The sequence below is a fragment of the Sporichthyaceae bacterium genome (assembly GCA_036269075.1).
Classification (GTDB): domain Bacteria; phylum Actinomycetota; class Actinomycetes; order Sporichthyales; family Sporichthyaceae; genus DASQPJ01.
The window spans coordinates 1-41,656 of the sequence record DATASX010000091.1; the positions used below are offsets into that span (position 1 = coordinate 1).

Annotated in this window: 36 protein-coding genes; 20 read left to right on the forward strand and 16 right to left on the reverse strand. The window is 71.8% G+C overall.

The window, feature by feature from the left end:
• Both VHU88_17085 and VHU88_17090 read right to left on the reverse strand, forming a co-directional pair.
• Positions 1-1,239: hypothetical protein (locus VHU88_17085; GenBank protein ID HEX3613405.1), on the reverse strand; the 1,239-nt coding region annotated here is incomplete at its 3' end.
• Positions 1,240-2,077: 838 nt separating this feature from the next.
• Entirely contained in the window at positions 2,078-2,353 is a 276-nt protein-coding gene (locus VHU88_17090) for a hypothetical protein (GenBank protein HEX3613406.1), read from the reverse strand.
• Between the two features lie 336 nt (positions 2,354-2,689).
• On the opposite strand from VHU88_17090, the gene VHU88_17095 reads away from it, so the two are divergent.
• The gene (locus VHU88_17095; protein HEX3613407.1) at positions 2,690-4,921 is read left to right on the forward strand and encodes a hypothetical protein; all 2,232 of its coding nucleotides are present in this window, start codon (positions 2,690-2,692) and stop codon (positions 4,919-4,921) included.
• A gap of 143 nt (positions 4,922-5,064) precedes the next feature.
• Positions 5,065-5,304 (forward strand): hypothetical protein, encoded by a 240-nt coding sequence (locus tag VHU88_17100; GenBank protein ID HEX3613408.1) that lies wholly within the window; start codon positions 5,065-5,067, stop codon positions 5,302-5,304.
• 7 nt (positions 5,305-5,311) lie between these two features.
• On the opposite strand, the gene VHU88_17105 is transcribed toward VHU88_17100, so the two are convergent.
• Positions 5,312-6,226, reverse strand: a complete 915-nt coding sequence (locus tag VHU88_17105; protein ID HEX3613409.1) for an MEDS domain-containing protein — start codon at positions 6,224-6,226, stop codon at positions 5,312-5,314.
• Positions 6,227-6,444: 218 nt separating this feature from the next.
• On the opposite strand from VHU88_17105, the gene VHU88_17110 reads away from it, so the two are divergent.
• The 3 genes from VHU88_17110 (at position 6,445) to VHU88_17120 (ending at position 8,657) form a co-directional block, all read left to right on the forward strand.
• A complete protein-coding gene (locus VHU88_17110; GenBank protein HEX3613410.1) occupies positions 6,445-7,515 on the forward strand; it encodes an alpha/beta hydrolase in 1,071 nt (356 codons plus the stop codon).
• An 8-nt stretch (positions 7,516-7,523) separates the two neighbouring features.
• Positions 7,524-8,039, forward strand: a complete 516-nt coding sequence (locus VHU88_17115; protein HEX3613411.1) for a hypothetical protein — start codon at positions 7,524-7,526, stop codon at positions 8,037-8,039.
• Positions 8,040-8,129: 90 nt separating this feature from the next.
• The gene (locus VHU88_17120; GenBank protein HEX3613412.1) at positions 8,130-8,657 is read left to right on the forward strand and encodes a hypothetical protein; all 528 of its coding nucleotides are present in this window, start codon (positions 8,130-8,132) and stop codon (positions 8,655-8,657) included.
• Between the two features lie 14 nt (positions 8,658-8,671).
• On the opposite strand, the gene VHU88_17125 is transcribed toward VHU88_17120, so the two are convergent.
• The 8 genes from VHU88_17125 to VHU88_17160 form a co-directional block, all read right to left on the reverse strand.
• A complete protein-coding gene (locus tag VHU88_17125; GenBank protein HEX3613413.1) occupies positions 8,672-9,079 on the reverse strand; it encodes a PIN domain-containing protein in 408 nt (135 codons plus the stop codon).
• The gene (locus VHU88_17130) at positions 9,076-9,291 is read right to left on the reverse strand and encodes an AbrB/MazE/SpoVT family DNA-binding domain-containing protein (GenBank protein HEX3613414.1); all 216 of its coding nucleotides are present in this window, start codon (positions 9,289-9,291) and stop codon (positions 9,076-9,078) included. Before VHU88_17130 ends, VHU88_17125 begins: the two co-directional genes overlap by 4 nt.
• Positions 9,292-9,371: 80 nt before the next feature.
• A complete protein-coding gene (locus VHU88_17135) occupies positions 9,372-9,773 on the reverse strand; it encodes a helix-turn-helix transcriptional regulator (GenBank protein ID HEX3613415.1) in 402 nt (133 codons plus the stop codon).
• A gap of 59 nt (positions 9,774-9,832) precedes the next feature.
• The gene (locus VHU88_17140) at positions 9,833-10,651 is read right to left on the reverse strand and encodes a hypothetical protein (GenBank protein ID HEX3613416.1); all 819 of its coding nucleotides are present in this window, start codon (positions 10,649-10,651) and stop codon (positions 9,833-9,835) included.
• A gap of 9 nt (positions 10,652-10,660) precedes the next feature.
• Positions 10,661-11,470 carry a hypothetical protein gene (locus tag VHU88_17145; GenBank protein ID HEX3613417.1) on the reverse strand — a complete coding sequence of 270 codons (810 nt, stop codon included), beginning with the start codon at positions 11,468-11,470 and terminating at the stop codon, positions 10,661-10,663.
• Between the two features lie 199 nt (positions 11,471-11,669).
• Positions 11,670-11,882 (reverse strand): hypothetical protein, encoded by a 213-nt coding sequence (locus VHU88_17150; protein HEX3613418.1) that lies wholly within the window; start codon positions 11,880-11,882, stop codon positions 11,670-11,672.
• A gap of 533 nt (positions 11,883-12,415) precedes the next feature.
• Positions 12,416-13,987, reverse strand: a complete 1,572-nt coding sequence (locus tag VHU88_17155; protein HEX3613419.1) for an HlyD family efflux transporter periplasmic adaptor subunit — start codon at positions 13,985-13,987, stop codon at positions 12,416-12,418.
• Positions 13,988-14,210: 223 nt separating this feature from the next.
• Entirely contained in the window at positions 14,211-14,939 is a 729-nt protein-coding gene (locus VHU88_17160; protein HEX3613420.1) for a phosphatase PAP2 family protein, read from the reverse strand.
• A gap of 669 nt (positions 14,940-15,608) precedes the next feature.
• Here VHU88_17160 and VHU88_17165 point away from each other — a divergent pair.
• The 15 genes from VHU88_17165 to VHU88_17235 all read left to right on the forward strand — a co-directional run bounded on the left by VHU88_17165 (position 15,609) and on the right by VHU88_17235 (position 36,665).
• Positions 15,609-17,213 (forward strand): sugar transferase, encoded by a 1,605-nt coding sequence (locus VHU88_17165; GenBank protein ID HEX3613421.1) that lies wholly within the window; start codon positions 15,609-15,611, stop codon positions 17,211-17,213.
• On the forward strand, positions 17,213-18,493 hold the full coding sequence (locus tag VHU88_17170) for a hypothetical protein (protein HEX3613422.1): 1,281 nt from the start codon (positions 17,213-17,215) through the stop codon (positions 18,491-18,493). The genes VHU88_17165 and VHU88_17170 overlap by 1 nt, the downstream gene beginning before the upstream one ends.
• Positions 18,490-19,926 (forward strand): hypothetical protein, encoded by a 1,437-nt coding sequence (locus VHU88_17175; protein ID HEX3613423.1) that lies wholly within the window; start codon positions 18,490-18,492, stop codon positions 19,924-19,926. The genes VHU88_17170 and VHU88_17175 overlap by 4 nt, the downstream gene beginning before the upstream one ends.
• Entirely contained in the window at positions 19,923-21,251 is a 1,329-nt protein-coding gene (locus VHU88_17180) for a nucleotide sugar dehydrogenase (GenBank protein HEX3613424.1), read from the forward strand. Before VHU88_17175 ends, VHU88_17180 begins: the two co-directional genes overlap by 4 nt.
• Positions 21,248-22,489: a glycosyltransferase family 4 protein gene (locus VHU88_17185; protein ID HEX3613425.1), complete on the forward strand. Its 1,242-nt coding sequence runs from the start codon at positions 21,248-21,250 to the stop codon at positions 22,487-22,489. The genes VHU88_17180 and VHU88_17185 overlap by 4 nt, the downstream gene beginning before the upstream one ends.
• On the forward strand, positions 22,477-24,432 hold the full coding sequence (asnB, locus tag VHU88_17190; GenBank protein HEX3613426.1) for an asparagine synthase (glutamine-hydrolyzing): 1,956 nt from the start codon (positions 22,477-22,479) through the stop codon (positions 24,430-24,432). The genes VHU88_17185 and asnB overlap by 13 nt, the downstream gene beginning before the upstream one ends.
• A gap of 36 nt (positions 24,433-24,468) precedes the next feature.
• A complete protein-coding gene (locus VHU88_17195; GenBank protein ID HEX3613427.1) occupies positions 24,469-26,718 on the forward strand; it encodes a bi-domain-containing oxidoreductase in 2,250 nt (749 codons plus the stop codon).
• Positions 26,718-28,736, forward strand: a complete 2,019-nt coding sequence (locus tag VHU88_17200) for an alginate lyase family protein (protein ID HEX3613428.1) — start codon at positions 26,718-26,720, stop codon at positions 28,734-28,736. Before VHU88_17195 ends, VHU88_17200 begins: the two co-directional genes overlap by 1 nt.
• A gap of 22 nt (positions 28,737-28,758) precedes the next feature.
• The gene (locus tag VHU88_17205; GenBank protein HEX3613429.1) at positions 28,759-30,036 is read left to right on the forward strand and encodes a hypothetical protein; all 1,278 of its coding nucleotides are present in this window, start codon (positions 28,759-28,761) and stop codon (positions 30,034-30,036) included.
• Between the two features lie 21 nt (positions 30,037-30,057).
• Entirely contained in the window at positions 30,058-30,555 is a 498-nt protein-coding gene (locus tag VHU88_17210; protein ID HEX3613430.1) for a hypothetical protein, read from the forward strand.
• 91 nt (positions 30,556-30,646) lie between these two features.
• Positions 30,647-32,191 (forward strand): right-handed parallel beta-helix repeat-containing protein, encoded by a 1,545-nt coding sequence (locus tag VHU88_17215; protein ID HEX3613431.1) that lies wholly within the window; start codon positions 30,647-30,649, stop codon positions 32,189-32,191.
• Positions 32,181-33,452, forward strand: a complete 1,272-nt coding sequence (locus VHU88_17220; GenBank protein ID HEX3613432.1) for a glycosyltransferase — start codon at positions 32,181-32,183, stop codon at positions 33,450-33,452. The genes VHU88_17215 and VHU88_17220 overlap by 11 nt, the downstream gene beginning before the upstream one ends.
• Positions 33,452-34,051 carry a DapH/DapD/GlmU-related protein gene (locus VHU88_17225; protein ID HEX3613433.1) on the forward strand — a complete coding sequence of 200 codons (600 nt, stop codon included), beginning with the start codon at positions 33,452-33,454 and terminating at the stop codon, positions 34,049-34,051. Before VHU88_17220 ends, VHU88_17225 begins: the two co-directional genes overlap by 1 nt.
• Positions 34,033-35,262, forward strand: coding sequence for a glycosyltransferase family 4 protein (locus tag VHU88_17230; protein HEX3613434.1), 1,230 nt, complete (start codon positions 34,033-34,035; stop codon positions 35,260-35,262). The genes VHU88_17225 and VHU88_17230 overlap by 19 nt, the downstream gene beginning before the upstream one ends.
• Complete coding sequence (locus VHU88_17235; protein ID HEX3613435.1) at positions 35,259-36,665, forward strand: hypothetical protein; 1,407 nt, start codon at positions 35,259-35,261, stop codon at positions 36,663-36,665. The genes VHU88_17230 and VHU88_17235 overlap by 4 nt, the downstream gene beginning before the upstream one ends.
• A 7-nt stretch (positions 36,666-36,672) precedes the next feature.
• Here the strand turns inward: VHU88_17235 and VHU88_17240 are convergent, their stop codons facing one another.
• From VHU88_17240 to VHU88_17260, 5 genes are all read right to left on the reverse strand, one after another.
• Positions 36,673-37,860 carry a glycosyltransferase family 4 protein gene (locus tag VHU88_17240; protein ID HEX3613436.1) on the reverse strand — a complete coding sequence of 396 codons (1,188 nt, stop codon included), beginning with the start codon at positions 37,858-37,860 and terminating at the stop codon, positions 36,673-36,675.
• Between the two features lie 74 nt (positions 37,861-37,934).
• Positions 37,935-39,959 (reverse strand): right-handed parallel beta-helix repeat-containing protein, encoded by a 2,025-nt coding sequence (locus VHU88_17245; protein HEX3613437.1) that lies wholly within the window; start codon positions 39,957-39,959, stop codon positions 37,935-37,937.
• Between the two features lie 185 nt (positions 39,960-40,144).
• Positions 40,145-40,519, reverse strand: a complete 375-nt coding sequence (locus VHU88_17250) for a TA system VapC family ribonuclease toxin (GenBank protein HEX3613438.1) — start codon at positions 40,517-40,519, stop codon at positions 40,145-40,147.
• A gap of 265 nt (positions 40,520-40,784) precedes the next feature.
• On the reverse strand, positions 40,785-41,174 hold the full coding sequence (locus VHU88_17255) for a PIN domain-containing protein (GenBank protein ID HEX3613439.1): 390 nt from the start codon (positions 41,172-41,174) through the stop codon (positions 40,785-40,787).
• A 6-nt stretch (positions 41,175-41,180) separates the two neighbouring features.
• Positions 41,181-41,420: a type II toxin-antitoxin system VapB family antitoxin gene (locus VHU88_17260; protein ID HEX3613440.1), complete on the reverse strand. Its 240-nt coding sequence runs from the start codon at positions 41,418-41,420 to the stop codon at positions 41,181-41,183.
• Positions 41,421-41,656 lie beyond the last annotated feature (236 nt).

The window sequence follows — 41,656 nt, forward strand, 5'->3', positions numbered from 1 at the left end:
CAGTCGGCGTCCCGTGCTCGACAGTTGGCGGGCCGGACCGAACCGACCGAAGGTGGCCTGCATGTGGCCGAACATCACCGAGCTGCGCCCGATGCCGAAGGGGGCGCCGGTCAGGTCCGCCTCGGTGGCGGCCTCGGCGAAGGCGGCCAGACCCTCGGAGCAGCGGCCCTTGCCGATCGCGCTGAGCCCAACCGCCCAGAGACCGTCGAGCATGTAGTAGCGGGCGCGCGGGCTCTCGCAGGATCGCAGCAACTCCACCCCGGCCCGCGCATTCTCCTCGGCGCCGTGTTGGCCGCAGAAGAATCGGCCCCATCCGGACAGCTCCTGCAACCAGCCGCGGACGACCGGGTCCGCGGTCTCGTCGAGCAGGCTCAGACCTTGTTCGACGCGGGACACCAGGTCCGGGGCATCGCCGCGGACGCACGCCATCTCGGCGGCGGCGGCGAACCCGAGCAACCGCCATGCCGGCGCGGCCGAGGGTGCTGCCAGGAGTCGATTCAGGCGGTCGGTGGACTCCGCCAACTGGCGTTGCCAGAACAGGTCGATCGGCAGCATCAAACTCAACGCCAGGTCGATCTGGCCTGCTGCCTCGGCCCAGTCCAGCGCGGACCGGAGGTTGTCGATCTCGAGCTGCAGCGCGCGTCGGGTCGACAAGTGCTCCGGGCCGTACAGACCGGCCTCGGCCGATGCAGTGACCTGTGCGAAATAGGCCGCGTGCCGGCGGCGTGCCTGCTCCGCGTCCCCGGCGCCGGCCAGTCGGGTCTCGGCGAACTGGCGGACGGTCTCCAGCAGCCCGTAGCGGCCGTCGTCGCTCTGCAGCACCAGCGACTTGTCCACCAGACCCGTCAGGCGATCGACCACCGCCCAGGTGTCGATAGAGGAGTCGACCCCGACGGCCTCGGCCGCCGCCAAGGTGAAGCCGCCGGCGAACACCGACAGCCGACACAACATGGCGCGTTCGTCGTCGCTGAGCAGGTTGTAGCTCCACTCGACCGAGGCCTCCAAGGCCCGATGCCGCGGCAACGCGCGACGGCTGCCGCCGGTCAACAACTCGAAGTGATCCCCCAGCCGTTCGGCGATCTGACTCGGCGTCATCGATCGACAACGAGCGGCGGCCAGCTCGATCGCCAACGGGATCCCGTCCAGCCGCGCGCAGACCGTGGTGATCGCGGCGAGTTCGTCAGGGCCGACCCGCATCGTCGGCCGGGCCAGTGCCGCGCGGTCGACGAACAGCGCCACCGATTCACACCCGGCGCCGTCCGGGCCGGCCGGCCGGCCCAGCGTCGGGATTCGATAAGTCGTCTCGCCGAGGGTCCCGAGCGGTTCCCGGCTCGTGGCCAGTACCGAACTCCCACGCAACCCGCGAGCAGTCGCTCGGCCACTGCGGCCGCGCCGTCGAGCAGGTGCTCGCAGTTGTCCAGCACCACCAGGGCCACCGAATCGGTGAACCGGTCGGCCAACGTGTCCAGGATCGGCTGCCCCGGCACCTCGGTAACCCCGGCCGCCGTCGCCAGGGTGCGGCCGACAAGGTCGGGATCGGTCAACGGCGCCAGATCGGCGAACCAGACCCCGTCGGGGAAATCGTCGAGCACCTCGGCACCCAGTTGAACGGCCAGGCGGGTCTTGCCGCACCCACCGGCTCCGGCCAACGTGACGTGGCGACGGTCGGCCAACAGCAGGGTGGTCTCGGCCAACTCCCCGGCCCGTCCGACGAAGCTGGTCACCTGCAGCGGCAGGTTCGTCAGCGCGCGGTTCAACGACCGCAACGGGCCGAACTCGAACGGCAACCCGGGTCCGCACAGCTGCGCCACCCGCTCGGGCTGCGACAGATCCCGCAACTGGTGCGCCCCCAGGTCCCGCAGGAACACCGCCCGGTCAGGTGCTCGGCCACCGGCGCCGCGGTCGCCCCGGACACCAGAACCTGCCCGCCGCGGGCCAACGCCCGCAACCGCGCACACCGGTTCAGCGTCTCCCCCATGTACCGGCCACCCTCGCGATCCTGGGCCGCACCGGTGTGCACCGCGATGCGCAGCGCCGCCGAGAGACCCTCCGGCCAGGGCTCGGCGCACAACGCGGCCTACAGGTCCGCGGCGAACTCCACGGCATCCACCGGGCGCGCGAACGCGACCACGAAGTTGTCGCCCTCGCCCTGCTCGGGCGGACGATGCCCGGCCCGAACATCGGCGTGCTCGACCACCAAAGCGTCCAAGCGCGCCAGAACCTCGGGCATCACCGCGGCGTGGTCCTCCCACAACCGGGTCGACCCCACCATGTCGCCGAGCACGAAGCTCACCGTGCCGCTGGGCCGAGCCGTGGCCGCGCCGCGGGTTCCTGTCTCCATCCGAATGCTCACGCCCATAGGTCATCAGCCTGGAACTGGCACAACCTCACCCACCTGGGGGATATCGACATCCTGTCCCGGACGGGCGGTCCCCGATAGTGCGGCCGTACAGGGGCGGGCGTCCGCGTACCGAAGCGTGTCGGTCGGTTCATTCCTCGGCGAAGCCTGATGCTTATGTTATCTATGTGACTGGTGTGTTTTTTCTCTGACCAGGAGCATCGATGGCCGATCGCTCTCGCGTGCCGCGTCCTTCCGTCGTGATTCCGGCGCAGCGGGCCGGGCGACTCGCGGTGCCTGCCGAACGGCCGGGCCTCTTCCCCGTGCAGCGCTCCCGCGATGGCGAGACCGATGGCTGACGAGCGCACTGTGCCGGGCGGCCCGGACGCGACGATCGGGGGCTGTCCCGGCTCCGATCCCGCAGGCGCTGCGGGCGAGGCAGTCCCGGGCCCGGTTGGCTCCGCCGTCGAGGACGACCTCGAGGCCCTGCACCGGTGGCAGGACGGCCTGGACCTGTGGGTCGATTCAGTTCTGGAGGCAAGCGCCGCCGATCGCAGTTCGACCGGCGAGCAGGCGGCTGAGCCCGGCGAACCCGGCCCGGTGCTACCGCCGCAGGTGCGTGCTGACGGTGCCGTGGACTCCACGACGAAAGCCTCGGTCTTCTCGCCGTTCCGGGTGCCGGGCACTCGCCGGGCCCCGGACGTCGCGGCGGCACCGACCGAGACTCCGCCGCAGGTTGAACCGGCCTGGCGTAGTCGCCCCGTGCGGCGCGCGGACGGAGCGTTGCCCGCGGCCCCGCTGGTGCCGCGGTGCCGAGAGCGCCGCCCGGTCGAGGACCCGCCGCCGGTCACGGTCGCACCGGCGAAGGCGACGCGGGGCTCGCATCGCTACCTGTCGTGGGTCTGTCTGGCCCTGGCTGCGGTCGCCCTCGCGCTGGGTTTCGTCTTCATCCGCTACACCGACGACTCGTCGTTCATGGCCTTCCGCTACGCCGCGACTTGGGTGCACACCCACCACTGGGCGTGGGACCCGAAGGGTCCCTCGGTGCAGGGTCACTCCAGCTTCGCCTGGGCCGCGCTGTCGATCGTGCCGGTCCTGCTGCACGTGCCGAACGAGCTGTTCTTCAAATGCGTTGCCGTGGGCCTGCTGGCCGGCTTCGCGGTGTGGACACATCGCCTGCGGCTGCCCCGGGTGCAACAGTTCCTGCTGCTGGCGACCGCCGCGTTGAGCCCGGTCTTCTTCATCCAGCTCTTCTCCGGTGCCGAGACGGTGGCTTTTGCGCTCGCCGTGACGATGCTGTTCGCCGGGCTGTACCGGACGGGCCGGTTCGGGCCGCTGGGTTGGGCCACCGCGATCGGCCTGGTGCTGCTGCGTCCGGAAGGCCTCGGGTACTGCGCGGTCGCGGTGCTCTGGGCGCTGGTGCTGGACCGCCGGGCGCTGCACCTGTGCGGTGCGGCGCTGGTGACTGCCTGGGTCGGGATCTACTGGGCCGCCGGCGGCGAGCAATTCGGTTACCGGTGGCCGAATTGGCTGTCCGTCGCCACGGGCGACGGGAGCGACTGGGACCGGTTCATGGCCGGCGCCGCCGTGGTCGGTCCGGTCGTGCTGGTGGCCGCGCTGACTGCGCTGGCCGTGGTGGTCCTGGTCGGGCGCAATCGGCGTCGGCCGGTGTGGCGGCGGGTGTTCGGACCCACGGTCCGGCGGGATGCCACCCCACTGGTGCTGGGGCTGACTGCCGCGTTGGTCCTGCTCGGCGGCTACCACCGGTGGGCGTTGCCGGGTGACTACGCAGGTCGGTTGATCTGGCAGGCGATCTTCCCGGTCGTGGCGGTCGCGTTGGCGCGCCCGCTGATCGTGCGCCGCCCGAGCGATGCGCAGGGCCTGCGCGACGGTTGGGCCATGGCGGCGGTCTTCGTCGCTGCCGCCGCGGTGGTCGTCGCGACCGCCGATCGGCATGCTCAGCAGGGCGTGTTGCTGGGGACCGGTGCCGCCCTGGCGATCGGCCTCGTCGACCGGATCGTGCTGCGCGATCGGGGTGCCACGGCGGTGGCCGCGGCGGGCCTGGCGGTCCTGATCTCGTGGATCCCGGCGACGGACGCGGTCGGTTTCGCCGCCTACCGGTACCGACTGCAGGATTCGCAGGTCGCGTTGGGTGTCCTGCTGCGCGACTCCCACCTGCGCGGCGCGGTCGCGACCGCGGATGCCGGCGTGCTGGCGTTCGAGTTGCCGGGTCGGGTGATCGACCTGGCGCGGCGTACCGACACCGATCTGACGCAGGATCAGGTCCAGGTGGTCATCGGGGTCTCGCAGGCGCCCGATGCCCGCGTCATCGAGTCCACTCTCGGGCAACAGGTGGCCGACGCGTGGGCCAGAAGCTCCCAGTTCGAGTTCCTGCCCGGCCCGGAATTCGCCCCCGGGTACTGGCTGAACCTGTGGGTCGACCCGGCCGTGGCGACCCCGGCGTTCGTCCAGGCGTTGCACGAGCTGACGCAGCGTTCCATCGTGCGCAACCGGCACAGCGACGCTCACCTGCTGCACCACCACCTGTTCGACCTCCCCTTCCTGCATGCGAAAAGGTCCTGACCGCCGCTGGCGCGAAAGCACTCGAGGCTGAGTGATGAGCCCTCAGCCGTTCGGAGGAGTGCGAAACCGTCTGATCGTCATGAGGCGGTTTGTCCGTGGCCTGCGTCCAACTGCCTTGACGGCATGCGGTGACGGGAGCAGCGATGAGCGACAAGACCTGGAAGCAGCTCAGCAAGTTCTGGACCTTCCGGCTGATGACGATCTTCGGGGCCATCTACTTCATCGACGGGCTGCTGATCGGCCCGACGCGGAGCGGCACGCAGACCACCGGCCACGGCTTCCGGATGGGCTTCGCGGTGGTCCTGCTGGGGATGCTCGTCGTCGCGGCCGGACATGACCTGATCGACCGCAAGGAGCACAGCCCGGGGCCGGTCACCGTCTGAGCGAACCTCAGAGGGCGGGAAGGTGCAGCCGCACTCGCATCCCGTACGGGGTCGAGGCCAGGCGCACCACCCGGCACAGGCGTCGGGTGAGCCAGAGTCGGTCGCCGGTGCCGTCGGTGGGATGCGGCTGCAGGTAGCCGGTGATCCGGGGTTGCCGGGGTCCGCGGCAGAGCAGTTCGCCGACGAGTTCCCGGCGCGCGGTCCACACCTTCATCTGCGCTTCCACCGGCTGGTCCGGGAAGAACTGCGCCGCCGCCTCGTGCGCGGCCAGGCCGAAGTTGCGTGCCGAGCGGCCGACCACCCCGAGTTCCAGGGCCCGCCTGGTGGCCAGGCGTGCGACGTCCTCGAAGGTGCCGTTGCGCACCACGGTCGCCTTGCTCGCCGGTGGCGGCGGCGCCAGCAGTGGCTCGAAGTCGGGGACGAACTGGCGCGGGGCCACGTAACCGGCGCAGGCGCGGGTGCCCAGCACGTCGGTCATCTCGGCGTGCGTGCGAAGGGCCTCGGCCAGCACACCGGCCGGGGTCTCACTGATCCGGTAGGGGCACACGACCTGGATCGGGACGTTGGCGAAGGCCAGGTTGCACGCCGCCTCGTAGCAGGACCACTCGGCGAGCTCGTCGGGTGCGCTCTGCTGCCACGGCGGCTCACCGATCACCCGCAGGCCGCTGTCGCCGGTCAGGCGGAAGTGCTTGGCGGCGCAGGCGGTCGCGTGGCCGGGGCTGCGGTACCAGTTGTTGGAGTCGACGAACTCCACGACGGCGGCCGGTGACAGCTCCGCGCGCAGCAGCTTGAACCGGGTGGGCGTGGCTACGACCAGCAGGCGATCGCCCGCCGCGTGGCCCTCGGCCAGGAACGGGACGAGCGTGGCCACGTACTCCCGCTCGCTAAGATACGGGAGGACCCGATGAGCAAATCCCGTCACGGGGTCATCTTTTCATCGCGAGGCCCGGCGGATAAGACCCGGGCGCGCTGGGGTCCAACCCACTTGCCGCAGATGCGGTAAAAACCCCGCTGGTAATGTGGCAAATGCGATATATGATGCGCGCTACCGCTTCGTTTGATCTCAAACGAATCGTGGCTCAGAGTTCAGGATCGCCCCAGGCTCGGGCGCACCACTGACCCCTCGAGAGGTTCCCACATATGCGCATCCCCTCCTTGCTGGCTGCCGCGGTCGCGGCCGTGACGACGATCGGGCTGCTCAGCGGCCCGGCGTCGGCCGTGCACTCCGGCACCACGGCTGTCTCGGCGTCGGACGTCGTCAAGATTCCGATCTCGTTCCACGTTAAGAACACGAACAACACCGAGGTCTACTGCGAGTACCCGGCCGACGGTAGGGACTACACGGTCCGTGGCCTCGTGGTCGGGCCGCGGAGTGCGATCAGGTCCGGGCAGGCTGCGACGCTGTACCTGCATGCGGTCACCTGGACCTCGGACTACTTCAACCTGCCGATCCCCGGGCACAACTACGCCGAGGAGATGGCCAAGCGCGGCCACGTCTCCATCGCGGTCGACCGCCTCGGTTACGGCAAGAGTGACGAGGTTCCCGGACTGTCGACGTGCTTCGGGTCCGAGGCCGACGTCGCCCACCAGATGGTGGCGGCGCTGAAGTCCGGCAACTACACGCTCGGCAACGGTGCGCCGACCAAGTTCGCGAAGGTCTTCACCTCCGGCTCCTCGGTCGGTGGGCTGATCGCGAATATCGAGGCTTACACGTTCAAGGACACCGCCGGGGTCTTCAACCAGTCGTGGGGCGACTGGTCGGCCGGGCCGTACGCCCTGAGTGAGGCCTTCGACGCGAACTTCCGCTGCTACCAGGGTGGCGACTACTTCAAGCCCGGGCGCCCGGAGTACGCGACCTTCGCCGCGGGCTCGCGCGACGAGTTCTACTTCGCCAGCGCGACCAAGGAGGTACGGGACAAGACCCCGGCGATGCAGCCGGACCCGTGCGGGCAGCTCATGAATCTGCAGTTCGCGATCGGCACCGACATGCAGCACCTCGGCGACATCGGTGTCCCGGTGCTGATGACCTTCGGCGACGCGGACCCGGTCTTCCCGCCGCCCTCGGCGCAGCAGATGCAGGCCCGGTACTCCGGCAGCTCGAAGGTCACCAGCATCAACATCCCGGGTGCCTCGCACTACCCGATCCTCGAGGAGCACTTCCCGGTAATGGTGGATGCCGCCAACGCTTGGTTGGCCCAGAACGGCGGTTGAGTTCGAAGATGACCGAAGCACGGCGCCGCGCTGCGATCGCAGGCGGCGCCGTGCTGTTCTTTGCGGTCGGTGCAGCGTTGGTCGGGTGCGGGCAGGATTCGCATTCGGCGGGCGCGCAGGACACGGCGAAGGTGACGACGGCGACCTCGATGATGGGGTTCGACCTGAACCGCACGGTGCACTCGTTCCAGGACACCGAGAACGGTGGGATCCAGCAGGTGGTCGCGAACAGCGCGGACGACGCGAAGGACATCGCCGCGATCCGGGCCCACCTGAGCAAGATCGCCGGACAGTTCGCGGTCGGTGACTTCAGCGACCCGGCGGCCATGCACGGGGCGAACATGCCTGGGCTGGCGGCGATGCGGTCCGGGGCCCCGAAGATGCAGATCTCCTATGCGGAGTTGCCCGCGGGTGGGCAGATCACCTTCCGCAGCGCCGATCCGGCCCAGGTCGAGGCGATCCACACCTACTTCGCGGCCCAACGCGCCGACCACAGCATGCCGGGCATGGGCATGGGGCACTGAGCTGCAGCTGGTGTCCCGAATTCGGGTTCGGGGCGTCATGAGTGGACAAATTCCGCGCTTTGCGCGCGTGCGGTGCCCGATGCTGTGAACGTGGTGATTCCTCGCGCGAGCTCACGTGGACTGCGGGTTCGCGTCGTCGCGACTGCGCTGCTCGGCGGTGTCGTGCTGGCCGGGTGCGGCTCCTCGGCTTCCGGCGCGCCTGCGCCGGCGGCAACCCCGAACGTGGACACCGCGGCGGTCCTGGCCGCGTACGGGAAGTTCTTCGCCGGCCAGGCAGCGATCTCGGCCGCGCCGGCGGCCCAGCGCAAGACGTTGCTCGCGCCGTTCACCACCGATCCGGAGTTGACTCAGCTGGCCGGCTCGATGGAGCAGGCCCAAGCCGGCGGCATGGTCAGCTACGGGGCGCCGGTGGTGCACCCCAAGGTCACGAAGGGCAGCGGCGACACGGCGACCGTCGCGGACTGCCAGGACGCGAGCGGCACCGGGCTGAAGAAGGTCAGCGGTGGGAAGATCGCCACTTCCGGTGAGGCCCACGACAGCGTCTCGACGACGATGATCCGCGGCGCCGACGGCCAGTGGCGGGTCTCCGACGTGGAGTACCAGACCGCTCCCTGCTGAGTGCCGGCGCACTGTCAGGCCGCGACGACGACCCGGGCTCCGACGGCCTCGTAGGTTGCCTTTGCGCGGAGGTCTCGAGTGCCCAGGTCGGCATTGTTGTCCCGGGCGGCCAGACCGACCAGCGCGTCGTAAACGGCGCCGCCCGCAACGCCGCGTTCGGCCAGGATGCCGGGAAGATGCATGGCGGTCTTGCGGGCGAGCAACAGGGGAGTGCCGAAGCGGGCCGCGATCAGTTCGGCGGCATCGGCCGGGGTCAGTCGCAGATCTGCCGGAAGCCGGGTGAGTACGGAGTAAGTCTCGGCCAAGGCGTGGCCGGCCAAGACCACGTCACGGCCCTTCCACCAGCGCAGGACCTCGCCATGTGCACTGTGTGTGGCAATGATCAGCGGCACGGCCACGCTGGTGTCCAGGGCGAGGGTCAACGTCGCCCGGCGTCGATCAGGCCGAAGACCGTTTCGTCGTCGATCGTGGTGTCGCCGGTGGCGACGAGCACGCCGGCCTCCTCGACGAGTCGAGCGGTGCGGCCGGCCGGGATGAGCTGAAGGCCTGCCCCGTAACGGGAGATGTGGACCACGGATCCGGTGCTCAGCCCCAATGCCTCACGCAGCGGCTTCGGCACCACAATCCGACCCACGGAATCCACTGTGGCATCCATAGGGAGAACGTTACCAGCCAATTCCCAAGGGCGGGCGCAGTAGCTTTCGGTGGTCGCGGTCAGCTGTTCTCGGGGATCTCGACAACCACGTCGGTGGACTTGACCCGGGCGATGGCGAGCACGCCGGGTTCCAGGCCGAGTTGGTCGGCGGCCTCGCGGCTCATCAGCGACACGATTCGGTACTGGCCGGCCTGGATCTCGACCTGGGCCATCACGGTGTCGCGGATGACGTTGGTGACGATGCCCCGCAGTCGGTTGCGCGCGGAGGCCCCGACGACTCGGACGACCTCGGGGTGTTCGCCCATGGAGCGGGCGAACTCGGCGAGGTCCGGGCCCTGCACGACCCGGTGGCCGTTGCGGTCACGGCTGGCGGTCAACTTGCCGGCGTCGGCCCAGCGCCGAACGGTGTCGGTGCTGACGCCGATGAGGTCGGCTACCTCACTGATGCTGAAGGTGCGCATGGCGCCCGCCTGTCCTTCGGTCGTTAGCTGTTTCTGACGGGTCGGGTCGTCAGCTCCGCTCAGCCGGCGCGGAGCAGCGTCCCCACGTCCTCGCCGGCCAAGGCACGGGTGAGGTTACCGGGAACCAGACCGTTGACGACGCGAGCGCTGCGCACGTGTCGCGCCCGGTCGAGCAGGTCGAGCACGACCGGGTCGATCGGCATCGAGGCCAGGCCCTTTGCGCGCAGCTGACTGGTCGTCAGATCGGACCAGGCTTGTGCCGGGCCGGTTGCCGGATCTGCATCGCAGATGCCATCCGCGTCCTTGACGTAGACCAGCTGCGCCGCACCGTAGGCCTCGGCCAGCAGCAATGCGCCCGCGTCGGCTCCGTAGGCCGGGACCTTGCCGACGCCCGGGGGCGGCTCGTAGAGCCCGAAGGGCGGGTAGGCGTTGGCGACCGCCAACGGGCAAGCGGCCAGGTGGGTGGTCAGCTGGTGGGCGGCACTGCCGTGCGGCAGGTAGGAGACCCCGTCGCCGGCCAGCATGGCCGCGATCAGGTGTCCGTTGGCCTCGGCCTCGGTGGAGACCAGCCCGGCCAGCACGCCGGTCGGCAGGCCGAGGTCCAGGCCCACGCCGAGTACGTGCCGGCCGCGGATGCCGGGCCCGGTGAGGACCAGCATGCGTCGGCGTGGCATCGCCGCGCGCAGTTCGTTGACTATCTGGGTGACCGTTTCCCCGCTGCGGTCGCAGATCGAGCGGCCGCCGAGCACGATCACGTCGAGCCACGGCAGCAGCCGGATCGGTTCGGTCTCGACCACGCGCACCAGGTCGCGGTCGAGCAGGGTCTGGCGCATCAGCGGGGACGGGACGTCCTTGACAGTGAAACCGGGATCCGACATGACGCCCCCTCAGTCCGCGCTGATGATCGTGCCGACGTGTTCGCCGTTGACCGCGCGGGTCACCAGCTCGGGCCGTAGCCCGTTGACGATCTGGACCGACCGGACGTGCCGGGCGTGCCGCAGCATGTGCAGCAGCGGTCGCTCGACGACGAGGTCGGGCAGGTCCAGCTCGATCAGTTCGTCCACGGTGATCCGGGGGATCAACTTCGCCGACGGGTCGGTCTTGGGGTTGGCGCTGTAGAGGCCGTCCTCGTCCTTGACGTAGACGACGTTGCGGGCGCCGTAGACCTCGCCGACCAGCCACACCCCGGCGTCGGTGCGGTAGGGCGGGATCAGGCCGGCCTCGGGATTGGGGTGCCACATCCCGTAGGGCGGCATGCCCGGGAAGACCACCGCGTGGGATTCGGCGATGTAGAGCGGCAGTACCCCGAAGCCCTCATGCCCGACCGTGGGTACTCCGTGACGGGCCATCAGATACCCGAGCATCCGGGCGTTCTGGCCCGCAACGGCGGCGCCGAGGTCGGACAGCACGCCGGTCGGCAGGCCCATCGCGGCGCCCATTGTGTAGGCGTGGCGAGCCCGCGTGCCGCCACCGGTGCCGATCATCAACTGGTGGCTGCCCTTGAGCGCGACCAGCTCGTCGACCAGTGGGTAGATCGCGGCCCGGCCGCGGTCGAGCAAACTCTGCCCGCCGACCTTGAGCACGGTCGCGTCGGGCAGGATCCGGTAGTCCGCCGCCCCTGACGTGGCTGCCAACAGCGCTGGGTCGGACAGCGAATTGTCCAACAGGGCCCAGCCCGGCGCGGTTTGCGTGGTCATCCAGTACCTCCCTGCCCGTGGCCGGGCCCGATCATGCCCGACTTCCGACGCGCGCGGAACCAGGTGGTTTCCAGCGGTCATTGGTGCCTTGGCTAACCAAAGGGTCAGAACTGCCAGAGGTAGGGCAAGTGCCAGCGACAAGCCCGAAATATATTCGCTGATTGGGTGCCAGATTTGGGCGGCGCCGACGTGGCTGTCGTCAGGCGTGGATGCCGACGACAATGGCGGCTGCGATGGCCGACATGGACAGTCCGGCCACGGCGAGCGCGCCGCTGCATCGCCTACGCGGTCGGGCCTCTCGGCGGGCGGCCACCGAGAGCCTCAGCGCGAGCAGCGCCAGTGGGAGGCAGGGGTTCGAAATGACCGGTGACGCGCTGAACGCGATCGCGAGTACCCCAGTCGCTGCGCCCATGGCCGCGAGCCCCGGGCCGGCCGGCCTGGGCCTGGTCCGCAGTGGACGCGGTCGGCGTTGTCGCGGTCATCGAACGAGCCAGTCGACCAGCAGCCTGCTGCTGCTGACCTCGGTCCGGGCGGGCGCCGGGTCGGTCGTCCCTGCTGGCCGATCCGTATGCGCCATGTTCACCACTCCGCAGACACGGGTTACTCGCCACCGTGAGTACGGCGGTGGATTATCCGGGCGTCCGCGCGCACACCCGCCCGTCAGGTGGTGTTGGACATCGCAAACCGAGGCGTTCCCCTGGGAACGCTTCCGTCTGTGGCCGGCTGCCGGGAACTGATGGTGCGTCAGCTGGTTACCTACGACTACGCGAGGCCGTCGACGCGGCCCTGCGGGAACTCGCCGCCCAGGCCGGCGCACACAACGACGAACTGACTCTCCTGCTCGCGCAGGCCCAGTTGGCCGACAAGGCCGGGCTGGCTCGTTGGACGGCCGGGTTGGTCGAGTTCCTCGCCGAGGCTCTCGGCACCGGGGGCGACCCGCGTCGCTCAGGCGCCGCCGGCCGCCGCCGGTGCCGTGCCGGGGACGACCACGAGGTCGCCGGGCTTGAGTGCGCGGGAGGAGATCTCGGTGGCGGTGTCTCCGATCAGGCCGACCGTGACCGGGACCTTGAGATAGTCGCTGCCGCGCTGCACGGTGACGACGCTCTTGCCCTCGCCGCTGCTGCGCACCGCGGCGTTGGGCACGGACAGGACGTCGGGGCGGGAGGCGGTGGTGATCACGACCGAGGCGCTCTGGCCGAGTCGCTGGGCCGCGGCGCGGTCGTCGAGGTCGATCTTGACGTTGTACTCCACGACGTGGTTCACGACGGTCTCCTCCAGGTCGATGGCCTTGACGGTGCCGGTGACCACGGCGCCGGTGCCGGGGAAGGTCACCTGGGCGCTCTGTCCGACGTTGACCTTGCGGATGTCCTTCTCGGCGACCTGGGCGGTGACGTCGCGGTGGGTCAGGTCGGCCAGGGTGACGAAGCCGGACTGCGTGGCCGCATGACGGTCCTCCACGGCGCCGGGTCCGTTGGGGAACGCCGGCGGGGACGCGGTCCCGCGGGCGGCGGCGGCCGGGGTCTCGCCGACGTCGCCGGCGATGTCGATGACGGTGCCCTTGAACGGTGCCTTCAGCACGGTGTCGGCCAGCTCGTCGTGGGCCTGGTCGACCTCGGCCTTCGCGTTGCGGACGGCGCCCTTGGCCTCCTGGATCAGGCCGGGGATGCAGGTGCAGCGGTGGCCGACGCCGTCGTGCGCCACGGCGACCGCGACATCGGCGCGGGCCAATCTGGCCGCGCGGATCATCTGCCGCAGGTTCTGCTCGTCCTGGGCCAGGGTGGTGGCCCGGGCCGCCTGGGCGGCGGCCAACCCGACCCCGGCCGCGGCCACGGCGCTGCGGGTGGTGCTCGAGGTGATGCTGTTGAGGCGTTGCCGTTGCCTGATCCGCGTCCGGCTGTCGGTGGTCACGCTCGCCGGGAAGTTGGGATTGCCGGTCAGATTGTTGGTGGTCAGCGAGTGGCTGTGGAGTGCGGCACTGCTCGCTGTCGAGGAGCTCGACTCGGAGCGGTCGCGCCGGTTGGCGTCCAGGTTCTGCACCTGCGAGGACATGAGCTCGTCCTGCGCGTCACGGTCCACGTGCAACCGCATCGCGGCGTCGCGGGCGGCGCCCAGGGAGTTGCGGAACATGCGGACCGCGGCGACCACCGAGGCCCGATCCCCGTCCAGAGTCTCCTTGGCGAATGCCAGCTGACCCTTCGCGGTGACCAACGCAGCCTGGGCGAGTTCCAGCTGTCGGGTGGCTGCCCGGTTGTCGACCTCGGCGAGTTCCTGACCCGCGTCGACGGCGTCGCCGACCCGCACCGGCAACTTCGTGACCAGTCCCGGACTGCCGTTGAACGTGACCCCCACGGTCCGGGGGGCGTCGAGGTTCCCGACGGCCTCGACCGTCGATGTGACTGTGCCCGTGGCCACGGGCACCGTATGGCTGCCCGGACCGGGCGTCTCGGCGTTGCCGACTGTCGCCACGAGCACTAGCAGCGCCAGCGCCTCGTGGACGGCGACCTTCTGGAACATCATCTACCCGCCCTTGCTCGTGGCCGCCGCCGCGGCCACCTCCCGACCCCACCTGCCACATTCGTCCCACAAACCTCATCAACAACAACAGTCACGTTAGGTGGCGCATGGTCGGGGGGGCGTACGGAGAGATCCAGCTTTGGGTCAAATCACCCGGCCCGGGACCGCGCCCGGCGCCGCCGGCAGGTGGACGCCGACCGCTCGTGGCGCGGATTTCACGAGCCGGTTACCAAGTGCCAGGAATGCCTCGGCGCGAGCGGGGCAGGGGGCGACCATGATCCGGACGGACCGGCCGCCCGACTCGGTCGAGGACCAGCGCGATCGACGGTACGACCGCGAACGCCGTCGCGGCGCCACCGAGCGCGTCGGTCGGGTAGTGGATGTTCAGCACGATCACCGCCCACGAGATCGCCGCACCGACCGCCAGGGCCGCCGCGGGTACCAACCGCCGGGTCCGGCGCCGGTCCCAGGCGCGGGCGCCGGCCAGTGCCAGCGCCAGGCTCAGCGCCCAGGCGGTCGCGAAGGCCACATGTCCGCTGGGGTAGGACAGGCAGCACTGGTGGATGCGACGGCCCACCAGAGGTTTGAGGATCTCCGCCGTCGCCGGGGCCGCGATTGAGCCGAGGCCGACCAGCACCATGTCGGCGCGACGCCGCGCAGCGCGGCAGCAAAGCATTCCGGCGATCACCAGCGCGGTGGCCACGTATCTGTTGCCGATCGTGTCCAGCAAATGGGCGAGTCCGCGCCAGGGTTGACCTACCGGATCGCGATGCTCACTCCACCAGTCGACGCCGGCCGGTGGATGGACTGCGAATGCCACCGCGCCGCCGGTTAAAGTCAGCGCGCCGACAATTGTGCACCCGTAAAGAAATCCACGGTCGCGGCCGATGAATTCGTCGCGAACCGGATAGGTCGGGGTGCGCGGGGCCGACGACGGGTCGGGTGCAATCACCACGGCCCGACTCCACGGCGTATCGCCCGCACCGGCACGAGACCACCGTATACCGAATGATATTCGGACCGATTCCCGGCGTGGCGACAAGCTCGGGTGCACGACTCACCGTGGACGTCGGACGCTTCGCGGCAGGTAGCTCTCGCCCCTGCTTTCCCCGACGTCGCAAGATAAATCCGCAGCACCAACAGCCTGCACTGATCAACTTCTACCTCAGCCCGATTGGGTCGCACAACCCCGGCACGGCATGCCGCCGGACCTCGTGATTCGGTGGGTCGGCAGCGTTTTGTGACGCAGGCCATAGTTTGAATTGCGGGGCCGGGGTGAACCCTTGAATTGAGCCTTTCTTCGGATTGGACGGTTGTTCAGCAACCGTTCACGGATACCGAGAATGGAAAAGCCAGGCGGTTTGCATTCTGCTGATCGACTGTTATGGTTCGGCCGTCGGAAGCCGATTCCGTATCGGCGCACCGATCTAGGTCCTCGATATCCCGGGCCACCCGTACACCCGCAGACAAGCGGGGGGCGGCACCCGGACAAGCGCATTGCGCACACGGAAAATGCTGTTGTTCGTCGAATTGTTGAGTAACTCGGATTCGGCGGGTGGCGGTCACGCGCGCCTCGGAACGTGTGAACTCCAGCCGACGTCCTGATCTCGTACGGGGCGCACCAATGGTTCTGGGCATCGAGCCTGCAGTCACACCGACCACCGCGGCACCGAACCCGTCGGAGCTGAGCCGGATCCTGCGGCTGACCCGACGGCTGGACCCGGCGGCGCACGGCCACGGCCACGGCCACCGGGCGAGTGCGCGGCCGGCGGCGCAGCACCTGGCCACCAACGTCGCGGTGCGGGTCACGGTCGCCCGGCCGCGTTGGCAGTCGCGCTACTCCCGATGCGTCGCCGCCACCGACCTGCTCGCGTTGAGCGCGTCGGCGGTGGGCTACCGCTGGTGGGGTTCGGTCGACTCGTTCACCACCGCGCAGATCGTGATGGCCTGCTCGGTCGTCGCGGCCGGGGCGCTGGCCCTGTACGCCGCGCGGGCCTGGGACCCCCGGGTGCTCGGGCACGGCACCGAGGAGTTCAACCGCCTCGTGCGGGCCTTCGTCTGGCTCGGTCTGCTCACCACCCTGCCCGGGCTCGCGCTGGAGCAGCCCGCGCTTCGCCCGTATGCGTTCGGGGTCGTCCCGATGGCGCTGGTGGGCGCCACCTCGACCCGACTGCTGATCCGCTGGCGGGTCACCCGCCTGCGCCGCCAGGACCGCTGCATGCGCAACGTGCTGGTCGTCGGCTCCGGGACCACCGTCGCCCCGGTCATCGACCGGGCCCGACGCTCCCGCGCCGGTTGGGCGGTCACCGGGGTGTGCCTGTCCGACGACGACGGCTCGATCCGCCGCGAGGGTGGCGGGGCGCCGCGGACCGTGCACGGCGTGCCGGTCCTGGGGGGCCTGGAGGCGGTCGTGGACACGGTCCTGCGCTTCGGCTACCACGTGGTGTGCGTGGCCCCGGACACCGGCTGGTCCAGCCGGCGACTGCACGAGCTGACCTGGGACCTGGAGGGCACCGGCACCGAGATCGCCGTCGATCCGGGCCTGATGGAGATCGCCAGTCGGCGCGTGGTGATGTGCCCGCTGGACGGCGTTCCCGTGTTGCGGCTGGAGGAGCCCAAGTTCTTCGGCCTGCAACGGTTGACCAAGGCCGTGATCGACCGGGTCGGTGCACTGCTCCTGCTGATCGCGCTGTCCCCGGTGCTGCTGGCCGCGGCCCTGGCCGTGCGGTGCTCCGGGCGCGGCCCGCTGTTCTACCGGGCCCGTCGGTTGGGCAAGAACGGTGAGCCGTTCACGATGGTCAAGTTCCGCTCGATGGTGCCCGACGCCGAGCAACGGCGGGCCGAACTCGTCGAGTCCGACAACGGGGCCGGGCCGATGTTCAAGGTCCGCGACGACCCGCGGGTGACCCGGGTCGGTCGGGTGCTGCGGCGCTACTCGATCGACGAACTGCCGCAGTTGTTCAACGTGCTCGCCGGTTCGATGTCGCTGGTCGGCCCCCGCCCGCCGTTGCCGGAGGAGATCCGGGCCTACGACGAGGCCGCGCGCCGGCGGTTGCTGGTCCGCCCGGGGATGACCGGGCTGTGGCAGGTCTCCGGCCGCAGCGACCTGTCCTGGGTCGAGTCGGTCCGGCTGGACCTGACCTACGTGGAGAACTGGTCGCTGCTGTCCGACGCGCTGATCGTGGTCCGCACGATCCGGGCGGTCGTGCGGGCCGGCGGGGCCTACTGATGGAGGAGACGATCTCCGCCGGGGCCGCGTGGGCCGCGGTGCGCCGCCGCCTGCGGTGGTTGTCGGTGGCCGCGGTGGCCGGGTTGCTGTTCGGACTGGCCTGGAACGCGGTGCGCCCGCCGCAGGCGGTGGCGACCTCGGCGGTGATGTTCCCGCAGGACCCGAACGACCCGAAGCGCGCCGACACCGAGGCGCGGATCGCGTCCAGCCGGGCGGTCGTCGACAAGGTCGCGGCGAGCCTGCCGGGTTCGGCTGCCGGGCGACTGGCGAACGACCTGACGGCGGCCAAGCTCACCCACGACGTCGTGCGGCTGACCGCGCAGGCCGGCTCGACCGACGGCGCCCGCAAGCTCATCGCGGCCTACACCGCCGCGTACATCGACTACTCCGGTGGCCTGCAGCGGCAGTCCGCCACCGATCAGGCCGCGTCGTTGACCCGGCAGTTGGCCCCGGTCAACGCGCAACTGGCCGCGGTGGCCGACCGGTTGAACCAGATCGACACCGACCCGCGCGTGAACGCCACCGGCCCGTTGGGTGAGGCGGCCCGGGTGGAGCAGGTCGATCTGCAGAAGTCGCAGGAGCGCCTCGGGCAGGACATCACCGACCTGCAGGACAAGATCGCCGCCGCGCAGGTGGCTTCCGGCCGGCAGGACTGGTTCACCCCGATCGACCAGTCGACGCCGATCCCGCCGGGCCGGTTCGCCACCGCCCGGCGCATCCTCGCCCCGACCCTGCTGGCCCCGCTGCTGGTCGCACTCGGGCTCGTTCTGGCGCGCCGCCGCGACGTCCGCCTCTACGAACCCGCCCAGGTCGCCCGCGCCGCCGGCGCCCCGGTGCCGGCTACCGTCCCGGCCCCGGCCCCGGCCCCGGCCCCGGACCGGATCCCGACCGACGCGGAGGAGATCCGGTGGCGCCGCGCGGTCTCCCGACTGCTCGACGCGCAGGCCGGCCCGGTGCCGGCCCTGACCGTCGTCCACCCGGGCGGTGATCCGGTGGCCGCGGCGACCGCCGGGAAGTTGATCGGCCGACTGCCGGTGTCGGCACCGCCGGTCCGGCAGGTGGCCGCGCTCGGGGGCACGCTGCCTGACCTGGACCCCGCGGCCCGCCTGGTGCTGGTGGTCACCGCGGGCACGATGACGGCGGCTGCGCTGCACCAACTGGCCGGGGCCTGCCACGACGCCGGCGCCGCACCGCACGCCGTCCTGCTGGTCACACCCGAGCTCGCCGCGGCGCCGCGGCCGGCCCGGTTGCGGCGCGCCTCGGTGGGAGCACCGGCATGAGCGGCCTGCAGCCGACCCCGACCCCGCTCGGCGCCCGGCTGGAACCGTTGGTGGAACTCGATCGTCTCGTTGTCGCCGTACGGCTGCGCCGGCGCTGGTGCCTGATCGGTGCCCTGGTCGGCGTGCTGCTCGGGCTGGCCGTGCCGCGGTTGCACGGCGGTTCGTCGGCCAGTGCCGCGGTGCTGGTCTCCCGCGGCGATCGGCCCGGGCCGTTGAAGGACTACAACCAGCAGTCCGGGGTGCTGCAGGCCGCGGGTGCGGAGGTCATCCCCGGGGTGATGCCCAGTACCGGGGCGGCGTTGTGCTCCGGTGGTGCGGTCGCCGGGCCGGCCGCCGCGCGGCTGGGGATCTCCCCGGCGGCGCTGAGCGGTTCCTACTCGTGCTCGGACGCGGCCCCGGACGTCATCAAGGTGACCGCCCGGTCGCCGAACCCGCAGCAGGCTCAGCGCACGGTCGCCGCGGTCACCGAGGCGTTCCTGGGCGCCTACCGGGCTCAGCAGCAGCAGAACGCAAGCACCCAGGCCTCCGACCTGCTCGCCCAACGCGGACGGCTGGAGCAGAACCTGACCGAGGTCACCCGATCGTTGGCGGCCTCGACCTACCCGGCGCAGATCCAGTCGTTGGAGGACCTGCAGAAGGACCTGCTGACCCGGATGGACGACCTGACTGGCCGGGCCACCGACCTGCAGACCACCGCCACGACCGCGGCGGCCGGCAGCCGCGTGGTCGACCCGCCGATCGCGGTTCCCGACCACCACAAGCTGATCCTGCCGGTTGCCGGAGGCCTGCTCGGGCTGCTCGCCGGCGCCGCGGCCGCCGTGCTCGGTGTGATCGTCGCCGACCGTCCGCTGCGCCGCCGTGAGGTCGCCACCGCGTTGGGTGAACCGATCGCCCTGGACGTCGTGCGGATCCGGCACGGCCACCGGCGCCGGCTCGACCCGGCCGCCGCGGCAGGTCTGCTGGCCCGGCTGCTGCGCGACGGCAATCGCGTGCTGGTGCTGGAGAGCGGCTGCCCGGCCGTGGCCCTGGACGTGACCGCCGCGGCCGCCGGGCAACTCGACACCCGGCCCACCGCGGCCCTGGGCGGGGCACCGGCGCGGGTGCGCGATGCGCACACCCGGGTCGCCGGGGCGGTGCAACTGTCTCCGCCGGAGAGCGTCGCGGGATCGGCGGCCCAGTTGCAGATCGGCTCGCTGCGCCCGGCCGGGCCGTGGGCCGCCGGCGACGCCACGGACCGGGTCGCGGTGTTGCTGGTGCGCCCCGGGCACGAGAGCGCCGCCGGCCTGGCCGACGGTGCCGAGGACCTGCGCACCCTCGGGATCCCGGTGGCCGCGGTGTTCCTGGTCGACCCGGACAGGCACGACCGTACGGACGGTTTCGCCGGTGCGGCCTTCGAGCGGATGTTCCAACTGCGACGAGGAGTCGTGACATGAAGGTTGCCGTCCTGGGCCTGGGTTACGTCGGCGCCGTCTCCGCGACGTGCCTGGCCGACCGCGGGCACGAGGTGATCGGGGTCGACGTCGACCCGGACAAGGTTCAGGCGCTGAACGCCGGTCGGTGCCCGGTCGTGGAGCCGGGCCTGGACCCGTTGACGGCGAAAGCCGTGGCCACCGGGGCGCTGCGGGCCACCGGCGACCTGGCCGAGGCCCTGCGCGAGGCGACGGTGAGCCTGGTCTGCGTCGGAACGCCCTCGGCGGCCAACGGCGCCACCGACGTCAGCTACGTGCGCCGGGTGATCGCCGACATCGGCACCGTGCTGCGCGACCGCCCCGGCCCGCACGTCGTGGTGATCCGTTCCACCGTGCCGCCGGGCACCGTCGCCGGGGTGCTGGCCCCGGCCCTGGAGGAGACCTGCCGGGGCCGGTTGGGCCGCGACGTGCACCTGGCGATGTGCCCGGAGTTCCTGCGCGAGGGCTGCGGGGTCGCCGACTTCTTCGACCCGCCGTTCGTGGTGCTGGGCGGCGAACCGGCCGCGACCGGCCCGTTGCGGGAACTGTTCGGATTCGTCGACGCCCCGGTGCACGAGGTGCCGGTGTCGGTCGCGGAGAGCCTGAAGCTGTCCTGCAATGCCTTCCACGCCCTGAAGGTCACCTTCGCCAACGAACTCGCGCGGCTCTACCGCTGTGTGGGGGTGGACTCCCGCGAGGTCATGGAACTGTTCGTGCAGGACACCGTGCTGAACGTCTCGCCGGCCTACCTGCGCCCCGGGTTCGCCTTCGGCGGTTCGTGCCTGCCCAAGGACGTGCGCAGCCTGCTGCACCTGAGCCGGGTGCACTCGGTCGACCTGCCGGTGCTGGCCGGGGTGCTGCCGTCCAACGAGGTCGTGGTCCGCGACCTGGCCGACCGCGTGGTGCGCCGGGTGGACGAGGTCGGCGGCGCGGACCGGCGAGTCGCCCTGCTGGGGTTGGCGTTCAAGGCGGCCACCGACGACCTGCGGGAGAGCCCCAACGTCGAACTCGCCGAAAGGCTCATCGGCAAGGGAATCGACCTGCGCATCAACGACCCGGTGGTCAACCCGGCCCGTCTGCGCGGGGCCAACCTGCGCACCGTCAACGAACGGTTGCCGCACCTGGGTCGGGTGCTCTGCGAGACACCCGAACAAGCCCTGGACGGCGCCCCGGTGGTGGTCGTCTCGACGGCCGCCGCGGCGGTGACGGCAGCGGTCGTGACGGCGCGCCCGGCGGCTGTGTTCGACCTGACCGGGCGGCTGGGCGCCGCCGTCGAAGCATTGCCCGGCTACGAAGGGATCGGCTGGTGAGCAAGTCTTCCGCCGCTCATGTGGCGATCGTCGTGCAGAACCTGCCGGTGCCCTTCGACCGCCGGGTCTGGCTGGAGTGCCAGGCGTTGCGCGACGCCGGGTACGAGGTGTCGGTGGTCTGCCCGAAGGGCCCGGGGGATCCCTCCTACGAACTGCACGAGGGCGTGCACCTGTACAAGTACCGGGCCTTCCCGCCGATCACCCACCAGGCCGCTTTCGTCGGTGAGTACGCCTATTCGGTGACGGCCTCGTTCAGGGGACTGGCCAAGGCCTGGCGGCGGCGGCCGTTCCAGGTCGTGCAGTTGTGCAACCCGCCGGACGTGCTGTGGGCCGCGGCGCTGCCGTTCAAGGCCCGGGGCGCGCGAGTGGTCTTCGATCAGCACGACCTGTGCCCGGAACTGTACGAGTCGCGCTGGCCCGAGGGGCCGCGGATCGTGCACCGGGCGTTGCTGGCCACCGAACGCATCACCTACGCCGTGGCCGACCGGGTGGTGTCCACCAACGAGTCCTACCGGTCGGTCGCGTTGCGCCGCGGCCGCAAGCGACCGGAGCACGTGACGGTGGTGCGCACCGGGCCGGACCCGGACCGGATGCGCGCCGGGGCACCGGTCGAGGAACTGCGCCGCGGGCACAAGCACCTGTTGGCCTACCTCGGGGTGATGGGCCCGCAGGACGGCGTCGACCTGGCGCTGCACGCGATGCACCACATCGTGCACACCCACGGCCGCACCGACGTCGGGCTCACGCTGATCGGCAGCGGCGATGCCGCGCCGGCACTGCACCGCCTGGCCGCCGAACTGAACCTCGGCGAGCACGTGCACTTCACCGGACGGGTCCCGGATGCGCAGGTCCAGGAAATCCTGTCCACCGCGGTGGTCGGCCTGTGCCCGGACCCGCGCAATCCGCTGAACGACGTGTCCACGATGAACAAGACCATGGAGTACCTGGCCTACGGCCTGCCGGTGGTCGCCTTCGACCTGATCGAGACCAAGGTCTCGGCCGATTCCTCGGCCCTGTACGCGCAACCCAACCGCACCGAGGACTTCGCCGGGAAGATCCTCGAACTGCTCGACGACGAACTGCGCCGCGAGCAGATGGGCGAGGCCGGGCGGTGGCGGGTCGAGCAGGTGCTGGCCTGGCGCTGCCAGGTGCCCGCATATGTCGCGCTGTACGACGAACTGACGGCCCGTCACGTCAAACGGGCAGCCGCCCCCGGGGGTGTCCGGTGTGCGGGATAGCCGGCACCTACGCCTGGCCCGACGCGGCGGCGGTGGCCGACCGGATCATCGGTGCGCTGGAGCACCGCGGCCCGGACGGGCACGGTGCGGTCGGGTTGGCGTGCGCCGGGGTCCCGGTGGAACTGCGGCACCGCCGGCTGGCGATCCTGGACCCGTCGGAGGCCGGCGCGCAGCCGATGCGTCGGGGTGGGTTGACCCTGGTCTACAACGGTGAGCTCTACAACTACCCGGAACTGCGCGCCGAACTGGGCGCGGCCGGGGTCGCCTTCGTCGGGCACTCCGACACCGAGGTGCTGCTGGAGGCCTGGCGGCGCTGGGGAATCGAGTGCCTGCCGCGGTTGCGCGGCATGTTCGCGTTCGCGGTCCTCGACGAGGCCACCGGTGAGCTGACCCTGGCCCGCGACCAGTTGGGCATCAAGCCGTTGTTCGTGCACCGCGGCGGCGCGGGGCTGGTGTTCGCCTCGGAACTGAAAGGGATCGTGGCCGCATTGGGGCCACAGCTGAGCATGGATGCCGGGGCGATGGTGGCCTCGTTGTTGTACTACTGGGTGCCGGACACGCGGTGCGCGATCCGGGAGGTGTCGAAGCTGCAACCGGGTTGCTGGTTGCGCATCGCCCCGGACGGGCGGGTCGCCGAGGGTCGCTACTTCTCGCTGCGTGAGGTGGCCGAGGCCGCGGCCGGGGCCGCGGCCGGGGCCGCGACCCCGGACCTGGCGGCGATCGTGGCCGACTCGACCCGCCGGCACCTGATCTCCGACGTCGGGGTCGGTGCGTTCCTGTCCGGCGGGTTGGACTCCAGCTACCTGACCGCGTTGGCTGCCCGGGAGAACCCGGACCTGACCGCGTTCACGATCGCCTTCCGTGCCCAGGACGCGCGGATGGAGGCGATGCCCGACGACCTGCGCTACGCCCGTGAGGTGGCCGGGCGGTTCGGCGTCAAGCTGCACGAGATCGAGATCGCCCCGGACGTAAGGGAAATGCTGCCGCTGCTCGTGCACCACCTCGACGAGCCGATCGGGGACCCGGCGGCGATCAACACCTACCTGATCAGCCGTGCCGCGCGGGAGGCCGGGATCACCGTGCTGCTGTCCGGGATGGGCGCCGATGAACTGTTCGGCGGCTACCGCAAGCACGCCGCGAACCTGATGGCGTTGCGCTACCGGCAGGTGCCGGGGCCGCTGCGCGGCGGGATGGCCGCGGCGGTCGGCCGGCTGCCGGTGGCCGGTTCGCGCCGCGGGTACCGCTCGGTGCGGTTCGCCAAACGGTTCCTGTCCTTCGCCGAACTGCCGGAGGCGCAGGCGTTCCGGCGCAGCTACACCCTCTACGACCATTCCGAACTGCTCGACCTGATCGACCCGGACCTGGCGCAGGTGGCCGCCGACGTGCTGGCCGAGCACGACGCGATCTATGCCGACCAGGCGCTCGACGATCACGTCAACCGGATGTGCCTGGCCGACGCGCGGCTGTTCCTGCCCGGCCTGAACCTGACCTACACCGACCGGGCGAGCATGGCCGCCTCGGCGGAGGTGCGGGTCCCGTTCGTCGACGTCGAGGTGGTCAAGGCCGCCTTCGCGTTGTCCGGTGCGGAGAAGATCCGCGGCCGGCGCGGGAAACTGGCGTTGAAGCAGGCCGCGGCGAGCGTGCTGCCGGACTCGGTGGTGCACCGCCCGAAGGGTTTGTTCAGCGCGCCGTTGCGGTCCTGGATGTCCGGGGCACTCGCCCCGCTCGTGTCGGAGATGGTCGCCGACGGGGAACTGGTGGCGGCCGGGTTCCTGCGCCGCGACGCGGTGCGGCGCCTGATCGCGCAGGACGCGGCCCGCAGCGAGGACCGCGCCAAGCACCTGTGGCACCTGCTCACGCTGGAGTTCTGGTACCGGCAGGCGGGCGCGGCCGGGGTGTCGGCCGGGCGGGCAGCCGGTACGTCGATGGTCACCGCGGCCTGAGGGCCAGTCAGAAAGCCTGTCCGGAAAGGGATCCTCATGCTGCAGGTGGCGCAGAACTACAAGAGCGGTGAGCTGAGCCTCATCGAGGTCCCGGTGCCCGCGTGCAAGCCCGGCGGGGTGCTGGTGCGAACCCGCTACTCGCTGATCTCCACCGGTACCGAGCTGATGAAGGTCTCCGAAGCCTCGTTGTCCTTGCTGGGCAAGGCCCGGGCCCGGCCGGACCAGGTCGCCAAGGTGCTGGCCTCGGCCTCCAGCCAGGGTCCGGTCGCCACCTACCGCAAGGTCACCAACAAGCTGGACTCGTGGACCCCGCTGGGTTACTCGCTGTGCGGGGTGGTGACCGAGGTCGGCGCCGGGGTGCGCGACCTGAGCGTCGGGGACCTCGTCGCCGCGGCCGGCAACGAGCACGCGCTGCACGCCGAGCAGAACTGGATCCCGCGCAACCTGTGCACCCGCGTCGGTCCGGAGGTCGACCCGGCGCACGCGGCGTTCGCCACCGTGGGGGCGATCGCGCTGCAGGGCGTGCGGCGGGCCGAGCCGGCGCTGGGGGAGAACGCGTTGGTGCTCGGGCTGGGCCTGATCGGGCAGTTGGCCGTGCAGTTGCTCGTCGCCAACGGGGTGCGGGTGCTGGGCGCGGACCTCTCCCCGCAGCGCTGCAAGTTGGCCGAGCAGAGCGGCGCGTTGTGCGCGGCCCCGCCGGGACCGGCGTTGGACAACGTGATCGCCGGGTTCACCGGCGGCCGCGGGGTCGACCACGTGCTGATCACCGCCGGGTCGAAGGACGCCGCCCCGGTGGAGTTGGCGGTGCGCTCGGCGCGGGACCGCGGCCGGGTCGTCGACATCGGCAAGTGCGTGATGACCTTCCCGTGGAACGCCGCCTACGAGAAGGAACTCGACGTCCGCTTCTCCCGTTCCTACGGCCCGGGCCGCTACGACCCGGACTACGAACTGCACGGGCGGGACTACCCGGCCGGTTACGTGCGCTGGACCGAGCGACGCAATCTGGAGTGCTTCGTCGACCTGGTCGCCCGCGGCCGACTGGACATCGGTGCGCTGATCTCCCGCGTCGCCGATTTCTCCGACGCCGTCGAGACCTACCGCCGGTTGTCGCAGGGGCAACTCGACGCGGTGGCGGTGCTGTTCCGCTACCCGGCACCGGAGGAGACGCCCGTCGAGCCGGCGGTCGGCGAGCGAGAAACCCATAGCGGCGCGGCGGTTCCGGGCACCGCGACGAAGGCGCCGCAGTCCGTGCCGGACGCCGCGCCGTGCCGCGCCCGGCCGGCGACCCGGCCGCTGCAGGTCGGTTTCGTCGGCGCCGGCGCGTACGCCGGTTCGATGCTGTTGCCGCACCTGACCGGTCGCGCCGACGTGCGGCTGTCGCGGGTGGTGACCACGACCGCGCTGTCGGCGGCCAACGCGGCCGGCAAGTTCGGTTTCGCCGCGGCCGGCACGGACCTGAGCGAGGTTCTGGAGGATCCGGCGATCGACGCGGTGTTCGTGGTCACCCGGCACTCCTCGCACGCGGAGTTGACCGCGCGGGCGTTGCGTTCCGGCAAGGCGGTGTTCGTGGAGAAGCCGCTGGCTCTCTCGGAGGAGGAGATCCGGCTGGTGACCGACGCGGTCGCGGAGTCCGGCAACGACCGTCTGCACGTCGGGTTCAACCGCCGCTTCGCCCCGCTGCTGCGGGCGGCCAAGGGCCGCCTGGGGCGCCGGGTCGGCCCGGCGACCGTGCGCTACCTGGTGAATGCCGGGCCGCTGGGCAAGGACTCCTGGTACACGCAGACCGCGACCGAGGGCAGCCGATTCGCCGGTGAGGGCGGGCATTTCCTCGACACGGTCACCTGGCTGCTCGGCGCCCGCCCGGTCTCGGTGTTCGCCACCGCCACCCGGGAGCAGGCCGACCTGCAGATCCTCCTGCGGTACGACGATGACTCCACGGCCGCGATCACCTACGCGTCGGCGGGCAGCCCGAAGGCCGGCAAGGAGTTCCTGGAGGTCATCGCCGACGGGACGCTGATGCGACTGGACGACTTCCGGCGCGCCACCGTGCACGGCCCGACGCGGTGGAGCTCCGGGCGGCTGCCGGTCGCGCCGGACAAGGGCCAACGCGGCCAACTCGAGGCCTTCACCGCCGCGGTGCTGCACGGCACCCCGATGCCGATCCGCCTGGAGTCCCTGATCGCCACGACCCGCGCGACCCTCGCGGTCGCCCGCAGCCTGGCCACCGGCGGCCCGGTCGCGGTCGAGCCCGCGCGGGTCGCCCTGCCCCCGGTCGGCGTGGCCTGATGCCCGCCGCCGGTTGGTACCTGCGTCGGTTGTCCCGGATGGGGCCGGCCGAGGTCGCCGCCCGGGTGCGGGCCCGCGCGGTCGTGGAGACCTGGCGCCGGCGCGGATTCCCGTCTGCCCAGGGCACCGGTCCGCTCCCGCCCGCGGTGCGCGGGGCCGGACCGGCCGGGTTGGCCGCCGGTGTGGTTGCCGCCGTCCCGGAGCCCGCGCCCGCGCAGCTGCTGGCGCACGCCGAGGCGCTGCTGACCGGCCGGGCGCAGTTCCTCGGTGTGGCCCGCGAGGACCTGGTCGCCCCGGACTGGTTCGCCGATCCGCGGACCGGGCGCCGGGCCCCGGCCGAGACCTTCGCCTTCGACGTCGCATACCGCGATGAGTCCCGGGTCGGGGACATCAAGCAGATCTGGGAACTGTCGCGCCATCACCACCTGACGGTGCTGGCCGCGGCCTGGCGGCTGACCCGCGACGAGCGCTACGCCGATCGCGTCGCCGAGCACCTGAAGTCGTGGTGGTCGGCCAATCCGCCGATCCGCGGACCGCACTGGATCAGCGGGATCGAGCTGGGCATCCGGCTGATCTCCTGGACCTGGACGCGTCGACTGCTCAGCGAATGGCCCCGCATCGGGGAGGTCTTCGACGAGAATCCCGAGGCGCACGCGCAGTTGCACGCCCACCAGACGTGGTTGGCGGCCCTGCCCAGCGTCGGCTCCTCGGCCAACAACCATCTGGTCGCCGAGGCCACCGGCCGGTTCGTGGCCGCCTGCGCCTTCGACTGGTTCGCCGAGTCCGCCCGGTGGCGGGAGCAGTCGGCGGCGGCGTTGTCGGCAGCGGTGGAGGCGAACACCTTCGCCTCCGGGCTGAACCGCGAGCTCGCCTCCGACTACCACCTGCTGGTGCTCGAACTCGGCCTGGTCGCCCTGGCCGAGGCCGACGCGGCCGGGCACCCGGTGTCGGACCGCCTGCCGGGTCTGTTGCTGCGCATGTCCGACGCGTTGGCCGCCACCGTCGACTGCACCGGCCGCCCGCCGCGGCAGGGTGACGGCGACGACGGGCAGGCCCTGGCCCTGGACGCCCTCGAGCCGACCGCGGACCGGGCCGGCGGCTTGTTGCGCGTGGCCGCCGACGTGTTCGGCCCGGCCGACTGGTGGCCGCACCTGCCGCCGGCCACGGTCCACTCCGCGTGCCTGGGCGCGTTGATCCGACCCCGTGCGGACCTCGGGCCGCGGTGCCCGGGTCGGCCCGTGCACTTCGCCGACGCCGGGCTGACGATCCTGTGCGCGCACGACCCGGACCGCGCCGGTGAGGTGTGGGTGCGCGCCGACGGCGGGCCGCACGGGTTCGGCGCGATCGCCGCCCACGCCCACGCCGACGCGCTGTCGGTCGAGGTCCGCATCGACGGGGTCGACGTGCTGGCCGACCCGGGCACGTACTGCTACCACGGGCAACCGGCCTGGCGGGCGGCGTTCCGCTCCACCGCCGGGCACAACACGCTCGAACTGGACGGGGTCGACCAGTCCGTCTCGGGCGGGCCGTTCCTCTGGGTCCGGCAGGCCCGCAGCCGGGTGCTGGTCGCCCACCAGGACCCGACCGGCCCCGGCCGCTGGACCGGCGAGCACGACGGGTACCTCGAGCGCCTCGGCGCCCGGCACAACCGGACCCTGGTCCTGGACCCGGCCACCCGCACGCTCGTGATCAGCGATCGGGTGCACACGCCGCGGGCCCTGCCCGCCCGGCTGTCCTTCCACCTCGGCCCGCAGGTCGACGTCGAACTGACGGGCCCTCAGGCACGGCTGTCCTGGCGCGCCGGCGACCTGGACCGCACCGCGACCCTGACCCTGCCGGCGACGCTGACCTGGACCGCGCACCGGGGAGAGGTCGAGCCGCCGACCGGTTGGTACTCCCCGGGCTTCGGGCGTAAGCAACCGGCCTGGGCGCTGATCGGGCGCGGCACCCTCCCGGCGTCCCCGACGGGTGGGGCCCCGATCGAGCCCCTGGTCTCGGTGCTGGAGTGGCAGTGGTGAGCCGATCCGGGCCAGGGTCGGCATGACAATCCTCGGGTCGGCCCCGAGCGCCGTGGACCCGCGGCCGGCCCAGGCGGGCCGGGCCGGAGGTGTCCTGCACCGTGCCCCGGTGCGGCCGGAGCGGGCATCGCCGCCGCCGGCCGCACCGGTCGGGTACGGGGCGGTGTGGGCGCTGCTGGTGGTGAACACGCTGGCGTTCAACGGCGTCAGCATCCTCGGTTTCCCGCACGCCGCCGGCCAGGTGATCACCATGGGCGCGCTGGCCGGCGCCCTGCTGCTGGTGGTGGTCCGCAACCGCAGGCTGCTGATCCGGCCGAGCCTGTTCATGACGCTGGTCAGCGTGCTCGCGCTGGTCGCGGCGGCGTCCTCGGCGCGGATGGAGCCGGGGCCGGGCGCGCTGCTACGGGCCGCCCGTTACCTGGTCGTGGTGGCGTGCCTGTGGCTGCTGACCCCGTTGTGGCGCAACCCGACGGCCCTGCTGCGGCACCACCTGCGGACCTCGATCGGCGTGCTGGGTCTGGTGGCCGTCGGCATCGTGGCCAGCGGCGGCAGGTCCCTGCACGGCGACCAGGGCCGCCTGGTGGGCGCGATCTGGCCGATGCCGCCCCCGCAGGTCGCGCAGTTCGCGGCGGTGCTGGCCGGGCTGGCCGGGACCGCCTGGATGACGGGGATGCTGACCGGCCGCACCGCGGCGCTGACCGCGGTCCCGGCCCTGTTCCTGCTGCTGTCCACCCACACCCGCACGGCCATGGCCGGACTGGTCCTCGGTCTGGCCCTGGCCGCCGGTTCGGCGCTGCTGGCCAGCCGGCGGGCCGCGAACTTCCTGGTCTGCGTGCTCGCGATCGCCGCGGTCGCCGCGACGGCGGCCGGCGGCTTCGTCATGCACTGGTTGCAACGCGGTGAGTCCACCCAGGACCTCGCCAATCTGAGTGGTCGTCAGATCGTGTGGGGGGTGCTGCTGACGCAACCCCGCAGCACCGCCGACCGGTTCGTCGGCACCGGCCTGTCGGACAAGTCCTTCGGCGGCCTGTCCATCGACAGCACCTGGCTGTCGGTCTACTGGGAACAGGGCCTGATCGGGCTGGCGCTGGTGGCGGCGATCTTCGCGGTCCTGGTGCTCGGGGTGCTGTCGGCGCGCCCGTCGCCGGGGCGCACCGTCGCGGTGTTCCTCACCGGGTACCTGCTGATGGCCTCCTGGACCGAGGTCGGGCTCGGCGACGCCGACACCTACCTGCTGCTGGCGTTCCTGGCCGCGGCCTGCATGGACCACCCCTGGGCCCCCGACGGTGATCCGTCATGAACCAGACCGGAGGACGCCACCATGACCCGGCGACCGCAATCCCGTACGGACCCCGGCACCCGATCGCGCCTGTCCCGGCAGGTCCGCCGGCCGGCCGTGGGTCTGCTGCTGATCGCGTTGGCCGGGTGCAGTTCCGCGGCCGCCGCCCCGACTCCGGCCCCGCCGTCGGCCCAGCCGGCGCCGGCGGCCGCTGCGCTCACGGCCTGTTCGGCGGGGGAAGGCGACCGGCCGGCGGCGGTGCTGGACGCGATCGGTGCCGGGGTGGATCCGGAACAGGCCCTGACGCAGGCCTACGGCCGACCGGTCACCGGGCTGAGCTCGCAGGAGCAGAACGAGGCGCTGGACACCCTGGCCGGGGTGGATTCCTGCGCGGCCATCGACCCGGCGGCCAAGGCGCAGATTCCCAGACTGGTTCGGCTGATCGCGATGGGCGCCCCGGCGGCGCCCCCGGCGGCCTGGCAGCCCGTCGCGGACACCGCTGCCGGCGCCGGGTCCGCCGCCATCCGACCGGCTCCCTGAGGAGTGACGCCACCCCCGGTCGGGGTAGGGAGCGGGCGACCGGAGCCCCCGGGACAGCGGGTGCTCGGAGCACGTGGAGAGAGGGGGCGACGTGGGGCGACTGGGTCGCGCCGGCCGGTGCGCGTTGCCGGCGGTCGCTGTGATGCTGGCGGCTTGCTCGCCGCCGGCGGCCACCCAACCGGGCGCGGTGGCCACGGCCGTCGCCGCAGCCGCGGTGCAGGCGGGCGGTGGGGACCGCGGCCCGCACGTGTGCGACCACCCGGAATCCGGACCGGACCAGCCCCCGGTCGGGGCGATCACGATCGACCCGATCATGCCCGGCGAGTTGGGCACGAAGACCGCCGCCGCCCCGCCCGGGTCGACCTTCTGGCTGGCCCCGGGCCGACACAGCCTCGGCCCCGGCGCCTACGCGCAGGTCATCCCGAAGGACAACGACACCTTCGTCGGAGCCCCCGGAGCGGTCCTCGACGGCGACGGGGTCAACAACTACGCCTTCACCGGCAAGGCCGTCGGCGTGCACATCACCCACCTGACCGTGCAGGGATTCCGCGCCCCGCGCGACGAGGGCGTGGTCAACCACGACTCCGCGGACGGCTGGGTCATCGCCCACGACGTGATCCAGGGCAACAGCGGGGCGGGAGTGATGGCCGGGGCCCAGGAGCAGGTCCGCGACAGCTGCCTGCGCGACAACGGCCAGTACGGGCTGAACGCCTACCAGTCCGGCGACCACATCACCGGTCTGGTCGTCGACGACGACGAGATCACCGGCAACGACGTCGACGCGTGGGAGGCGCGGGTACCGGGCTGCGGGTGCACCGGCGGGGCGAAGTTCTGGGCCGTGAACGGCGCCGACATCCAGCACAACTGGATCCACGCCAACCGGGGACCCGGCCTGTGGGCCGACACCGACAACAACGACTTCCTGATCAGCGACAACGTGATCACCGACAACGACGCGGCGGCGGTGATCTACGAGATCAGTTACAACCTGACGCTGCGGGACAACGACATCGAGCACAACAACCTGGTCAACGGGCGGACCTACGCGGCCCGGGGCGACGGGTTCCCGGTCGCCGCGGTGTACCTGTCGGAGTCCGGCGGCGAGCAGGGGATCCCGGCCCGGACCGATCTGATCGACGTGCACGACAACAACTTCCGCGACAACTGGGGCGGGGTGACCGCCTGGGAGAACCCCGACCGGTTCTGCAACTCCCCGGCCAACACCTCCACCGGTTACTGCACCCGGCTGGTGCCGGATGCCCACATGTGCGCCCAACCGGCCATCGCCGTCCAGCCGTTGTACGACCGCTGCCGGTGGCGGACCCAGCAGGTGAGCGTGCACGACAACGTGTTCGTGGTCGACGGTCCGCTGCGGTGCGCCGCCGCGGCGCGCAACGGGTTGCTGTCCGGGTTCGGCACCTACCCGGACTGGTCGCCGTACAAGGGAAGGGTGATCGAGGACGCGATCACCTTCGGCCAGGACGACGTCTGGCACGACAACACCTACCGCGGCCCGTGGCAGTTCGTCGTGCACTCCGCCGATCAGGTGGTCCCGCCGCAGGTCTGGCAGGCCGCCCCGTACAACCAGGACTCGGGGAGCACCTTCGGGGACTGGGGGAAACCCGATGCTTGTTGAGTCCGGGCTTGTTGAGTCCGGCCGGCGGCCGCTCGGGGCGAGCGCCCCGGCTGCGCCGCTGCGGGTCCTCGTCGTGCACAACCACTACCGCTCCGAGCAACCCAGCGGTGAGGACCGGGTCGTCGAGCAGGAGATCGCGCTGCTGCGCGGCGCCGGGGTGCAGGTCGCGGAGTTCACCCGGCACAGCGACGACATCGCCGCCATGTCGGCGGTGGGCAGGGCCCGGGTGATCGCCGAGATCCCCTGGTCCCGCCGCGCGGGGCGGGCGTTCGCCGCCCGCCTGCGGCAGGTGCGGCCGGACGTGGTGCACGTGCACAACACGTTCCCGATGATCACGGCCTCGGTGATCGCCGCCGCCAACGACGCCGCGGTGCCGGTGGTGGCCACCCTGCACAACTACCGCCTGGTGTGCCCGCCGGGGACCCTGCACCGGGCCGGGCGCACCTGCGACGACTGCTTCGGTCGGGCGTTCCCGTGGCCGGCGGTCCGGCACGGCTGCTACCGCGACTCCGGCCCGGCCACCCTGCCGTTGGCCGTCGCGACCGCGCTGAACCGGCGCCGCTGGTGGACCGGGGTTGACCGGTTCTTCGCCATCTCCGCCGCGCAACGGCAACTGCTGGTCGCCGCCGGGATGCCCGCCGACCGCCTGCTGGTCAAGCACAACTTCGTCCCGGCGCCCCCGGTGGTCCGCGCCGACGCCGGGGAGTACTTCCTCTACCTGGGCCGACTGGCCGAGGCCAAGGGCGTGCGACTGCTGATGGCCGCCTGGGACCGGCTCACGGCCGACGGCACAGGGGCGGGGCTGCCACTGGTGATCGCCGGCAGCGGCGACCTGGAGGCCGAGGTCACCGCCTGGGCCGGCGACCGGCCGGACGTGCGGTTCCTCGGCCTGCAGAACCGCGACGAGTGCGCCCGATTGACCGCGCGGGCTCGTGCCGTGGTCACGCCATCGGAGTGGCCGGAGACCTTCGGGCTCGTGGTGGTGGAGGCCGCTGCGGCCGGGGTGCCCGCGGTCGCCGCGGCGCACGGGGCCTTCGTCGAACTGATCGACGCCGGACAGTCCGGACTGCTGCACGAACCCGGGGACCCCGACGCGCTGTGCGCGGCGCTGCGCACCGTCGCCGACCCGGCCACCTCGGTGCGGTTGGGCCAGGCGGCCCGGGCGCGCTGGTCGGCCGGGTTCAGCGAACCCGTCGCCACGGCCCGACTGCTGGCGGGCTACCGAGGCGTGCTGGCCGGTCGGGCGGAGGTGTCGGTGTGATGCCGGTCAGCGGGGCGCGACTGCTCGCTGCGAGGCAACCGCAGATCGCCCCCGGCCCCCCGGGGACCACCGAGGTGTTCGCGGCGGGCCTGATGTGCAAGGCGTCCGACCTGTTCGGCGACGACCGGATCGGGCGGGCGATCCGGCGGGTCGTGCTGCGGGCCGCAGGCGCCCGGGTCGGTGCCGGCTGCGGTCTGCGGGGCGGCAGCTACTACACGCGGCCACGCAATCTGACGGTCGGTCAGCGGTCCTGGATCAACCGGAGCTGCTACCTGGACCTCAACGACCGGATCGTCATCGAGGACGGCGTGCAGTTGGGCCCCGGCACCTCGATCATCACCACGACCCACGCGATCGGTCCGGCCCACGAGCGGGCCGGGCGCCTGGTCACCGCACCGGTGCGGATCGGTGCCGGGTGCTGGCTCGGGGCGAACGTGACAGTGCTTCCCGGGGTGAGCGTGGGGCCCGGCTGCGTGGTCGCGGCCGGAGCGGTCGTCACCCGGGACGTGCCGGCGAACGTGCTCGTTGCCGGGGTGCCCGCCCGGGTGATCCGCAAGCTCGACGACGAGGGGACGACAGCATGCTCGACGGGGTCCTGACCCGCCTGGGTGGCGGGAACGCGGAAACCGCTGCCCAGCCTAGGAATCCGGCCTCGAGCAGCGGCCGGCCGATCGTCGTCGCGACGCTGCTGCGCCAACGCGGCCGCACCGGCGTCGAGACCCATATGCGGATGACCGGCAGCTACCTGAACTCGGTCTCGCGACCCACACGGGTCATCAGCCCGTTCGACTCCCGCTCGCCGGCGTTGTTCCCGGTGTTCGCGCTGCGGCACGTCGTCGGTGCGGTGGACTCGGCCTACGGCGTGTGGTGGTACCGGACGGGTCATCAGATGTTCCTGCGCCGCGCGCTGCGGGCGCACCTTGCGGACCTGCCCGACGCGGTCGTCTACGCGCAGTGCCCCGGATCGGCGGCTGCCGCCCTGCGCGCTCGGACCACGCAACCGGTGGTGCTCGTCGTCCACTTCAACTTCTCCGAGGCCGACGAGGCGGCGCACTCCGGTGAGATCAGCCGCCGCGGTCGGCTCTACCGGTCGATCCGTGCCTTCGAGGCCGACGTCATGTCGCGGCTGGACGGAATCGTCTACGTCTCCGAGCACACCAGGTCGGTCGTGGAGGACCGGGTACCGGCGGTCCGGGCCGTCCCGTCGCGGACGATCCACAACTGCGTCCCGTTGATCGACCGGGAGCCGGTCTCGCCGATCGCGGACCTGATCACTGTCGGTGCGCTGCAACAGCGCAAGAATCAGGGCTACCTGCTCGAGGTGCTGTCCAGGGCGCGGCGGCGCGGCCATCGGTACACGTTGTCGATCGTCGGGGACGGGCCGGAACGCGACGCGCTGGAGTGCCGGACGCGGGAACTGGGTGTCGCCGACCAGGTTCGCTTCCACGGGTTCCAGGCCGACCCGCGGGCGCTGATGGCGGGGCACACGCTGTACTGCCACACCGCCACGGTGGAAAGTTTCGGGCTGGTCGTGATCGAGGCGATGGCCGAAGGTTTGCCCGTGCTGGCCGGGCGGGTCGGCGGGGTGGCCGAGATCGTGCGGCCCGGGGTGGACGGGGAGTTCTGGCCGCTGGACGACGCCGAGGCCGCCGCCACGATCCTCATCGAGCGGATGACCGACCCGGCGAGGTTGGCCCAGCTGGCGGCCCACGCGGCGGTCCGCGTGCGCGAGTCCTTCTCGCCGCAGGCACAGGGGGCGGCGCTGCTGGATTTCCTCGACGCGGCAACGCTTTCCCGGCCGGGCACGTGACGACTAACGAGCTGACCGCCGAGGAGCTGCGTCCGGCGCGGGCCCGGGTCGCGGCACCGGTACGGCCGGTGCCGGTCTCGGCTGCCCCGGCGGTCGAACCGGCGGAGGACCGCTCGGCCAAGATCGGTCGGGTCGTCTGGGGCATGGCCGACCAGTTCATGTCCAGCGGCACGAACTTCCTCACCGGCCTGTTGACCGCACGAGCCCTGGGTCCGGTCGGCTTCGGCCAGTTCAGCCTGGTGTGGGCGACGTACTCGGTGCTGCTGACGATGTCGCGCGGGTTGGCCACCGATCCGTTGACGGTGCGGTTCAGCGACGGCGCCGCCGACGGCAGGGCGCTGCGGGACGCGATCGCCCGGTCCACCGGTCTGTCTGTCGTGGTCGGACTGCTCGCGGGTGCGGTGGCCGTCGCGGGCGGTTGGGCAGTCGGTGGCGGCATCGGGCGGGCTTACCTCGCCCTCGGTCTGCTGGCACCGGCGTTGCTGCTGCAGGACGCCTGGCGGTACGCGGCGCTGTGCGCCGGCAAGCCCCGGCAGGCATTGATGAACGACACCGTCTGGGGCATCGCGCTGGTGCCCGCGCTGATCCTCGCGATACCGCGGGCGGGCGCGGCGGGTTTCGTGATGGCGTGGGGCGGCGCGGCGGCGGTGGCGGCCGGGTTCGGGTTCGTGCAATGGCGGATCCGGCCCGACGTGGCGAGGGCCAGAGAGTGGCTCGACGCGCACCGGGACCTCGGTACGCGTTACCTGGTGGAGAACACCTGCGTGAGCTTGACCGGTCAGGTCGTGGCATTCGGGCTGGGCGGGTTCGCCGGGGTCGCCGCCGTCGGCGCCATGCGCGCCGCGGGTCAGTTGATGGGCCCGTTCACGGTGCTGCTGCTGGGGATCTCGTTCGTGGTGGTCCCGGAGGGCACCCGGCTGCTGCGCTCGTCCCCGCATCGGTTCCGCGTTTTCTGCGTCGGGGTCGGGGCCGTGCTCTGCGGCGGGGCAGTCGCCGTCGGGGTGGCGTTGATGTTCCTCCCCGATCGGTTCGGTCGGGAACTGCTCGGTGCCACGTGGGCCCCGGCCTCGGTCCTGCTGCTGCCCACCGCGCTCGTGCTGGCCGGTGCGGGCCTGTCCACCGGCGCCGGCTGCGGCCTACGGGCGTTGGGCGCCGCGAAACGGGCGCTGTGGGCGCAGCTGTGGGCCTCGGGGGTCACTGTCGTCGGCGGACTGGTCGGGGCGTGGGCGGACGGGGCGCGGGGTTGCTGCTGGGGCATGGCCGGGGCCTGCGCGGTCGGTGCAGGCCTGATGTGGTTCCAGTTCGGGCGGGCCTGGCAGGAGCACCAGGCGCTTCCGGTCGTGCCGGTCCGCTCGGTGCGGGCGGGCCCGCGCCGGGTGCTGCCCGCGGTGTTCCAACTCTGACCCGGCGTCAGTTGTCGAGGAACTCCAGCAGCCGGGTACCGAGCGCCTCGGCGGAGTAGTCGGTGCGGGCGCGGGCGGCGGCGGCGGCGCCCATGGCGGCCAAGCGCTCCGGGTCGGACAGGACGGCGATCAGGACCTGGGCCGCGGCGTGCGGGTCCTCCAACGGCCAGAACGCACCGTCGAGACCGGGACGGATCAGCTCGGGCAGGGCTCCGACGGCACCGGCCAGCACCGGTACCCCCTCGGCCATCGCCTCCAGCGGCGCGATGCCGAACGACTCGGTCACCGCGGTGTGGCAGTAGAGGGTGTGGGCGGCCAGCAGCGGCCGCGGTTCGGGCTGGAACCCGAGGAAGTGGACCTGGTCGGCCACGCCGGACCGGCGGGCCAACTCCTGCAACCGGGCGCGTTCGGGACCCTCACCGATGACGGTCAGGGTCCAGCGGTGACCCAGCCCGGCGGCCGTGGCCAGCACCCGCAACAGGTAGGCGTGGTTCTTCTGCGGCTCCAGCGCGCCGATGGTCACCAGGTCGCCCATCGGGGCCACCGCGCGCGGCAGGGCCGCGGGCACGGTGTTGTGGATGACCACGGACGGGACCTGGCGCATCGCGGGAAGGCGGTCCTGCAGCACCCGCCGGGCGAACGCGGAGACGTAGGCGACGCCGTCCAGCCGCGGCAGCACCCCGGCCTCGAAGTCCCGGATGGACCGGAACAGACGTCCGCCGCGGGGGATCCGGCCCTTGTTGGCCCACTCGTCGGCCTGGGACATGTTGAAGTGGACGACCATCACCACGCGTTGGTCCCGGCGCGCGCGCAGCGCGGCACCGGCCGAGACCGGGTCCTGGGCGTAGACGACCGCCGGGCGCCCGTCGGCCAACCGGGACCGCAGCGCCCGGGCGAGGAACTCCCCGTGCCAGTGTCGGTACCACCAGACACCGGCCGCCGGACTGAGCGGCTCGAGGATCTTGCGGGCCCCGAAGACCGGGTACAGCAACGGCGAGCCGGCCGTGAAGGGGTTGATGAACTCGCACGGGCGCGACACCGAACGCAGGTGCTCCTGCACGGCGCGGGAATGGGTCTGCACGCCCGATCCCCCGGCGGGGCGCAGCAACGACGCGATCACCACCGGCGGGCCGGGCGGACCCGGTGGGCGCGGCGCGTGCCGGGATCGGACGTCGTCCTCGTCGATGACCCCCACGTCAGGAATCTGCTGCGCGGGCGGGCGGGGCAAACCTGCGGCGGGGTGAATTCCCCGCCAAATCTGACGACGGGTCAGGGCCCGAGGTAGATGTCGTCCAGGGCGATGGTGTCTCCCGGACTGCCCCCGCCGGTCAGGGTGAACCAGGCGGTGGCGGCCCCGGCGGGGACGCTCAGTGCGGTCGTGGCCTGCGCCCAGCCCACGGTCAGCGGCCCGGCGGGCAGGTCGGTGCCGGCGAGGGTGCGGCCGCTGCCGTCCAGCCAGGACAGGTGCAGGGTCGGCGTGCTGCCGAGCGCGCCGGAGGTGGCGGCGCGGGCCCAGTAGGACAGGTGCACGGCGCCGGCCGGCGCGGGCACACCGGGGTAGTCGGTGAACGCGATTCCCCAGCCGTAGGGGCCGGTCACGGACACCGCGATCGCGGCGCTGCCGGTGTGCGGATCGGTGGTGGTGTCCTGGACGGTCGCGTTGTACCAGGGGCCCCACAGGCCGGTGCCACCCTCGCCACTGGAGGTGGCGGGGTCCAGGACGTTGCCGCTCGGGGGCGGCGGAGCCGGGGTGTCGAAGCTCGATCCGGCGTCCTGCCCGTACGGCGCAGCGGTCCACGCGGCGGCGGTCAGGGTGGTGCCGGTGTCGTGGGCCACGAAACGCCACGGGCCGGTGTAGGTGTTGCCCGACCAGGTGTTGTGCTGGTCGAAGGTGATGGCGTCCTCGATCACCGTGCCCTGGTAGGGCGACCACGACGGGTAGCTGCCGTACTCGGACAGCAGGCCCATCGTCCCGCACAGCGCGTTGGTGCACCCGACCGCGGTCGGCTCGAAGGCGAAGGTGTTGCCGGAGACGACGAGGTTCTGGGTCTTCCACCGGCAGTTCCCGTACAACGGCGCCGAGGCGATGCCGGGTTGCACGCAGGTGCTCAGCGCGGCCCCGCCGCCGACCTTCGTGCAGTAGCCGACGGAGGTGTTGGCCGGGGAGTTGCAGAACCGGTCGGCGTCCTCCCACCCGGTGATCCCGGCCCAGTTGTTGCTCAACAGGTTCCCGGTGATCTGAACCTGCCCGGTGCGGGCCGGCACCCGAGTGTCGCCGCCGGACTCGGACAGGTAGACGGCTGCGACGGGGAAGTTGTCGCCCGCGGTCGCGTAGGCCTTCCCCTTCGTGATCGTGTTGCCGGCGATGGTGTTCTGAGCCAGCGTCAGGTTGTAGCTGATCTCGTAGATGAGGGCTTCGGCGGCGTTGTTCTCCAGGTAGTTGTTGCGGATCAGGAAGTCGTTGCTGTCGCTGTCGGCCCACAGCCCCGCGGAGAGGTTGCCGTGGACCCAGTTGTCCTGGATCGTGGCACCGTTTACGGCCCAGAACTTCGCGCCGCCGCTGCAGCCGCAGCCAGGTTGGACGCTCTCCCAGTTGTCGGCGTCGTTGCCGACGATCTCGTTGCCGTCGACGAGCAGGTTCGTGATGCCGTCGCCTGCCTGGTAGGCGTTGATGCCGTACTGGCCGTTGCCGCTCAGACAGTTGCGCAGGATCTGCTCGTTCGCGCCGGCCATCAGCGCGGCGCCGTGGTTGGCGGTGATCACGTCGTCGGCGATCGTCCAGCCGTTGCCGGAGTCGTGGTTGACCACGCCCTGGTTCTGCGGAGCGGCGAAGTTACGGACCGTCAGATATTGCACGGTCACGCCGGTGGCATGCTGGGTGAACGCGAACTGGTTGACACCCTGACCGTCCAGCACCGCGCCGGGGGCGCCGAGGTAGACGTCGCCGTCCTTGGGGACGACCTGGGCGGTGACCGAGTTGCCGAGGCTGTGCACGCCAGGAGCGAGCCAGAACGTGGTGCCGGCCGGGTCGGCAGCGGTCTTGGCCACCAGGTCGCCGACCACGCCCGGATAGACGGTGACCGCCCCGGCCGGTGCGGCCGCCGGGCCGGCCGCGGGTGCGGCACAGACCGCGGCGCGCGTCCCGGAGGCGCCGGTGGCCTGGGTGTGGCGCCCCGGGGCGGCAGGCCGGTGCAACCCGGCGCCGGCTGCTCCCAGCGCGGGCCCGGCGGCCAGGACCAGCGTCAGGCTCGACGCGAGGACCAGGGCGCACGGACCGCGACGTCGCGACCGCATGGGTTCCCTCCCATGGGCCGGCCTGCCCCCGCAGCCCGGGCCCGGGCTCATCCTGGCCGGCTCCCGGGTCGGTCCGGGCAGCTTCGGGGCAGACCGGCGAGATTCGCACTCGACGGGCGTGCGTCGCTCACCGCGCCGGGGGAGACCGGCGAGCTCAGGCCCTGTTCGCGGCCGTCTGAAGATCCTCAGAGCACCAGGACGTCGAGGTCCGGGAACTGGCCGTAGTCCTGGTCGGTGGTGACCAGGCGGTGGCCTCCGGTCCGGGCAAATGCGGCCAGATAGGCGTCGGTCCACAACTTCGGTGAAGCGGTGTCGCGTTCGGCGTAGCCCTCCCAGACGTCCTGCAGTTCGCTCGGTTCGGCCGCCAGTTGGGTTCGATCGTCCGCCGCCAGCGCCCGATAGACGCGCCAGGCCGCCCGGTTGCTCAGCGGTGCGTTGCCGTAGGGGGCAAACACCGCCGCCGCGGTCAACAAGCGTAGGAACGACTGTTTGGGTCGTGCGGCAGAACAAGACCGAATCCCTAGCGGGCAAACCGTCGAGCCGGCGGGCGGCGTCCACATGCTTCTGATGCCCCGAGATCGTCAACGCCAGCCACACGTTGAGGTCGCACAGGTGCGTTCGGCTCAACGCATGTCCGTGGTCTCCGCCGCGACGATCAACTCAGCAACCCGCTCGGGGGTCAGCTCCAGCCCCGGTTCGGCCGCCTGCGCGGTGCGGATCAACGGCAACCGGACCCTGCTGTTACCCGCCGCAGAAGTGCGTTCGCCCACCGTCAGCCCCGCCTGCAGAGTGGATGCTGGGACGCATTCGCGCAGCCGACGCGGATCATCCGCCGACGGGCCAGTGCTCCACCGTCAGCCCGTCCATCGGGAAGTGCTTGGGATTGCCGGTCGCCAGGCGTCCGCCGCTGTCGATGGTCGCTGCAGCGATCAGGCAGTCGGCCTGGGCCGGCGTGATGCCCTGGGCCGCGAACTCACGGCGCCAGGTCCCGGCGGTCCGGGCCATGCCCGTCGTGATCGGGAGGATGTACAGGCCGGCGAACAGGGCATCGGCCGCAGGCAGTTCCGTGGCGCGCAGGCCGCGCACGATCTCCTCGACGTTGATCGCCGTGGTGGCCGGCTCGTCGCCCGATCCCAGCAGGGCCCCGACCTTTGCCACGGCGGGACGCCCGCGCAGGTAGTCGATCAGGACCGTGCTGTCGAGCACCACGATCACGTGCGCTCAGCCGACCCGGCTGCGGTCGCCCTGCCGCTGCTGCTCCACCCAGGCCGCTGGGTCGCGGTCCCACTCGTGGCCCTCGGCCTCGATTGCGCCGGCGGCCCGGCGAAGCGCCTGCGCGCGCAGTTGCCGGTCGACGGCGGCCCGCAGGGCGTCGCGCACGAAGTCGCTGCGTCCGCGTGGACCGGCGAGCCGGTCGACGTCTGCGACCAGATCGTCGTCCAACTCTATGTGCATACGCATGTGCGGAGATTAGCACAAAGCCTCACGGATCCGGTCCGCGAGTTCCGACGCCGGACGCTGACTCAGAGCAGATGTATCGGTCAGGCGACGCCCGGGGCACCGGCCAGTGCCGCATCCGTGGTGAGCAGTGCGGTAGCGCCGACGGCCTCGGCGGAGCTGCTCCCGGACCTGCACCGCCCTGCCCACGTTCCGAGCCGACCCGTGGTGGGTGCAAGTTGCACCCACCACGGGTCGGC

Excerpts from the sequence above, each read along its gene's own strand:
- VHU88_17095 (HEX3613407.1), top strand. The coding sequence starts at position 2,690 with ATGGCTGACGAGCGCACTGTGCCGGGCGGCCCGGACGCGACGATCGGG.
- VHU88_17150 (HEX3613418.1), bottom strand. The coding sequence starts at position 11,882 with ATGGGCGCAGCGACTGGGGTACTCGCGATCGCGTTCAGCGCGTCACCG.
- VHU88_17180 (HEX3613424.1), top strand. The coding sequence starts at position 19,923 with ATGAAGGTTGCCGTCCTGGGCCTGGGTTACGTCGGCGCCGTCTCCGCG.
- VHU88_17250 (HEX3613438.1), bottom strand. The coding sequence starts at position 40,519 with ATGTGGACGCCGCCCGCCGGCTCGACGGTTTGCCCGCTAGGGATTCGG.
- VHU88_17115 (HEX3613411.1), top strand. The coding sequence starts at position 7,524 with ATGACCGAAGCACGGCGCCGCGCTGCGATCGCAGGCGGCGCCGTGCTG.
- VHU88_17260 (HEX3613440.1), bottom strand. The coding sequence starts at position 41,420 with ATGCGTATGCACATAGAGTTGGACGACGATCTGGTCGCAGACGTCGAC.
- VHU88_17165 (HEX3613421.1), top strand. The coding sequence starts at position 15,609 with ATGGTTCTGGGCATCGAGCCTGCAGTCACACCGACCACCGCGGCACCG.
- VHU88_17140 (HEX3613416.1), bottom strand. The coding sequence starts at position 10,651 with ATGTCGGATCCCGGTTTCACTGTCAAGGACGTCCCGTCCCCGCTGATG.
- VHU88_17225 (HEX3613433.1), top strand. The coding sequence starts at position 33,452 with ATGCCGGTCAGCGGGGCGCGACTGCTCGCTGCGAGGCAACCGCAGATC.
- VHU88_17145 (HEX3613417.1), bottom strand. The coding sequence starts at position 11,470 with ATGACCACGCAAACCGCGCCGGGCTGGGCCCTGTTGGACAATTCGCTG.
- VHU88_17245 (HEX3613437.1), bottom strand. The coding sequence starts at position 39,959 with ATGCGGTCGCGACGTCGCGGTCCGTGCGCCCTGGTCCTCGCGTCGAGC.
- VHU88_17175 (HEX3613423.1), top strand. The coding sequence starts at position 18,490 with ATGAGCGGCCTGCAGCCGACCCCGACCCCGCTCGGCGCCCGGCTGGAA.
- VHU88_17200 (HEX3613428.1), top strand. The coding sequence starts at position 26,718 with ATGCCCGCCGCCGGTTGGTACCTGCGTCGGTTGTCCCGGATGGGGCCG.
- VHU88_17170 (HEX3613422.1), top strand. The coding sequence starts at position 17,213 with ATGGAGGAGACGATCTCCGCCGGGGCCGCGTGGGCCGCGGTGCGCCGC.
- VHU88_17205 (HEX3613429.1), top strand. The coding sequence starts at position 28,759 with ATGACAATCCTCGGGTCGGCCCCGAGCGCCGTGGACCCGCGGCCGGCC.
- VHU88_17195 (HEX3613427.1), top strand. The coding sequence starts at position 24,469 with ATGCTGCAGGTGGCGCAGAACTACAAGAGCGGTGAGCTGAGCCTCATC.
- VHU88_17220 (HEX3613432.1), top strand. The coding sequence starts at position 32,181 with ATGCTTGTTGAGTCCGGGCTTGTTGAGTCCGGCCGGCGGCCGCTCGGG.
- VHU88_17100 (HEX3613408.1), top strand. The coding sequence starts at position 5,065 with ATGAGCGACAAGACCTGGAAGCAGCTCAGCAAGTTCTGGACCTTCCGG.
- VHU88_17155 (HEX3613419.1), bottom strand. The coding sequence starts at position 13,987 with ATGATGTTCCAGAAGGTCGCCGTCCACGAGGCGCTGGCGCTGCTAGTG.
- VHU88_17135 (HEX3613415.1), bottom strand. The coding sequence starts at position 9,773 with ATGCGCACCTTCAGCATCAGTGAGGTAGCCGACCTCATCGGCGTCAGC.
- VHU88_17110 (HEX3613410.1), top strand. The coding sequence starts at position 6,445 with ATGCGCATCCCCTCCTTGCTGGCTGCCGCGGTCGCGGCCGTGACGACG.
- VHU88_17210 (HEX3613430.1), top strand. The coding sequence starts at position 30,058 with ATGACCCGGCGACCGCAATCCCGTACGGACCCCGGCACCCGATCGCGC.
- VHU88_17230 (HEX3613434.1), top strand. The coding sequence starts at position 34,033 with ATGCTCGACGGGGTCCTGACCCGCCTGGGTGGCGGGAACGCGGAAACC.